Annotated in this window: 30 protein-coding genes and 5 tRNA genes (1 of these 35 cut by a window edge); 9 read left to right on the top strand and 26 right to left on the bottom strand. The window is 38.0% G+C overall.

Translation table 11 applies throughout. From position 1 onward, the window contains the following. Window positions 1–33 precede the first annotated feature (33 nt). From PX700_RS09005 to PX700_RS08955, 11 genes are all read right to left on the bottom strand, one after another. Complete coding sequence (locus tag PX700_RS09005) at window positions 34–1935, bottom strand: SurA N-terminal domain-containing protein (RefSeq protein WP_479520521.1); 1902 nt, start codon at window positions 1933–1935, stop codon at window positions 34–36. 171 nt (window positions 1936–2106) lie between these two features. After that, entirely contained in the window at window positions 2107–2403 is a 297-nt protein-coding gene (locus PX700_RS09000; protein ID WP_290192505.1) for an HU family DNA-binding protein, read from the bottom strand. Between the two features lie 177 nt (window positions 2404–2580). Further along, complete coding sequence (gene lon, locus PX700_RS08995; protein ID WP_479520520.1) at window positions 2581–4950, bottom strand: endopeptidase La; 2370 nt, start codon at window positions 4948–4950, stop codon at window positions 2581–2583. Between the two features lie 151 nt (window positions 4951–5101). After that, window positions 5102–6385: an ATP-dependent protease ATP-binding subunit ClpX gene (clpX, locus tag PX700_RS08990; RefSeq protein ID WP_002958344.1), complete on the bottom strand. Its 1284-nt coding sequence runs from the start codon at window positions 6383–6385 to the stop codon at window positions 5102–5104. 134 nt (window positions 6386–6519) lie between these two features. Next, window positions 6520–7137, bottom strand: coding sequence for an ATP-dependent Clp endopeptidase proteolytic subunit ClpP (gene clpP, locus PX700_RS08985; RefSeq protein WP_002958346.1), 618 nt, complete (start codon window positions 7135–7137; stop codon window positions 6520–6522). Between the two features lie 164 nt (window positions 7138–7301). Further along, window positions 7302–8606, bottom strand: a complete 1305-nt coding sequence (gene tig / locus PX700_RS08980; protein WP_415638710.1) for a trigger factor — start codon at window positions 8604–8606, stop codon at window positions 7302–7304. A gap of 378 nt (window positions 8607–8984) precedes the next feature. Next, a tRNA-Pro gene (locus tag PX700_RS08975) sits at window positions 8985–9061 on the bottom strand. Window positions 9062–9131: 70 nt separating this feature from the next. Further along, window positions 9132–9208, bottom strand: a tRNA-Pro gene (locus tag PX700_RS08970). 14 nt (window positions 9209–9222) lie between these two features. Next, window positions 9223–9298 (bottom strand) — tRNA-His (locus tag PX700_RS08965). Between the two features lie 23 nt (window positions 9299–9321). Then, a tRNA-Arg gene (locus PX700_RS08960) sits at window positions 9322–9398 on the bottom strand. Window positions 9399–9453: 55 nt separating this feature from the next. Continuing rightward, window positions 9454–9530, bottom strand: a tRNA-Pro gene (locus tag PX700_RS08955). Between the two features lie 352 nt (window positions 9531–9882). Here PX700_RS08955 and folD point away from each other — a divergent pair. Beyond that, window positions 9883–10737: a bifunctional methylenetetrahydrofolate dehydrogenase/methenyltetrahydrofolate cyclohydrolase FolD gene (folD, locus tag PX700_RS08950; RefSeq protein WP_479520519.1), complete on the top strand. Its 855-nt coding sequence runs from the start codon at window positions 9883–9885 to the stop codon at window positions 10735–10737. A gap of 71 nt (window positions 10738–10808) precedes the next feature. Here folD and cysS read toward each other — a convergent pair whose 3' ends face one another. Continuing rightward, complete coding sequence (gene cysS, locus PX700_RS08945; protein WP_479520518.1) at window positions 10809–12188, bottom strand: cysteine--tRNA ligase; 1380 nt, start codon at window positions 12186–12188, stop codon at window positions 10809–10811. A 155-nt stretch (window positions 12189–12343) separates the two neighbouring features. Between cysS and PX700_RS08940 the strand changes: the two genes are divergently transcribed. The 3 genes from PX700_RS08940 (at window position 12344) to PX700_RS08930 (ending at window position 14492) form a co-directional block, all read left to right on the top strand. After that, window positions 12344–12835, top strand: coding sequence for a peptidylprolyl isomerase (locus PX700_RS08940; protein WP_166421489.1), 492 nt, complete (start codon window positions 12344–12346; stop codon window positions 12833–12835). A gap of 88 nt (window positions 12836–12923) precedes the next feature. Then, complete coding sequence (locus PX700_RS08935) at window positions 12924–13661, top strand: UDP-2,3-diacylglucosamine diphosphatase (protein WP_479520517.1); 738 nt, start codon at window positions 12924–12926, stop codon at window positions 13659–13661. 54 nt (window positions 13662–13715) lie between these two features. Continuing rightward, window positions 13716–14492: a substrate-binding periplasmic protein gene (locus PX700_RS08930; RefSeq protein ID WP_479520516.1), complete on the top strand. Its 777-nt coding sequence runs from the start codon at window positions 13716–13718 to the stop codon at window positions 14490–14492. A gap of 2 nt (window positions 14493–14494) precedes the next feature. Here PX700_RS08930 and miaE read toward each other — a convergent pair whose 3' ends face one another. After that, entirely contained in the window at window positions 14495–15262 is a 768-nt protein-coding gene (miaE, locus tag PX700_RS08925) for a tRNA isopentenyl-2-thiomethyl-A-37 hydroxylase MiaE (RefSeq protein ID WP_479520515.1), read from the bottom strand. A gap of 203 nt (window positions 15263–15465) precedes the next feature. On the opposite strand from miaE, the gene PX700_RS08920 reads away from it, so the two are divergent. Continuing rightward, on the top strand, window positions 15466–16065 hold the full coding sequence (locus PX700_RS08920; RefSeq protein ID WP_479520514.1) for a Yip1 family protein: 600 nt from the start codon (window positions 15466–15468) through the stop codon (window positions 16063–16065). 274 nt (window positions 16066–16339) lie between these two features. Here PX700_RS08920 and purF read toward each other — a convergent pair whose 3' ends face one another. The 10 genes from purF to PX700_RS08870 all read right to left on the bottom strand — a co-directional run bounded on the left by purF (window position 16340) and on the right by PX700_RS08870 (window position 32153). After that, on the bottom strand, window positions 16340–17866 hold the full coding sequence (gene purF, locus PX700_RS08915; protein ID WP_197238302.1) for an amidophosphoribosyltransferase: 1527 nt from the start codon (window positions 17864–17866) through the stop codon (window positions 16340–16342). 18 nt (window positions 17867–17884) lie between these two features. Beyond that, on the bottom strand, window positions 17885–18379 hold the full coding sequence (locus tag PX700_RS08910; RefSeq protein WP_002958356.1) for a CvpA family protein: 495 nt from the start codon (window positions 18377–18379) through the stop codon (window positions 17885–17887). Between the two features lie 262 nt (window positions 18380–18641). Further along, a complete protein-coding gene (locus tag PX700_RS08905; RefSeq protein ID WP_479520513.1) occupies window positions 18642–19271 on the bottom strand; it encodes an SPOR domain-containing protein in 630 nt (209 codons plus the stop codon). A gap of 11 nt (window positions 19272–19282) precedes the next feature. Continuing rightward, the gene (gene folC / locus PX700_RS08900; RefSeq protein WP_479520512.1) at window positions 19283–20548 is read right to left on the bottom strand and encodes a bifunctional tetrahydrofolate synthase/dihydrofolate synthase; all 1266 of its coding nucleotides are present in this window, start codon (window positions 20546–20548) and stop codon (window positions 19283–19285) included. Between the two features lie 25 nt (window positions 20549–20573). Beyond that, a complete protein-coding gene (gene accD / locus PX700_RS08895; protein WP_149591815.1) occupies window positions 20574–21449 on the bottom strand; it encodes an acetyl-CoA carboxylase, carboxyltransferase subunit beta in 876 nt (291 codons plus the stop codon). 154 nt (window positions 21450–21603) lie between these two features. Continuing rightward, complete coding sequence (truA, locus tag PX700_RS08890; protein WP_479520511.1) at window positions 21604–22398, bottom strand: tRNA pseudouridine(38-40) synthase TruA; 795 nt, start codon at window positions 22396–22398, stop codon at window positions 21604–21606. 149 nt (window positions 22399–22547) lie between these two features. Further along, a complete protein-coding gene (locus PX700_RS08885; protein WP_479520510.1) occupies window positions 22548–27125 on the bottom strand; it encodes a FimV/HubP family polar landmark protein in 4578 nt (1525 codons plus the stop codon). Window positions 27126–27479: 354 nt separating this feature from the next. Further along, a complete protein-coding gene (locus PX700_RS08880) occupies window positions 27480–28496 on the bottom strand; it encodes an aspartate-semialdehyde dehydrogenase (RefSeq protein ID WP_007586655.1) in 1017 nt (338 codons plus the stop codon). Window positions 28497–28544: 48 nt separating this feature from the next. Further along, the gene (locus PX700_RS08875) at window positions 28545–29666 is read right to left on the bottom strand and encodes a 4-phosphoerythronate dehydrogenase (protein ID WP_479520522.1); all 1122 of its coding nucleotides are present in this window, start codon (window positions 29664–29666) and stop codon (window positions 28545–28547) included. Between the two features lie 264 nt (window positions 29667–29930). Continuing rightward, a complete protein-coding gene (locus tag PX700_RS08870; protein WP_415638195.1) occupies window positions 29931–32153 on the bottom strand; it encodes a TonB-dependent receptor in 2223 nt (740 codons plus the stop codon). Window positions 32154–32541: 388 nt separating this feature from the next. Here PX700_RS08870 and PX700_RS08865 point away from each other — a divergent pair, with 388 nt between their 5' ends. From PX700_RS08865 to PX700_RS08855, 3 genes are all read left to right on the top strand, one after another. Further along, window positions 32542–33132 carry a LuxR C-terminal-related transcriptional regulator gene (locus PX700_RS08865; protein WP_415638194.1) on the top strand — a complete coding sequence of 197 codons (591 nt, stop codon included), beginning with the start codon at window positions 32542–32544 and terminating at the stop codon, window positions 33130–33132. Between the two features lie 1236 nt (window positions 33133–34368). Beyond that, window positions 34369–35523, top strand: a complete 1155-nt coding sequence (locus PX700_RS08860) for a porin (RefSeq protein WP_415638193.1) — start codon at window positions 34369–34371, stop codon at window positions 35521–35523. 12 nt (window positions 35524–35535) lie between these two features. Beyond that, on the top strand, window positions 35536–35943 hold the full coding sequence (locus tag PX700_RS08855; RefSeq protein ID WP_415638192.1) for a phosphate ABC transporter substrate-binding protein: 408 nt from the start codon (window positions 35536–35538) through the stop codon (window positions 35941–35943). A gap of 909 nt (window positions 35944–36852) precedes the next feature. On the opposite strand, the gene PX700_RS08850 is transcribed toward PX700_RS08855, so the two are convergent. Next, window positions 36853–37275 (bottom strand): type 2 periplasmic-binding domain-containing protein, encoded by a 423-nt coding sequence (locus PX700_RS08850; protein ID WP_415638191.1) that lies wholly within the window; start codon window positions 37273–37275, stop codon window positions 36853–36855. A gap of 11 nt (window positions 37276–37286) precedes the next feature. Continuing rightward, complete coding sequence (locus PX700_RS08845) at window positions 37287–38621, bottom strand: hypothetical protein (protein WP_415638190.1); 1335 nt, start codon at window positions 38619–38621, stop codon at window positions 37287–37289. Window positions 38622–39355: 734 nt separating this feature from the next. On the opposite strand from PX700_RS08845, the gene PX700_RS08840 reads away from it, so the two are divergent. Continuing rightward, entirely contained in the window at window positions 39356–39499 is a 144-nt protein-coding gene (locus tag PX700_RS08840) for a helix-turn-helix domain-containing protein (RefSeq protein WP_415638199.1), read from the top strand. Window positions 39500–40132: 633 nt separating this feature from the next. On the opposite strand, the gene PX700_RS08835 is transcribed toward PX700_RS08840, so the two are convergent. Continuing rightward, window positions 40133–41551, bottom strand: partial view of a methyl-accepting chemotaxis protein gene (locus PX700_RS08835; RefSeq protein ID WP_415638188.1) — the 3' portion only. The gene runs 207 nt beyond the window's last position; the window shows 1419 of its 1626 coding nt (coding positions 208–1626); its start codon lies beyond the right edge, outside the window; it ends in the stop codon at window positions 40133–40135.

The following is a 41551-nucleotide window of genomic DNA, read 5'->3' as shown; positions in this document are numbered from 1 at the left end:
TTAAAAAGCGCCTTTCTTTATGAACTAAATTAATTACTCAACAGTTTGTGTAGCCGTTGGTAAGTTAAGTTCAGCATTGGCTTTAAGCGCTTCAATAAATACCATGTAGTTTTTATTAGCTTGCGCCATAGTAATGCTTTGTTTTGCTTGAGGGTCAATGTTAGCTGCAACTTGTGCATCTGTTACCGACTTAAGCGCAACAATTGCTGCATCACCATTATTTAAATTAACAAGCTCAACTACCGCAGAATCTGCTGGGTGAGCCATTTTAAATGCTTGAGTCACAATAGCAGGTGAAACAGTGTAGCTTTGACGTGTTAACTGCGCTTCTTGACGCACCGTCAAGCTTTGCTCGTTTGCTACATCGTTTAAGCTCTTACCTGCTTGTACTTCTGCAAATAAGCTACGCGCTTTTTCTTTAGCAAGCTCAGATGATTTTTCATTAACTAAACGCGCTTTAATTTGCTCGCTTACTTCATCCAGCGCTTTAGTAGCAGCAGGTTTATGCTCGTTAATACGAACAATAATTGCATGCTCCTCACCAAGCTCAATAACTTCAGAGTTTACTTTATCTTCAAGTAAATCAACTGATGTTAGTGCTGTTACAACTGCAGGGCTGTTTAAAGGCTCCGGTAGAGCATTAAGTGCTAAAAGAGGTGTAGATTTAACTTCCACTTCAGCAACTTCTGCAGCGTCGTCTAAGCGGTCTGAAATTTCAAATGCAAGTGCGCCCATTTCTGTTTGCTTTTCGTAAAACGCATCTACTTTTTCAGCTTGTTCTAATTCAGCACGTAAGTCAGCTTTAACATCGTCATACGCTTTAACTTGTTGTGGTTGAATGTCTGTCAATTTAATTATGTGATAACCAAACTCAGAAGCAACAACCTCAGAAATATCACCTTTGTTTTGCAGTGCGAAAGTCGCGTCTTCAAATGCAGGGTCCATTACGTCACGTTCAATCCATTCAAGGTCGCCGCCCATTTCGCCACTAACGATATCGTCAGATGATGATTGCGCTAACTCAGCAAAGTCTGCACCTTGCTCTAGTTGTGCATGAAGTGCATTGGCTTTTTCTTTAGCTGCGTCATCGTCTTCACTGTTATCAATTAAGATATGTGATACGCGGCGCTTTTCTGGCTCAACATATTGTGCTTTATTTTGCTCGTAATACGCTTTAACGTCATCCTCGGTTACCGATTCAACATTAATATCTGCTGCTTTAAGCTCAATATAACTTACTGAGATAAGCTCTGGAGACAAAAATTGTGATGCGTTTAGGTCGTAGTAATCAGACACTTCTTGATCTGATACTTCAACGTTCGCGGCAAGCGCTTCTTTGTTTACTACTACATAATCAATACTACGAGTTTGCTGCTGTAGAGCAATTGCACTTTTAAGCTCGCTCTCTAGTGCAAAGTCTGTACCTGCAACAGCCGATACTACTTGGCTGCGTGTCATATCTTTACGTAAGTATTCACGAAAAGCATCTGGTTGAAAGTTCATTTGACGAATTACTTGTAAGTAACGATCGTTATTAAACTTTTCACCAATTTGAAAGTACGGTAGTTCTAAAATTGTTTTACGTACACTTTCGTCGCTTACGCGAAGGCCTAAATCAGCCGCTAGCTGTGATTGCAATTCTTGTTGTACTAAGCGGTCAACTACACCTTGGCGAATTTGCGCCATGTAATTTGGATCAGCGGCAATTTGTGTAAAATATTCACCAAATTGTTGCTCTAAACGGCTACGTTCATTTTGGTAAGCACGGTTAAAATCGGTTTGACTAATTTTAATTCCATTTACTTCAGCAACGGGTTGTTCTGTGGTTTGACCTAAGTAACTACCGATCCCTGCTAAGGCAAAAGATAAAATCACCGCGCCTAAAATTATTTTGGCTACAGGTCCTTGCGAACCTTCTCTGATTTTCTCAAGCATTTGTTTATCTCTTTTTGATCAAGGTATTTTACCTTGTCACATGTAAAAAAAGCGTATCTTACCAGATACGCTTTTTCACTTGAAGTAACTGGCGGTAAAGTTACTTAATTCATCTGTTGTGGTGAATCAGTAACTTTACACTCGCCATAACTAATGTGTTTAAAACAGTGATTAGTTTACTGCGTCTTTAAGCGCTTTACCGGCTTTAAAAGCAGGAATAGTTGCAGCAGCAATTTGGATTGTTTCACCAGTTTGCGGGTTACGGCCTGAACGTGCAGCACGGTCACGTACTGAGAAAGTACCAAAACCAACAAGTGCAACTGAGTCGCCTTCTTTTAGCGCGCCAGATACAGATTCGATGAATGAATCTAGTGCACGACCTGCAGCCGCTTTAGAAATGTCAGCATCAGCTGCGATTTGATCGATTAATTGAGATTTATTCACAATATCATCCTCTTTCATTGTTATTATCAAGAGCGATGGTTTTTTAAACTAACATCACTATTTTGAAAATTTTAGAGCAAACTTTTAATGCTCACATGATTATATTTTTCTTAAGCCTACGCCCCATAAGGGCTAGGCTTGAAAACCAGTGCTTAACTTATCATACCGTTTAGATTTGAAAAGCCCTAAAAAGCACTTTTTTTAGCTTTTTTCTTGGTTTTTAGGTGTTTCGACCGAAAAACTCTCAACAGGATGCACTAAAGCAAGCTTTAACACCTCGTCAATCCAAGTAACTGGGTGAATATCCAAGCCTGCCAGTACGTTTTCTGGGATCTCTTTTAAGTCACGTTCGTTAATTTTTGGAATGATGACTGTTTTAATTCCACCACGATGCGCTGCCAATAATTTCTCTTTTAAGCCACCAATAGGAAGTACTTCACCACGTAGCGTAATTTCACCGGTCATTGCAACATCTGCTCGTACAGGATTACCTGTTAAGCTAGATACAAGACCCGTTACCATTGCTGCGCCCGCACTTGGACCATCTTTTGGTGTAGCGCCCTCAGGTACGTGTACGTGAATGTCACGTTTTTCGTAAAAATCGCTGTTAATACGAAATGTATCTGCACGATTACGTACTACCGTCATTGCCGCTTGAATCGACTCTTGCATTACATCGCCCAGTGAACCGGTATAGGTAAGTTTACCTTTACCTGGTACAGCTGCACATTCGATTGTTAGCAAATCACCGCCAACTTCTGTCCATGCTAAACCTGTAACTTGACCAATACGGTCGCCATCTTCAGCTTTACCATAATCAAAGCGTTGTACACCTAAAAAGTCTTCTAGGTTATCTTGATTGATAGTTACTGTTTTAGTGTCTTTTTCAATTAAGATATTTTTAACTGCTTTTCGGCATAACTTTGAAATTTCGCGCTCTAAATTACGTACACCCGCTTCACGCGTGTAGTAACGAATAATGCCAATAATTGCACTATCCTCAATTTCAATCTCATGCTCTTTTAAGCCATTGCGCTTAACTTGCTTGGTGATTAAGTGTTCTTTTGCAATGTTTAGCTTTTCATCTTCGGTGTAACCCGATAAGCGAATAACTTCCATACGATCCAATAATGGACCAGGAATATTAAAGCTATTTGATGTAGCTACAAACATAACATCAGATAAATCGTAATCAACTTCAAGGTAGTGATCTGCAAAGTGACTGTTTTGCTCAGGATCAAGTACTTCTAAAAGTGCTGATGCTGGGTCGCCACGCATGTCTGATGACATTTTGTCGATTTCATCTAACAAGAACAGTGGATTTTTAACGCCCACTTTAGTCATGTTTTGAATTAGCTTACCTGGCATAGAACCGATATAAGTACGACGATGCCCACGAATTTCAGCTTCGTCGCGTACGCCGCCAAGCGCCATACGAATATATTTACGACCAGTAGAACGCGCAATAGATTGACCTAATGACGTTTTACCCACACCTGGTGGGCCCACTAAACACAAAATTGGCCCTTTAAGCTTATTAGTACGCTGTTGTACCGCGAGGTACTCTAAAATACGTTCTTTAACTTTATCTAAGCCATGGTGATCGCTATCAAGGATTTTTTGTGCGCCTGCTAAGTCTTTCTTCACTTTAGAGCGTTTTTTCCATGGCACATTAATTAACGTGTCGATGTATGAGCGCACTACGGTAGCTTCTGCAGACATTGGCGACATCATTTTAAGCTTATTAAGCTCTGTGGTCGCTTTTTCTTGTGCTTCTGTTGGCATACCTGATTCTTCGATGCGCTTTTTAAGTGCTTCAAATTCGTCAGGTACATCGTCAAGTTCACCAAGCTCTTTTTGAATGGCTTTCATTTGCTCGTTGAGGTAATACTCGCGTTGAGATTTTTCCATCTGCTTTTTAACGCGGGTACGAATTTTCTTCTCAACTTGCAGTAAGTCTATTTCGCCTTCCATTAATGCCATTAAATATTCAAGACGTTCTGTCACGCTTGAAATTTCTAGCACTTTTTGCTTTTCAGGTACTTTTAATGGCATGTGTGCAGCCATTGTATCGGCTAAGCGCGCAGGCTCATCGATACCTGAAACTGAAGTTAGTACCTCAGGTGGAATTTTTTTATTAAGCTTTACATAGCCTTCAAACTGGCTAATCGCGCTGCGAATAAATACATCTTGCTCTTGCTCATCAATTAAATCAGATTCAATAAATTGAGCATTAGCAACAAAGAAGTCATCATTATCAACAAAGTCTTCAATTTGCGCGCGCTGTGTACCTTCCACTAAAACTTTTACTGTACCGTCTGGTAATTTTAATAACTGAAGTACAGTGGCAATAGTCCCGATACGATAAATATCATCTTGTTCTGGTTCATCTACAGTTGCATCTTTTTGTGCAACCAAGAAAATTTGTTTGTCTTTGTCCATTGCCGCTTCTAGGCATTTTATTGATTTTTCACGGCCTACAAAAAGCGGGATCACCATGTGCGGGTATACCACAACATCGCGCAGTGCTAGGACTGGGATTTCGACTCGGTCGGTTCTCTCAAGCGTCATTATAGTTTCTCTTCGCACTTCATTTATTTTAAAGATTACTCAAGTATATGGGGATAACCTAATTAAAGTTCAACAATTTTCCCTTACTCGATTAAATTAATTATAAAAAAAGGAGCCTAAGGCTCCTTTTTTCATTCAAATAGCTTAAAAACTATTCTGATGCGGCTTTATCTTGTTTATTATTTTCATAAATCAAGATTGGGTCTGACTCACCTTTAATAACGGTTTCATCAATAACCACTTTGCTTACGTCATCCATTGAAGGAAGCTCGTACATAGTATCAAGCAATACACCTTCAACGATTGAACGAAGACCACGTGCACCAGTTTTACGCTCCATTGCTTTGTGTGCAATTGCAGCTAAGGCATCATCGCGGAACTCAAGTTCAACGTCTTCCATACCAAACAATACTGAAAACTGTTTAGTAATCGCGTTTTTAGGCTCACTCAATATTTGCACAAGAGCAGCTTCGTCAAGTTCTGTTAACGTAGCAACTACCGGCAAACGACCTATAAACTCAGGAATTAAGCCGTATTTAACTAAATCTTCTGGCTCTACGTCTTTAAATGTTTCACTTAAAGAGCGGCTCGCCGCAGACTCTTTTACGCTAACGCCAAAACCGATACCGGTATTTTTATGGCTGCGTTGCTCAATTACTTTATCTAAGCCTGAAAATGCACCACCACAAATAAACAAGATTTTAGATGTATCTACTTGTAAAAACTCTTGTTGTGGATGTTTACGACCACCTTGCGGTGGAACCGAAGCAACGGTGCCTTCAATCAGTTTAAGTAGCGCCTGTTGAACGCCCTCGCCCGATACATCACGTGTAATTGACGGGTTATCTGATTTACGAGAAATTTTGTCAATTTCATCAATGTAGACAATACCGCGTTGCGCTTTTTCAACATCGTAATCGCACTTTTGTAAAAGCTTTTGAATGATGTTTTCAACATCTTCACCTACATAACCTGCTTCGGTTAATGTAGTAGCATCGGCCATAGTAAACGGCACATCAAGTAGACGCGCTAACGTTTCTGCAAGTAATGTTTTACCACTACCTGTTGGGCCGATAAGCAAAATATTACTTTTACTTAATTCAATGTCTTGCTTAGTCGATTGATTGCGCAGGCGCTTGTAATGGTTGTATACCGCTACAGACAATACTTTTTTAGCATGGTCTTGACCAATAACGTAATCGTCTAAGTGTTTACGAATTTCTTTTGGTACAGGTAGTTTGTCAGACGTATCATGCTTAGGAGCAATGTCTTTGATCTCTTCCCTGATAATATCGTTACACAACTCTACACATTCATCACAAACGTATACTGAAGGGCCTGCAATTAATTTACGCACTTCATGTTGGCTTTTGCCACAAAAAGAGCAGTATAACAATTTATTACTTTTGTCGCCGTCTGTAGGAGTGTCAGACATTCAGCTACCTCATTTTATTACGTTGGCCACCAAAATTATTGGCGGCTATTTCAATACGCTTTAACTATACCAAAATTTATTGATTTCCGCATAGTAACTCTAAGTAGTAAGCAGGCAACCTGCTCACCAAACGCTTACTTTTTATCGCGATTTGTAAATACAGAGTCTACTAAGCCGTAATCTACAGCTTGCGAAGCACTCATAAAGTTATCACGATCTGTGTCTTTAGAGATAATATCTAATGGTTGACCTGTGTGCTCAGCCATTAAGCGATTAAGCTTATCTTTAATAGACAGAATTTCTTTAGCGTGTATTTCAAAGTCAGACGCTTGACCTTGGAAACCACCTAATGGTTGGTGAATCATCACGCGTGAGTTTGGTAGGCAAAAACGCTTACCTTTTGCACCAGCAGTAAGTAAAAAAGCACCCATGCTTGCGGCTTGCCCAACACATATTGTACTTACATCTGGTTTGATGAAATTCATTGTGTCGTAGATAGCCATGCCCGCAGTTACTGAACCACCTGGTGAGTTGATGTATAAAAAGATATCTTTATCAGGGTTTTCTGATTCTAAAAATAGCATTTGCGCTAAGATCAGATTTGCCATGTTGTCTTCAACTTGACCTGTTAAAAAGATAATACGCTCTTTTAATAATCTCGAATAAATATCATACGAGCGCTCGCCTTTTGGTGTTTGTTCAACAACCATTGGGACCAATGCATTTAGGGGATCTGTAATACCAGTATTCATACTTATTTAATTCCTTATGCGCTTATACTTATCCTTATTATAAGGAAGCATAGTTATCGTTTTTCGCAAATTTAGAGCCAAAAACTAAAATGGCCCGGGCACGCTGTATAAACAGAGTAACACGAGCCATTTAATCGTTAGCGAGAGCTTAAGTCAATGACTTATTAAGCACCTTGCTGTGGATTCATGATGTCATCAAATGCTTTTTCAACATCAGTTACAGTTGCTTTAGCTAAAATAGCTTCAACAGCTTGCTCTTCCATTGCTACATTACGCATTTGCTGCATAAGTTGATCATTACCTTTGTAGTACTCTACTACTTCAGTTGGATCTTCGTATGCAGAAGCTACCGTTGCGATTAATGCTTCAACTTTAGCGTCATCAACTTTAATCTCGTTAGCTTTAATCACTTCACCTAATAAAAGGCCAGTTTTAACACGTGTTACAGCTTGCTCGTGGAACAATTCAGCTGGAAGCTCAGGCATGTTTTGAGCGTCGCCGCCAAAACGTTGAGCTGCTTGCTGACGTAGAGCATCAACTTCTTGATCAACAAGTGCTTTAGGCACGTCGATTTCGTTGTTAGCTAAAAGACCTTTGATTGCTTGGTCTTTAACGCTTGCTTTAACCGCTTGGTCTAGCTCACGTGTCATATTCTTTTTAACTTCTTCTTTAAGCGCGTCTACGCCGCCTTCGGTAACACCGAATTTAGTTGCAAACTCTTCGCTTAATTCTGGTAATTCTTGCGCTTCAACTTTTTTCACTGTGATAGTGAATTGAGCCGCTTTACCTTTTAAGTTTTCAGCGTGGTAATCATCAGGGAAGGTTACATCAGCAACTACTTCTTCGCCTGCTTTTTTACCTACGATATTATCTTCAAAACCTGGGATCATACGACCTTGGCCAAGTTCTAATGGGAAGTCTTCAGCTTTGCCGCCTTCAAATACTTCACCGTCGATAGTACCTACGAAGTCAACTGTTACACGGTCGTTTTCGCCAGCAGCTGTATCAACATCAGCCCACGCTGCATGTTGCTTACGAAGTGTTTCTAGCATGTTAGCTAAATCTTCGTCAGTTACTGTTACCGCTGGTTTTTCAACAGTAATTTTGTCTAAACCTTGAACTTCAACTTCAGGGTAAACTTCAAACGTTGCTGAGAATTCTAAATCTTTACCAGCTTCAAGTGATTTAGGAGCGAATGTAGGCGCGCCAGCTGGGTTAATTTTTTCAGAAACAATTGCTTCGTAAAAATTACGTTGCATTACTTCGCCAGCAACTTCTTGACGAACTGCAGGGCCAAAACGCTTGTTAATTACAGATACTGGAACTTTACCAGCACGGAAACCATCTATACGCTGTGTTTTTGACAGTTGTTGTAGGCGTTTTTTTACTTCGGTCTCAACGTTCTCTGAAGGAACGGTGATAGTTATACGGCGCTCAAGGCCTTGGGTCGTCTCAACAGAAACTTGCATGATTTACCTCAATATTCAATTTTGGCGACTGTTCGCCTTCCTTTACAAACAAAGTGATCTGCATGAGTCTTGATAAAGTTTAAGCGGTTTTTCACACTTAAAAGCATCCGTCGCTACCATGAGATACCATTGCTGCTTTGCCCTTCGGGCACTATGTTAAACAATAGACGCGGCATTATAACCTAATATTTATGATAGTCGAGTATAGGGGGCAATTATTTGGACTAGATAAGGGACTATAGGGGCTAACTGAATAAAAAACAGGCTAACTGAGCATTGAATAGAATAAAGTACAAATTATTTAATAGAATTATAGGTTAACGAATTTAGATTTATAACTTAGAGGAGTTTACTTATTATTCTTATTAGATAAGAAAATGGTCGGCGATGCAGGATTTGAACCTGCGACCCCTTGGACCCAAACCAAGTGCGCTACCAAACTGCGCTAATCGCCGACATTGAAGAGTTAACTTCTTTTTTCATACTGAACACTTAAACTGAGAGTTTAAGACCATTTTAAGAAAATGGTCGGCGATGCAGGATTTGAACCTGCGACCCCTTGGACCCAAACCAAGTGCGCTACCAAACTGCGCTAATCGCCGATATTCGTTGTAAATGGGGTGACTGATGGGGCTCGAACCCACGACAACCGGAATCACAATCCGGGGCTCTACCAACTGAGCTACAATCACCGCTATATTTACATGTTTTCAAATGGTGCACCCAGAAGGATTCGAACCTTCGACCCACGCCTTAGAAGGGCGTTGCTCTATCCAGCTGAGCTATGGGCGCATCGAAAACTTCATAGTTTACCAATAAGCTATTCGATTATAATAAATTATAAAAATGGTCGGCGATGCAGGATTTGAACCTGCGACCCCTTGGACCCAAACCAAGTGCGCTACCAAACTGCGCTAATCGCCGAAACTTATTATTGTTAGCGAGTGACCTCGTTGACAACGGGGTGCATAATAGTGATTTGACGGGGTTAGGTCAAACGTTTTTTTAATAAAACCAATCAAGTGCTCATTTTTAGTCCACAATGGTTAAATATTACAATAGTAGGCTGAAATTTAAACTATTTAATAACTCAAATGTTATATACATTAAAAGCAACTTGGCGCTGCTATGCTTTTCTGCGAAAATAGTAAGCACATTATAAAACGAGTTAAATAAAGAGTATGTTTTCTTTATTAGCATTTTTACCCCTATTTTATTATGCATTCGTTTTTAGAGTATCGGTATCTAGTTAATTAACCCCAATTAAAGGTCACCCATGACGGCAAACATCATTGATGGTAAGGCAATCGCAAAACAAGTACGTAGCGCTGTAGCAGAACGCGTAAGTGAACGTGTAGCAAATGGTTTACGTGCACCAGGACTTGCAGTAGTACTTGTAGGACTTGATCCTGCAAGCCAAGTTTATGTTGGTTCAAAACGCAAAGCCTGTGAAGAAGTAGGCTTTATCTCTAAATCATTTGATTTACCAGCAGACACACAAGAGCAAACTCTTTTAGGTTTAATTGACGAGCTAAATAATGATGCCGAAGTTGATGGAATTTTAGTGCAGTTACCACTGCCAAAAGGTCTTGATGCTGAAAAGATTTTAGAACGCATTACCCCACATAAAGATGTTGATGGATTTCATCCATATAACATTGGTCGATTAGCACAGCGTATGCCTGCCCTTCGCCCATGTACGCCAAAAGGTATAATTACATTACTTGATTCAACGGGTGTACGTTATAAAGGGATGCATGCAGTGGTTGTTGGCGCATCAAACATTGTTGGTCGTCCTATGTCGCTAGAGCTTTTATTAGCCGGTTGTACTACCACAGTGTGCCATAAGTTTACTCAAGATTTAGAAACACATGTTCGCCGCGCGGACTTACTCGTTGTGGCTGTAGGTAAACCTGAATTTATACCTGGAGATTGGATAAAAGAAGGCGCTATCGTTATCGATGTGGGCATTAACCGTTTAGATACGGGTAAATTAGTGGGTGATGTTCAATACAGTGTGGCTGAACAAAAAGCGCATTTTATTACACCTGTACCAGGTGGCGTTGGCCCGATGACGGTCGCTAGCTTAATTGAAAACACACTTGAAGCGTGTGAGAAATATCACAGCTAAGCTGTTAAAAAATTAAAAAGGGTTGCCATTTGGCAACCCTTTTTTAGTTTAACGTGTATTACTTTAAACGCTTATGCTTTACGCCACGTTGTTTTACCGGCTGAATCTTCAAGTATTACACCTAATGCATTAAGCGCATCACGTGCTTCATCAGCAGCAGCCCAATTTTTACTCGTACGTGCTTCATTACGTTTTACAATTAATGCTTCAATTGTCGCAACTTCATCGTCATCTTGTCCGCCTTGTAAAAAAGCCTCCGGTGCTTGTTGAGCAACCCCTAGCACTTCACCAAGGCTGCGCAGTATAAACGCTAATTTGCCAGCTTGACCTGCATCAGTGTCTTTCACGCGGTTTAACTCTTTAGCAAGTTCGAACAACACAGGTAGTGCTTCTGGTGTATTAAAGTCGTCATTCATTGCTTTTCTAAATTTAGCAACAAACTCATTGCCTTCTAAATCGCACTTTACAGGTTCTACATCACGAAGCGCTGTATAAATACGCTCAAGTGATGAACGCGCTTGGTCTAAATTTTCTTGCGAGTAATTTAGTTGGCTGCGGTAATGGCCTGAAATTAAAAAGTAACGAACAGATTCAGGATCGTATGCTTTTAAAACTTCACGTACAGTAAAAAAGTTATCTAACGATTTAGACATTTTTTCTTTGTTTACTTGCACCATGCCAGTATGAATCCATGTATTCACATACTTGCCGTTATTTGCACAGCACGATTGCGCAATTTCGTTTTCATGATGTGGAAACTGTAAATCAGAACCCCCACCGTGAATATCAAAATGTTCACCTAGATGCTTTGAGCTCATTGCCGAACATTCGATATGCCAACCCGGACGCCCTTCACCCCACGGTGATGACCATGATGGCTCACCTGCTTTTGCTTTTTTCCATAAAACAAAATCAAGTGGATCGTCTTTGTCTTGCGCTACTTCAACGCGAGAACCTGATTGCAGCATCGTTAAATCTTGCTGAGAAAGCGCACCGTATTGCTCAAACGTTGATACATCAAACAATACATCGCCATCGGCAGCAACATAAGCATGACCCTTTTCAATCAAACGTTTAACCATAACGATAATTTCGTCCATATGGCTTGTGACTGTTGGCTCTACATCAGGGCGCAGCATATTTAAGCTATCAAAATCTTCATGCATTGCTTTAGTCATGCGCACAGTTAAGTCGTTTATTGACTCGCCATTTTCGTTCGCACGTTTAATTATTTTATCGTCGATATCTGTAATGTTACGCACATATTTTAAATCGTAACCAATATGACGTAAGTAGCGCACAATAACGTCAAAACCAACAAAAGTACGTGCGTGTCCAATATGACAGTAATCATAAATGGTGATACCACACACATACATGTCGATTTTTCCTTCGACCATAGGTTTAAACTGCTCTTTTTGTCGCGTGAGTGTGTTGTATATATTTACCATTTACTTTGAGTCCTTGACTATTTACTTGAACAGTTATGTTACCACTTGAAAAGCCCCCGCTCTAGCGCTTTATAACAAACCAAACGTCTACTTTGTTAATCTTAGCCAACTACGATAAAATAGCGCCAATATTTAAACCGTATATAGGAAAACACATGGTTGTTCTACACACTAATTTTGGTGACATCACCATTAAAATGTTTGAGAAAGAAGCTCCAAACACAGTTAAAAACTTTTTAGAGTATGCAAATGCTGATTTTTTCAACGGCACTATATTTCATCGTGTAATCGATGGTTTTATGGTTCAAGGCGGTGGTTTTGTTCCAGGTATGGAACAAAAAGACGTAAACGACCCAATTCAGAATGAAGCTAATAACGGCCTGTCTAATAAAGTAGGTACTTTAGCAATGGCACGTACACCTGATCCTCATTCAGCTACAGCACAGTTTTTCATTAACGTGAACAACAACGACTTTTTAAACCACAGCAGCGAAACATCGCAAGGTTGGGGTTACTGTGTTTTTGCTGAAGTAGTAGAAGGCATGGACATTGTAAATAAGATTAAAGCAGTTGCAACAGGTAGTACTGGTTTTCACCAAGACGTACCTCTTGAAGATGTGATCATCGAAAGCGTTACTGTTAGCTAGTAACGTTTACTCATGTTATGTGAGTATGTAAGCGGGTGTATACTAGTAAGTATATGCCCGTTTTTTTAAAACTAGAATAGACTGACCTATGACTCGCCAAACTTACTTTATTGCAGATTTACATCTAAGCGAAAACCGTCCCGACATTAGCGCTGCATTTTTTGACTTTTTAAATACACATATACTAAATAAAGATGTAGATGCACTTTATATTTTGGGTGATTTTTTTGAAGTATGGGTTGGAGATGACTACATTACTGCACTGAGTGCCGATGTAGCAAAACATTTAACCGCCGTTAATGATGGTGGCACACCTGTTTATTTTATACATGGCAATCGTGATTTCATTATGCGCAAGCAATATGCTGACATGGCCGCAATGACATTACTTGATGAGCAAACAGTTATTGATTTATATGGTACGCCTACCGTTATTTTACATGGCGACGAAATGTGTACTCAAGATACTGAATATCAAAATTTTCGTAAAAAGAGCCGTGGTTGGTGGTGGCCAAAATTAATGCTTGCAATGCCGCTTTGGTATCGTAAAAAAATAGCGCGTAATGCCCGCGAAAAAAGTAAGTTAAGCCAAGCTGATAAACCTATCGAAATTTTAGACGTTGTCGATGAAGCTGTGCTTGACACCTTTGCCAAACATAACGTTACTAATATGATTCATGGCCATACTCACCGCCCTAATGTTCATACGTATAAAGTTAATGAACAAACACTTACTCGCACAGTGCTAGGTGACTGGTATACCCAAGGCTCTTATTTAGTCGTTACCCCTCAATCACAAGAATTAATTAGCACGCCTTTCGCATAATTTAAAATTCTGACTATTATTTATCTATATATATGAATAATAGTGAGAGGTTGAATGATTAAGCTGTTAATTTTCATCGTAGTAATTGCCATTCCTACACAAGTATTTAGCGCACAAACTTGGCAAATTGTTACTGAAAACTACCCTCCCTATTTTAGCGAAAACCTACCTAGTAATGGCTGGCTATATGAAATAGCCGAATCAGCTCTTAAAACGCAAGGTATTAATAGCGAACCAGAATTCACGACATGGGATCGCGCTTTAAAGCTATTAGAAAAAAACAGAAAAACCGCTATTTTAGGTGCTTTTTATTCATTAAAAAGAAATGAAGTTTTTTACTTCTCTCGTCCACTTGCAGTTGCTCACTCAGGAGTTTTCAAACGAAAAGAGAGTGTTATTAGTTTCGATGGTACAGTTCAATCATTAACACCTTATAGTATTGGCACAGAAGACAATGCCTTTGTAAGCCAAGAGTTTGCTAGAAATAGGGAGCTGGCAATAACGTCCACTAAAAGCCTTCCTACAAGCTTATATTTACTACATCAAGGGCGTATTGATTTAGTCGCGGGTACTAAAGAGGTTGGAAAATATTGGCTTGAGCACAGTAAAAACAAAGATTCAGATAATAAAATTAAGTATTTATCGCCAGATCTTGCTTCTCATAAACTATATTTAGTTGTCTCAAGATCAAATTACAGGGCAAAAGAGTACTTGCAAAAATTTAATAGAGGAATTGATATAATAATTAAAAATGGACGCATTGCTAAAATTATGAAAAAACATAATTTCAGCAATCAGAAAATAGCAGAGTATATTAATTTTTTAAAATAAAATTAACTTTGCGCTATTGGAGCACCGCTATGAAACTTAAAGTCAGCGTCAGTTGTAGAAATTAGTTCTTTTTCTTTTTCACCAAAAAAGTTTACGCGATCGGTAATATCAAAATCAGCAATCTCTTGCGCTAGAGTTAAATAATCTTGGTAATGACGCGCTTCTGAACGTAGCAACGAAATATAAAAATCACCTAAACGCTTGTCAACATGTGGCGCTAGCTTTGCAAAACGCTCACACGAACGCGCTTCAATGTAAGCGCCTACTATTAGCTTATCGACCAATGCATCGGGCTCAAACGTTTTAACATGGCGGAGCATGCCTTTTGCGTAACGACATGGTGTAATACTACGATACTCAACACCATACTCGTCCATAATTTCGAGCACTTGATAAAAATGATGCAGCTCTTCTTTTATCAATAGAACCATTTTATCGATTAGACCTTGCCCATATGGAGAACTCGATTTAGGAATTATTGATTTAGTTAGCTTATTTTTAGCCGCTAAATCGCGCCAATTTCCTTCTCGTTTATAAATCAGCGTTTCAAATGGCTTTAGCCACTCTAGCAATGCGTCGCTCCCCTCTTTATCTACCGCGTATTTACGTATTAAAAACATAGCGCTTTGAGCGGCTTTTAATTCACATATTAAATGATCAATTAAGATTATTGATAAGTTTTCTTTTTTTATTGCTTGCTCAACCCACTCGTCAGGCGTGTTACACAATAAAAATTCATTAATAGGCTCTAAAAGTTGGCTATGGGGCACGTTGGCTACTCGTTACTTAAATAGGTTGATAGGCCACTATTTTAACAGAAAAATGGCTAAAAATAACAAAACATGTTTACACATCAAATTGTTAATAACGAGTTAACTTGACATTGCAAAATAAGTGAACCATAACTGTACATAGACTGTATAAAAATAAATCAACCAAAACAATAATACGTTCCCTGTATGGAGTACACACTATGATACTAAATCACCTCTGGGGCATTTATGCTCACCCACTCGAAGAATGGCAAACAATTGATAACCGCCACGAAAGTTTGACCTATAGTTTATCGCACATTTTGTTAATCGCTTTATTTCCTTCAATAATGGGCTACTACTCATCTGTTTATTTAGGATGGAGTATTGGCGCAGGCGATCCCGTATTTTTAACGCACGATAGTGCACTGCTAATTGCAAGCGCGATGTATTTTGCTTTAATAGCGGGTGTTTTTGCATTGGCGTATTTAGCCCATTGGATGGCGGTTACATTTGGTTCTAAACCTACATTTACACAAACGCTAGAACTAGCTGCTTATACTGCAACACCTGTGTTTATGTCTGCACTTTCTGCATTTTGGCCTGTGCTTTGGTTTGTCGTATGTATCGGTATTGTGGCGTTAGCTTATTCTGTTTATTTATTATACACAGGCGTGCCAATACTAATGCATATCCCTGAAGAACGTGGCTTTATTTATGCCAGCTCAGTGGTAACGTGTGGATTAATATTACTGGTTATTATTTTAGCTGTAACAGCGATGCTTTGGACAAATGGGATTGTTAGCCCAATGTTTACTTAATAAAGTTTAACTAATAGAGAGTCGTGTTTGATAGAAATGTTCCCTTTCTTTCCTTCGCAAAAAAGGAGCTAATTAGCTCCTTTTTTTATGTTTAATAATACCAATTTTATTAAAAACATGATCATTCTATCGAATTAAATAACTCACTAACTGCGTTAAAAATTATTCATATAGAACAACTATATGTCACAATTTTAGCCTTGTTATTGTGCTATTTCCTTAGCGCTATAATAGATCACTTATTTAATGCAATTGGTATAATATTTATTAACCGTTAATCAGCTTCGTTTTCATCTTGGTTGTGAATTTCTAAACCTGAAGACATTGCACTTTCGCGGGTGCTTTTTGCTGAATCGTTACGTAGCTTATCAATACGGTTTAAATAGTTTTGATCAATATCGCCAGTAATATATTGTCCATCAAATACTGATGTTTCAAACTTAGTAATTTCAGGGTTTTCTTGGCTAACCGCAGCAATTAAATCTTTTAACGATTGGAAGATTAAACCATCAGAACCAATACTTGCATTAATATCTTCGACTTCACGTCCGTGAGCAATAAGCTCAGCCGCTGAAGGCATATCAATACCGTATACATTAGGGAAGCGTATTTCAGGTGCTGCTGATGCAAAGTAAACGTTTTTAGCGCCTGACTCTCGGGCCATTTCAACAATTTGTGCTGATGTTGTGCCACGAACAATTGAGTCATCAACCAATAATACGTTTTTACCCTTAAACTCACGATCAATTGCGTTTAGCTTTTGACGCACTGATTTTTTACGCATCTCTTGGCCAGGCATGATAAACGTACGACCAATATAACGGTTTTTAACGAACCCTTGACGATACGGTAAATCAAGTACGCGTGCAATTTCCAGTGCTACATCACATGACGTTTCTGGGATTGGAATAACTACATCAATGTCTTTGTCAGCCCATTCACGTGCAATTTTTTCACCTAGTTTAGTCCCCATGTTTACGCGTGTTGCATAAACAGACATACGGTCGATAGTTGAATCAGGTCGAGCAAAATAAACAAATTCAAAAATACACGGTGAATAAGATGCTTTCTCTGCACAACTAAGTGAATGGAATTCACCATCTTCAGTTACATATATTGCTTCGCCAGGGGCTACATCGCGAATAAACTCAAAACCATCAGGTTTCAATGCAACGCTTTCTGAGGCAAACATGTACTCAGTACCTTTCTCGGTTTCGCGTTTGCCAAATACAAGTGGGCGAATACCATTAGGGTCGCGAAAAGCAACAATACCGTGGCCAATAATCATAGCAATTGTTGCATAGCCACCGCTTACTTTATTGTTTACTTCGGTTACTGCTGTAAAAATATCTTCTGGGTCTAAATGCAACTTATCAGATTTACTTAATTCATGGGCCATGATATTAAGTAAAATTTCAGAATCTGATGTTGTATTTACATGGCGACGGGCTTCTGAAAACAACTGCTCTTTTAACTCTTCTGCATTAGTAAGGTTGCCATTATGGGCAAGCGCTATACCAAACGGTGAGTTAACATAAAAAGGTTGTGCTTCAGACGAGCTTGAAGATCCTGCGGTAGGATAACGCACATGGCCAAGACCAATTGTGCCTTGTAGTCGTTTCATATGACGAGTGTGAAAGGCATCTTTCACAAGGCCATTTGCTTTGCGTAAGCTAAACGTATTATTCTCAATGGTAATGATACCCGCGGCATCTTGACCACGGTGCTGCAAAACAGTTAAGCCATCATAAATCGCCTGATTAACAGGGGATGTTCCGACTATTCCAACGATACCACACATGTAATTTATCCTCGCCGATTAACGGTTTACTGAATTTAAAAAGCTCGAGTTGTTTTCTAGGTACGAAAAGAACCATTCAACTACAAAGCCAAATTCTGGAATCAAAATAGAATTGCCCCACCAGTGCGTATTGGGTGCACCAGTAAAAGCATCAAGAAAGAAGAGTAACGCGCTCACGACCAACACGCCTCGTAGAGCACCAAACACTATGCCAAAGACACGGTCGGTACCCGATAAACCAGTACGATGTACAAGTTCACCTAAAATATAGTTTAGTAAACCGCCTAACAGTAGCGTCGCAAAGAATAATATGGCTATGGCCGCCGCATTTCTTAAAAGGGGTTCAGAAATGGTTGTTAGGAAGGAAGCTAAATATTGGTAAAATAAGCTAGAGATGATAAAGGCGCCAGCCCATACCGCTAATGACATTGCTTCTTTAACAAAGCCGCGTATTAAACCGATGATGGTAGACAATACAATGATGCCAATAATGGCGTAATCAACCCAGATCATAAGAACCAATTAGTCGCTAATTTGGGGCGCATTCTATACCCAAACATCGTTTGTATGCAAGTTTAAGCGGGAGATAACTGCCATGTAATTAATACAATTATTTAACATATAAAAATACTAATATACGGCGGTCAAATATAATTAATAGACGGGTAATAAAAACTAAAAAGCCCCGCTTGGCGAGGCTCTTTCGAATGCTTGCTGAATATTTAAAACTAATACTACTAAAAGCTAAAGATAAACTTCTTATTAAAAGCGCTAATTACTTAGCTACTTCATACTGAGTTACTTTACCGTTTAACTTAGTAAGCTCTTTAAGTTCTGGCAGTTTTTTTTGTAATTCATTTTTATTCAAAGATGGGCCAACAAAAACCTTAGTTAATGTACCATTAGGTGTTTTAATCGGTTTGGTAAATGTCTTAAAGCCCTTGGCTTTTAACTTAGCCTGCAGTGCTTTTACGTTTGCAGCATGAGAAAAGCTACCCAGTTGCACAACATAAGCCATGCTCGTTAGGTTTTCATCACTTTTACGCGGTGCAATAGGTTTTGGTTTAGCTTTAACAATGGGTGCTGCTTTGGGCTCTATTGTTGCTTCAACAACTTTATCCTCTACGGCGTAATCACTCTCATCCATAGCGTTTTGCTGCTCAAAAGCTTCATCGTCAGCCTGAATATCTTCAATTTCATCTTGCTTTAACGGCTCAGCATTAGCCATATTTTCATTAATTGACTCTTGGAGATCGATTGTTTTGAACTCAGGGCGATCTGGAATCGCTTTAAAACCTTCTTTATAATGCACTTTTTCGCCATCGAGTATATTAGGAATAAACACAATTGCTGCGATCACTACTATACTTGTTCCGACTAAGCGATTAATAAAACTTGAGTTCACCGACATCCTCTCTATTTTTTAAAGTAATTAATAGCGTCAGCCACTGTAAAAAACGAACCAAATACAATCAACATAGTATCACTTTGTTGTTTTGGTAGAATTACACTCAGTGCTTGTGCCACGCTATCATAGCTATTAACAGTATTATGATGAGATATACCCTGCAGCGCATTTTGTAAATTACTTGCAGTGTCGCCTCGCGGACCACTCAAACTTGCTAATGACCACTCATCGACCAGATGACTTATTTCTTTAAGTACACCCGCTTTATCTTTATCAGCAAGCATAGCGGCTAATGCATGAATTTTAAAGCCTTTATCTTTATAGCCTGATAACTTATTGGCTAAATAACGCGCTGACTCAGGGTTATGCGCCACATCAGTAAATACTAAAGGCTCGCTACTTAACTGCTGAAACCGCCCTTCTACAACTAAATTAGCTAGGCAATTTCTTATTATTTGTTCGCTAGGTAGTAAGTTTAAAACACTTAGCGCAGTTAACGCAGTGGCTGCATTTTGACACGGTATTGCTGGCTTATCTATTTCTAGGTTGTGTTCTTTATATTGCCAATTAAAGCTCTCAGCATTTTCTTTAAAAATAAAGTCACTGCCGGACAACGTCATATCGGCATTAATTTTTGTGCCGTAATCAGTCATTGTGTGAGGAATATTTAAATCACCAATAATAGCAGGCGTATTTTCACGAAAAATACCGGCTTTATCATAAGCCACCAGCTCACGTGTATCACCTAAGTACTCTTTGTGGTCTAAGTCGATGGTAGTGATCACGCTTGCATAAGGATTGACTATATTTGTAGCGTCAAAGCGCCCGCCAAGACCAACCTCTAGCAATACATAATCGACGCTGCAGCGTTTAAAAATTGCCAACGCACCCAAAGTACCATATTCAAAATAAGTCAGAGGAGTGTCTTTGCGACCTTGCTCAAGCAGGTTAAAAGCATCTATATGAAATTGGTCTGCCAATTCTTCGCCATTAACTCGTACACGCTCGTTATAACGAATTAAATGAGGAGATGCGTAAGTACCCACGCTTAAACCTTGCGCTAGCAATAGTGACTCTAAGCAACGTGCAGTGGTGCCCTTACCGTTTGTACCGGCAATAAGAATAATTTTACTTGGTGTGTTTAAAAGACCAATATTATTGGCAACATTAGCAACGCGTTCTAAGCCCATTGCAATGTTAGCGGGGTGAACACTTTCTAAATAAAAGAGCCAATCATCAAGGCTTGATGATTGGCTAGGTATTGTTTTTGTCATAGCGTGTAATCAGTAAAGCTGAAATTTACGCTACTCTATGCTCTTGTTCCGTAGAAGGCAAGTTCATAAACTTAGCTAAAATGCGTGCAAGGGTATCGCGCATTTCACGGCGGTCAATAATCATGTCAATTGCGCCGTGTTCTAGCAAAAATTCACTACGCTGAAAACCTTCAGGTAATGTTTCGCGAACAGTCTGCTCAATAACACGAGGACCCGCAAAACCAATTAACGCTTTAGGTTCAGCAACATTAATATCACCCAGCATAGCAAGTGATGCAGATACACCACCCATTGTTGGGTCGGTCATTACTGAAATAAATGGAAGACCTTTTTCAGTCATTTTTGCAAGTGCAGCACTTGTTTTAGCCATTTGCATAAGCGACATAAGCGCTTCTTGCATACGTGCTCCGCCTGATGCAGAAAAACAAATAAGCGGCATGTTATGCTCTAAACATTGATCAACAGCATCAACAAAGCGAGCGCCAACAACAGAAGCCATTGAACCACCCATAAATGAGAACTCAAATGCTACCGCTGCAACTGGAATACCTTTTAATCGGCCTTTCATAGCTACAAGTGCATCTTTTTCACCGCTTGCTTTTTGCGCTGCACTGATACGGTCAGAGTACTTTTTAGAATCTTTAAACTTAAGAATGTCTTTAGGCTCATGTTGTGTACCAAGCTCTAGACGATCGCCTTCATCTAAAAAGTGCTCTAGGCGCTTACGGCCACTAACACGCATGTGATGGTCACACTTAGGACATACGTTTAATGACTTTTCTAATTCAGCTTTATATAAAATTGAATCACACGATGTACACTTAGCCCAAACACCTTCTGGGATTTCTTTACGACCTGATGATTTTGTCGTTTTAGGTAAGATTTTTTCTAGCCAACTCATTTGCAACTCTCTTAATACTGTTCTGTGTCGCGAGCCTGCTAATAGCAATTAGCAGACAAATTTTTTCAATTAAAACATGAATTACACTAACGCGGTATAAAAAACTGGTCTTAGTAGTTAAAAGTGCTTATAAAAAGTACTAACACAACCCTAGCTAAACATTTATATCAGGCAAAAACAAAGGCCCTAATGGTGTTTGAGGAATATTAAATTGCTCAGGGTAGTCAACATCCACTAAATACAAACCAGCAGCCTTAGCGGTAGCACTGGCTTTTGCGCGTTCTTTACAATCAAGTAGTTCTTTTATCCATATAGGTTGTTGTTTATGTAAACCAACATCCATTAAGCTGCCTGTGATATTACGTACCATGTGATGTAAAAACGCATTCGCTTTAATATCAATAATAACGTAAGTACCTTGGCGCTGTACCGACAGGTGATGAATTGTTCTTGTCGGTGTATTAGCTTGGCAATGTATCGCTCTAAAAGAGGTGAAATCGTGTTTACCTATTAAGTACTGACACGCCTCTTGCATCTTTGCTTCATCAAGGTGGTGATGAAAATGCGTAACACCCTCGTTTAATACAGCACCTCGTAAAGGTGAGTTATAAATAACATAGCGATAACGACGAGCTGTAGCACTAAAACGGGCATGAAAGTCATCAGCAACCGGTTGGGCGAAGCGAATAGCAATATCTTTAGGCATTAACGTATTCATACCGAGTGTAAATGCGACCATATCGCGATCGGCTTGCGTTTCAAAGTGTATTACTTGGCCTGTGCCGTGCACACCCGCATCTGTACGCCCTGCACATATAACTTCAACAGGATGATTACAAATACGCGACAACGCTTTTTCTACTTCTTGCTGTACGCTATTTACATGTGATTGACGCTGCCAACCACTATAACGTGCGCCGTTGTATTCAACTCCAAGTGCTACTCGCATAATTACCGTTTTACCTACTGTGCTAATGAACGAGGCATTTTATGCTATCTAACGATGCAATAAAAGGAGACCTGTCGTAATCAAACCAATACACATAAAAAAACCCCGTATTTAGCTAAGCCAAATACGGGGTTTTATAAACATTTAAATTATTTTAGTTTAGCTTTTAAGCTAAGTGCTTCCTCTTGAACTTCTTCAGGGCCTTTGTTAATAACATCCTCAATGACTTTAAGCGCAGAATCAAAATCATCGATTTCAATATAAGCACGCGCTAAATCGAGTTTAGCTGAGTAGCCACCACTTTCAGCATCAACATCCGTCGGGTTATCACCGGCCAGCAATGCATCAAACTCACTTAAGCCCACATCCATATTAACGTCGGTGTAAGGTTCGTGTTCAAGTTCAGCATCGTCACTTTCTTCTAATAATGAATCAATATCTACAAACTCATTATCAAGCGGCTCAACATCACTACTTTCAACAAGTGACTCTTTTGTAGTTAATGAGTCATCTGCCTCTAAGTCTTCTTTTAATAGGCTATCAAAATCAACATCAAATTCACTGCTGTCATCAACATTTAGTTCTTCGGGCTCTGCTAACTCACTAAGTAATGAATCAAAATCAGTTTGCGTCAGATTTGACATAAACTCTTCATCCAGCTCATCATCAGAGCTAATATCATTACTACCCACTTCATCTAAGCTTGTTAACTGTGCTTCACGCTCTGCATTTGTTTGCTCTTGCGATTCGTCTGATAACTCATCAGTTAGCGCTTGTTCTAAACTATTTTCGTCAAAATCAGCATCTAATTCAGAAAAATCATTTTCAATTAAAATTTCATCATCAAAATCATCTTCTAAACTATCTTTAAAGTTATCTGAACCAGCATCTGCCATAAGTGCGTTTGCTAAATCTTGCTCAGCTTGACTAGAAGCGACTCTCGGTGCCTCACCATCTAAATCATCCCCTTGTAATTCTTCAGGGGTAAATGGCAACTCACTTTCTAATGTTTCTTGAACTTCATCAAGGTTAAGAGGTTTGATGTCCTCTTCTATACTTGGTGATTCAGCAGGTTCAATCTCATCATTGATCTCTTGAAGTAAATCATCATTAAGCAACTCATCTTCAGTTTCTAATTCAGAGAAGTTATTATCGATTAATAGTTCATCATCAAAATCATCTTCTAAACTATCTTTAAAATTATCTAAACCAGCATCTGTCATAAGCGAATTTGCTAAATCTTGCTCAGCTTGACTAGAAGCTATTCCCGGTGCCTCACCATCTAAATCATCCCCTTGTAATTTTTCAGGGGTAAATGGCAACTCACTTTCTAATGTTTCTTGAACCTCATCAAGGTTTAGAGGTTTAGTGTCCTCTTCCATACTTGGTGATTCAACAGGTTCAATCTCATCATTAATATCTTGAAGTAAATCATCATTAAGCAACTCATCTTCAGTTTCTAATTCAGAGAAGTCATTATCAATTAATAGTTCATCATCAAAATCATCTTCTAAACTATCTAAATCACCATCTGCCATAAGCGCATTTGCGAGATCTTTCTCTGTTTGACTAAGTGCTGCTACTGCATTTTCATCACCCGATGCATCTCCTTTAAGCTCTTGTGGCTCATCCTCTAATAATGATTGAGTATCGTCTAATTCAAGTTCAGGGTATTCATCCAACTCTTCACTTGGCGTTACAAGTTCGCTATCAAGTTGGTCTTCAGTCTCTGTAAGATCTGAGTCATCGTCGCTCGCTAGTGGATCATCACCAAGGTCAACTTCTATTTCTTCAATATCATCATCAAGTTCATCTAAAGACCAATCAGGTGTTTCTATATAGTCGTCATCAGTGGCCTGTTGTAGCTCACTTAAAAGCTCATCAACGCTCTTTAAAGTATCATCTGTATATTCTTCAAGTGCATCTTCAGGATCAAGAAGCGACTCTGATGTGTCTGAAAAATCATCAACCGTTACATCTATAAGTTCAGGTTCTTGTGCAAGCTCTGGCTCATCGTAAAGCTCTGGCTCTTCTTCAAGCTCAGGCTCTTCTTCAAGCTCAGGCTCTTCTTCAAGCTCCGGCTCTTCTTCAAGCCCTGGCTCTTCTTCAAGCTCGGGTTCTTCTTCAAGATCTGGCACATCGTCAAGCTCTGGCTCTTTTTCAAGCTCTGGCTCATCGTCAAGCTCAGGCTCTTCTGCAAGCTCAGGCTCTTCTTCAAGCCCTGGCTCTTCTTCAAGCTCAGGCTCTTTTTCAAGCTCTGGCTCTTCTGCAAGCTCTGGCTCATCGTAAAGCTCTGGCTCTTCTTCAAGCTCAGGCGCTTCTTCAAGTTCAGGCTCTTCATTTAAAGATGAAGCGAGCGACTCAATATCATCAACATTTAATTCTTCTTGGGCATCTGCTAAATCCTCAACTGAGTCTGCTAATGCATTATCAATTTCTGAATCTCTTACATCTGGATTTTTTAGTTCATCATCAATTAAGCTATCTATGTCGTCTAAATCAAAGTCGTCACTTTCCTCAACTAATGAATCATCTGCAGTGTCAACCGCTGCCTCATCAATTAAGCTATCTATATCGTCTAAATCGAAGTCATCGGTTTCTTCAATTAATGAGTTATCTGCAGTATCAACCGCTGCTTCATCAATTAAGCTATCTATGTCGTCTAAATCAAAGTCGCCGCTTTCCTCAACTAATGAATCATCTGCAGTATCAACCACTGCCTCATCAATTAAGCTATCTATGTCGTCTAAATCAAAGTCGTCGCTTTCCTCAACTAATGAATCATCTGCAGTATCAACCGCTGCCTCATCAATTAAGCTATCTATGTCGTCTAAATCAAAGTCGTCGCTTTCCTCAACTAATGAATCATCTGCAGTGTCAACCGCTGCTTCATCAATTAAGCTATCTATACCATCTAAATCAAAATCATCAGTTTCTTCAACTAATGATTTATCTGCAGTATCCACCACGGCTTCATCAATTAAGCTATCTATATCGTCTAAATCAAAGTCGTCAGTTTCATCTACAAGCTCATCTTCAACCACATCAGCTTTTGATTCATCAATTAGGCTATCTATATCGTCTAAATCAAAGTCGTCGCTTTCATCTACAAGCTCATCTTCATCAAGCAACTCACTTTCCAATGAATCTTCAATCACATCACTTTTTGGTTCATTCGCTTCATCAATTAGGGTATCTATATCATCTAAGTCAAAGTCATCACCTGTATCCGGTTCAGCTAAAGAGTCATTGGAGGTATCTAACTTAGTTGATGTTTGATCTAATAATTCATCTATATCAAAATCATCATCCGCTGCAAGCTCTTCACTTAAAGCCGCCATTTCATCATGGGATTCTAAGCTATCATCTTCTAAAGCGTCGTTTGTTTGTACTGCATCAAACTCAGATAGACTGTCATCTTCATCAAACAGGCTATCTAAATCGTCATTAGTTAAAATCTCATCATTGTTTATTGGTTCATCAGATACGTCTAAATCAATATCCTCTAAACCTTCATCTGAAGGCTGATCAAACCCTTGCTGCATAAAAATATCGAGTTCATCATCGCCATCGGTGTTTTCATCATCGCCATCGGTGTTTTCATCATCAAAAATGATGTCATCACTTAATAGACTTTCAAGTTCGTCTTGGTCGAGTAAATTCTCACCACCTGAAAAATCATCTAGGCCGTCGTCTAAATCATCATCAGGCAACATATCATTTTCAAGGCTATCATCTAATTGAACACTTAAATCATCTAGAGGATCGGGGACAATTGGATCGTCATTTAAGCTTGAGCCTAAATCGTCATCACCAGCATAAGTTGGAGTTTGCGGTAAAAAGTCATCGTCGTTTTGTGGCCCGTCTTGCTTATTTGCTCGTTTTCGTAAAAACATAACAACAGCAAAAATAATCAGTAGTCCAGGAATAAACATTAACAAGCCCAGCACTATTGGGTTTGAAAATAATGAGCTTAAATCAAACGATTCTTTTGGTACTATCTCTTGCTTTTTTTGTTGTGCAATAATCTCGTTTTGTTTAGCAATGAGTTCTTTTAACTGATTTTGAATTTCACTATCTTGTCCTAGTTGTAAACGTAAATTTTCGAGATCTTTTGAAATTCCTGATAATTGTTTTTTAAGATTATTATTTTCGACTAAAATTTCTTCAACATTACTTACAGAATTTTTAAATTGTTGTTGCAACTCAACCAGCTTAGTACCTTGCTCTACTTTTATTTCATTTAATTCTTTCTGTATCTCTTTTTTAGCATCATCTACGTCGACTTTACGTGCTTGAGTTACTTTTGTTTGTGCAGAGGTAACTTCGCTTTGCTCAAGTGTGCCATTTTTTTTCTTTTCCCATAATTCATCATCTTGCTCAGAACGTTGCTTTGCAAGCTGCGTATTTACACCTTTTATTTCGGCTAGGGTAGGGATTTTTAAATAGGCACCATTTTGAATATGGTTAATGTTTTGTTCTAAGAATGAGCCGGGATTTTTGTTATACAAAGCCTGCATAACTTGATAAATACTGACGGAGTTATCTGGCCGCACTTTGGCCGCTATGCGCCAAAGTGTATCTGTTGATTTAATTGGCCCAATAGATCGCCCTTGCGCACCATAGTCAACGCCTTTAGGCCCCTTTAATAGGGTACTGTCTTGAGAGTAAACTGGCCTTACTATCAATGCAGACGCTAATATAATAAGTGTAACTAAACCGCGCATGCTGATCCTTTAATATTTAAATATTAACAAAACACTTAAAGCTTAAGTGCATAAATAGTGTTGATTATTGCTGTTATCAGCCAAATGACTGACTCGCATTTATTATTACAATCTACTTTTATTGCAAGCTCTATTCCAATTACAAACTATAAACCAGTTAGGGCTTAATATCCATCGCAACACCTTGAAAATAAATGCCTTAAAACATCTTTACTAATATTAATTTATTGAGTGTTATCAATCAGTTTTTATACTTTTAAAATTAAACGGCAAAAAATTGACAAGCTCTATAAACAAAAAGCGGCAAACAAATAATGTTTACCGCTTCTAAAGTGTGTTCAGCGCTATTAACTATTACATGTAATTAGCAATAAGCTCTTCTGCAATTTGAATGCTGTTAGTTGCAGCACCTTTACGAGTGTTATCACTTACAACCCACATGTTTAATCCATGAGGATGAGAAATATCAGCACGTAATCGGCCTATATAAACAGTATCGTTACCACTTGCATCAGACACGGCTGTTGGGTAATCACCTTCGTCATCAATTAGTTCAACACCAGGTGCATCTTTTAAAAGTTGCTTAACGTGTTCAAAATCATAAGGCATGCGCGTTTCAATATTAATTGATTCTGAGTGACCAAAAAATACCGGAACACGTACACATGTAGGATTTACTGCAATGGTGGTATCACCCAAAATTTTATGAGTTTCATTTACCATTTTCATTTCTTCACGCGTATAGCCATTATCTTCAAAGCTATCAATTTGAGGAATAACGTTAAATGCAATTTGCTTTGGAAATACTTTATTATCCATAGGGCGTGCATTCATCAAATTAGCTGTTTGCTTTGCAAGTTCATCAACTGCTTCTTTACCTGCACCCGATACTGCTTGGTAAGTAGATACGTTAATACGGTCTATTCCGTAAGCATCATAAATTGGTTTAAGTGCTAGCATCATCTGAATAGTTGAACAGTTAGGGTTAGCAATAATATTACGATTTCTAAAATCAGCTAGGCTTGAAGCATTAACCTCAGGCACGACTAAAGGAATTTCGAAGTCATTTCTAAAGTGCGATGTATTATCGATTACAATACAGCCGGCATCAGCAGCAATAGGAGCATATTTTTCAGATACACTACCACCAGCAGAAAACAAACCTATATGCGCTTGGCTAAAATCAAAGCCTTCAACGTCAAGTACTTCAATGGTCTCACCACGAAACTTTATGTCTTCACCTGCGCTGCGGCTGCTCGCAAGTAAAAAAAGCTGATCTACAGGAAACTTACGATCTGCTAATGTTTCAATGATTTGACGGCCTACTAAACCAGTAGCGCCAAGTACGGCAACGTTATATTTTTGCGACATATTTTATCCTCTATAAACGATATTAAAACAACATCGTTAGTTAAATAATTATTTAGCTATGCTAAAGCCAAGTTGACTAAGTGCTGCTAGTTGTGGGCTATCACCTTGCAGGAATAAGGTGCTAAATTCTCGCCTTACCGGATAGTTTTTACGTAAACTATCAAAGCCCTCACCTTCTAAATCACGAAGTAAAATTCCGTCATCACGGCGTACGTCATAAATTAAGTGCACCAAACGAGCAATATCTTGCTCATTAAGGCTTTGCGTAACAGTTGCATTTGTAATAGCAGGTATTGGTAAAAAATCATCCAACGATTTACTCACCTCTACACCTTTTAGGACACACAGTTTTTGATACAACATTTGTGTACCTCGTGCTTTCCCCTCAAGTGTATGCCCTGCGATATGCACACTGGCATAACGAACATGCTCTAGTAATTCAGTTAGAATATTGGGCTCTTTTTCCCATACATCAAGTACTAAATCTAAATCAGCCCCAGCTTCCATTACCTCAAGCAATGCTTGATTATCAATTACGTCGCCTCGGCTTGCGTTAATTAGCGTGAGTCCTGGCTTAAGTGCTTTTAATCGCTCTTTATTCATCATGTGCAGCGTTTTGTGCTCGCCACTTTTAATAAGTGGAACATGAAAAGTAACAACATCCGATTGCGCTAATAACTCATCAAGCGCTACATGCTCTTGTAATAAGCCCTGTTCGTGCTTAATTGGATCGCACAGCAGTACGTCGACATTTAATGCTTTTAATTTTTGCGACAAACACGTGCCAATGTTACCCATTCCTACAATACCAATTGTTTGACCGCACAATGGGCGCGCATTTTCTTGGCTTAATGCAAATAAGCTACTAATGACATATTCAGCTACAGCAATGGCATTACAACCAGGTGCACTGGTAAAAGCAATATCTCTATCATGCAATAATTGTGTATCAACATGGTCAATACCTATTGTGGCAGTGCCTACAAAGCTTAGCTTGTTAGCTTGTGCCAATAGTTCATGATTAACATTAGTCACTGAGCGAGTAAGAAGTACATCTACATCTATTAATTGTTCAGGCGTTAATTTACGACCATCAAAACGCTCAACCTCACCAAAGTCTGCAAAGTACTGCTCAACTAAAGGCATATTTTGATCGGCAAGAATTTTCATCACTGAGTCCGTTTGGCAATTAAGAGTCGCCATTGTAACGAACAACCTAGCCTTTACACAAACTAAAAGGCGCATTTTAGCTAATACAAATACTTAAAAGTGGGGATGTTGATTATTTTAAATCAGCAATTTAAATTAGGAATTTAAACTATGCGGATAATAATTTTACTATTGAATATAGTAAGGCCGAATCACAAGATGAGTCGGCCTTTAATATAGAAAAAAAACTTAAATTACAGTGTATTTTATTTACTTGATTTTAGTTTATAGCTCAAAATCTTTTTTGAATTTCAAACCAAATTCACTGCGGTCATTACTGCGCATTACACCAACAAAACCTGATTGTTGTAGGCGACCAACATCGTAAACTTCGTTTAGAACGTTTTCACCATATAATGTAACTTCCATATCGCCATATGGATTAGTGTACGAAATATTAAAACCAACTAGTTCACGAGAATCAATAGTCTCACTTTGATTGTAAACTGATTGACCTTGCATTTCACTGCGATACGAATAGTTAGCATTAAACGCAAGTGTTGCGCCACTATCTAAATCCATAAAGTAAGAAGGTGCAACCATTACAGTCCAGCGTGGTGTAAGTGCTGGTGAATCGCCTTTACCTATGCCTTGTACGCCCTCAGCCACTTCTGTTATTTCAGAATCTAAATAACCAACTGCACTGCGAATAGTAAAGTCATCGGTAATAGCAACTGTTGTTTCAAGCTCAATACCTTGCGCTTTAGACTGACCCGCATTTTCTACAATTGTTACAAAGCCACCACCCGCTGTTGGATCTGAAAACGGTAATGCTAAATCGGTGTAATCAGTCACAAATACCGCAAGCATCATAGATACATTTTCGTGTACTTGGCCTTTTAAGCCCATTTCGTAGTTAATCGCTTTTGTTTCGTCAAACGATACAAATTGATCTGGTCCACCAAATGGACGCGGTGGAAAACCACCTGTTTGATAGCCTTTTTGAATCTGGCCATAAACATTCATATTATTGCTAAGCTGATAAGATGCATTTACATCCCACGTAACTGCATCAAAATCCGCACTTACATACTTACGAGTTGGAAATGATGGGAATATTGCATTTGCATCTTTCTTATCTTTTGAATAACGAAGACCACCACCAACCGTTAAATCGTCAGTTAAATCGTAGCTGGCATTTATATATGCTGCATACGAATTAGTTTCTTGGTTAATTTCAAATTCGCCGTAACCGCCAAATGATTCTGTTACACCATCATTCAACAAGCCATTAGGTGTATTAAATGGGCTAAATACAAACGGGCCTGAACGTGTAAAGCCATCTTCATTAAAAAAGTAAAGACCAGATACAAAGTCCATATTATCGAATGTTGCATTTAGCTGAACTTCAAATGAGTATTGGTCAGCACCGCCCTCCTCTGGGAACTCAGACAAGTTTAAAGGAGATGCATCATCATCAAGACCACCTTCGTATTCAGATGTACGGTAGCTTGAAATAAACTTAGTAGTATAAGTGTCATTAATTGCCCAATCGGCTGAAAACGATGTGCCCCAACCTGAATAAGAAGTAGATTCAATACCAGCAACAGTCGTACCTAAATCATCAGGATCTGATGGTATTAAATCTTGAGTCAATAATGGGAAGTCACCATTAAAAACATCGTTTGCATCTAGTGGGTCTGTCAATTCAATTGTATAAGGCGATTGGCCAGATTCGTTATCAACACCATCTAAAGAAAAAGTGAATGCTAAGTCGGTATTTGCTTGCCATTTAAGTGCAACACGACCACTAAATTCTTCTTCCTCACCAATTTCTTTTTCTGGGTTTGCTAAATTAACAGCTTCGCCCACACCATCACGTGTTTTGTACGATGCACTTGCAGACATACTTACATCATCTGTCAGTGAGTTATTAAAATAAACATCGCCAGCAATACGTCCACGACTACCCAACTTTGCTGTAGTAGTAACAATACCTTCATCACCAGGCTGCTTTGTAATTACATTTACAGCACCACCTAATGTATTACGACCATATAAAGTACCTTGAGGACCACGAAGTACTTCAACACGCTCAACATTAGGTAATGATAAGTTAGAGCCCATTTGACGGCCTAAATACACACCATCAAGATACACACCCACACCCGGATCGGTAGTGATAATATGATCTTGTAAACCTATTCCACGAATAAATACTGACGCATGCGCAGAGTTACCCACCCCATAGCGGGTAATATTTAAGTTTGGAACATATTTACCAATATCTTCGAGGTTACTCATATTGGCTTTATCAATTAGATTTGCACCAATTGAAGTGATAGCGGTTGGAGATTCAAACAGGCTCTCTGTGCGTTTACGAGCTGTTACTTCTATTTTTTCAAACGCGTCTTGTTTAGCTGTTGTTTTAGTTTCTTCGGCGTTTACAGAGGTAGTAAGTGCAGCAATAATTGCTAAGCTTAGTTGTGAGAGGTTACGTAATTTCAAAATATTCTCCAAAGGATACCGTGTGATTTTAGTTATGCATTTACACTTTAAAGTATAAATTTCAGGCATAAAAAAAGATGCGCAATAGCATCTTTCCTCTGGATGGGTATTATATGATAAAGTTGTGAATAAATGTACAGATAATTTAATTAAATACATTAAAAGTAAATTTAATGATTTTTAGTTTTTAATAGATTTATCCTAATAAAAAGCGACTCCTCTTAATAATAATCTTTTGTATTCAAGCAAAAAAGTAAAAACTTAAATTTACACTCTTTATAATAATCATCTACAGGCCTATTAAAAGAACAAAAACGCACCTTACTATTATTGATATCAACTAAAAACAAGAATATAGTACCAAAATGTAGTCTATGGATAGAACATCATGAACATTGAAAGTACAAAAAACAAACACACCCAGTGCTTTAACAATCTAAATTACACCTCACTTCTTTGTATTGCTGAACAATCCAACATCTTGCTTGTTAATTACCAGGCCTTAAACGTTATTACTAATTACGAACTTATTAATCAATTTATGCTAAAAAACGGCCATCAAGGACTCGTTATTTTTGACGTACCCAAAGATGGAGATGTACTCGCATTAAAAGAATGGCCTAATTTAAAAGGGTTGTTTTATGAAGGTACTGATGAGGTACTATTTCAGCAAGGATTAGAAGCCATAGAGCAAGGAAAACTTTGGTTTCCACGTGCAGTAACTGACGGTTGGATGAGACAAATGCTAGCGAGTGAACAGCAAACCACACTGCAATCCAATAACTTAACATGCAAAGAAACGAAAGTATTAAACTTATTATTTTCAGGCTTACATTCAAGTGCAATTGCAGACACTTTATTTATAAGTGAAGCTACTGTTCGTGTACATTTACACAAAGTTTATCAAAAAATTGCTGTAAAAAATAAGCAACAAGCATTACTTTGGTGTAAAAAAAACTTAAATAAAATTAATAGCTAAGTGGGCTTACTTCAAACCTAGTTATTTTAACTTTTTGTTTTTTGCTTTTTTCCTGCAAGTATCAAGTCAGAATTAGATCTAATTAAGTGCTTAGTACAATTCGTACTTAATTTTTTAGACCGTACTTTGTAGATGCCTACCAAGTGAGCGTTAACACTAGCATTCCACTTTTAGTTTTATAAGACTCCCAATAAAAATCACATTTACCCCTTCACACTTTATTAATATCTGAAATAACTACAAAATAGTCATATTGCTTATTATAAAAATCAATATGACACTTAGATTCCTTGTAAGTGGTGTAGTGGACAAGGCAATTGAAAGAGTGCAGTAATTACAATAACGCGACCGTTGCTTTAACGAATAAATGGGTTTTAGAAAAGTACATAGTAAACAACCTTGTAATATTACTAGATAATAGAGATTGATTGGTGCAGTTCAGCACAGCCCTATAGGAAACCTTTTAATACCAAGGACAATCATAAGCCGCCGGATTTATGAGGTGCTAGGAGCGGAAATCCATCAGGGCTAGAAGTATCAAATAATACCTCAACAAAAAGCCAAATATATGGCTGTAATGCACTCTATTTCAACGATTCAAAAATTGTCTTGCGATCGAAAAAGGCCCACGTATGGTATTAGCAGAGCACAGGTAATATATAACCCAACAGAGTTAAACCTACTTTATCGTTACTATATGCATTTATTGCAAAGCAACATAATAAAAACAAAATATGCTTATTTATTAGCCCTATTTTTGTTGAGTAACTCGCTAAGACAGTTAAATATTAGCAAAATATACAAATAACACTGTTGATATTTGTTTATAAAAGAGTAATGACACTCGGTGCTATAACTTTACGTGCCAAGCTAAATATAAACGATTGAGCTAAATAAACAGCTGCAAGTTTCTCTATCTTTTGTTCAAGCTAAGCCGTAGGGCTTTTCAACAAAGCGCTTACTGTTTACAAACCAATTGCGAATAAGTAAACAAAATTTAAATAAGCAATATACACAACCATAGTCATTTAAATATCCTTCATTATTTTCATATGAATTTATCACGCGTTTAATTTCAAAAAACACACCAATAAATATATTTACAATATGTAAATTAACATTATTCTGATGGCTTTCATTTATTTTCACTAACACGCTAAGTTTATTAGATAATTATTGATATCGACTCTATAATATCCATGAAATCAACATATAAACAACAAATAGGAAATACATATGAAAAAGCTATCTGTAGCAGTAGCAATATGTGCGGCTTTGGCAACGAGTTATGCTAATGCTGAAGTAAGAATTAATGGCTTTGCATCAATAGTTGGTGGTAAAAGCCTAGAAGACGATCGCGGCCGTTATGGCTATGATGATGACATTTCGTTTAAAAATGAAAGTGTGTTTGCACTGCAGTTATCTGCAGACTTACAAGAAAAATTAAGTGCGACAGCACAAATTGTAGCTCGTGGTAATAATGATTTTGATGCAGAATTTGAATGGGCTTACTTAACTTATGAATTTAATGATGAGTTTCAATTAAGCGCTGGTAAAATGCGGGTTCCTTTTTATCGTTATTCTGACTTTATTGATGTAGGTTATGCATATCGTTGGGTACGCCCACCGGAGTCTGTATACAGCATTCCTTTTTCTACATACGAAGGGTTAAGTTTACTTTATAATTCACAACTAGGTGACTGGGATTCTACTGTACAAGTTATCTATGGTGGTTTTGATGGTGAAATTGAAGCCGTCACTTATCACGATAAAGCAGAATTAGATGATATAGCGGGTATTAATTGGACGCTATCATATGATTGGTTTAGTGCCCGAGCTGCGTACTTAGTAGCTGACACATCAATAGCGCTTGGCCAAAATGATCCTGAGGATTTAGCAGGAGCTCAAATAAATCAACTTGAAAGCGTACTGCGTCAAAATGGTTTAACAGCTCAAGCAGATGATATTGATATTAACGAGGACCGTGGTACATTTATTGGTGTTGGCTTTTCAATCGACTACAATAACGTATTATTTGATGCTGAGTATACTCAATTTGATGTTGAGAACAGCCTCCTAGCTAAACAAAGTCAGTATTATGCTTCTGTCGGCTATAGAATGGACGATGTAATCGTACACTTCACTTACGAAGATAACGACGATGAGCATAAGACCTCTCGTTACAATCAAATCCAAGCTATTCCTTCACTAAATAGTGCTCTCAACAGTGTATTAGATACACTTAAATCGCAAAGCAATACGTATACAATTGGTACGCGTTATGACTTTCACCCTTCAGCAGCATTTAAAATTGACTTAAGCCGCTATGCAAATAATTTAACCAATACAGACACTGACGTAATTGCCGTTGGCGTAGACTTAGTATTTTAATTGGAGCAAAATATGAAAAAAATAATTTTAGCTAGTGCATTTTCTTTGTGCTCAATTAATGTATTTGCAGAAGTTGCTGTGATTATTAATCCAAGCAATGCTAGCTCAGTAGATGCTGACACAATAAAGAAGATTTATTTAGGAAAAAGTAAGTCATTTAGTAATGGCGAGAAAGTTAACCCTGTAAATCAAGACAACACAACTGTAGCTGATGAATTTAATGACAAAGTAGTTGGTAAGTCGAGTAGCCAACTAAATGCATATTGGTCAAAACTGATATTCACAGGCAAAGGGACACCTCCTGAAAAGCTTGCATCTGACCAAGCTGTTATTGATTTTGTTGCTGCAAATAACGACGCTATTGGCTATATTGATAGTTCGAAAGTTAGTGATAAAGTAAAAGTAATTGCTACTTTTTAATCATTAAAAACTAATATAAAACCACTATCTATTTAAAAGTGAGCAGTTAAAGATATTTAGCTGCTCAATTAACTAACTTAAAATTCATTTACTCTGCTTTGAACATCCTATATAAGCAATAGAGTCCAAGTACTTCCCTCTAAAAGCGGTAAAAGTAATTTAGCTCTTTTACCTTGCAAAATTTCTCGCTTAATATTGCGACTTAAATACTTATACCAATTCCATTAAGTATGTGATCTAAATTTTACGCCGAAAAAATAATTCAGTTCTAGGCGTAAATTGATGTAAATGGTTGTTCCCTTTTACGGAATTTACAACAAAAAATGGGTTGTTTTAGCAAGTAAAATAGATCAGCTATTTATTGGAATTATACCAACCTGCATAAATCTTTGAACAATTTAACGAATTAAATTGCACTATAACGTCGTTAAAAATTTTCATTTATAACAACTAGATACAAAAACTTTCACCTAGTTCTAGCGTAATTTTCTTAACGTTAAATAGACCCCATATATAAGCAGATTGATATTATTTACCTCTACTAATGATGGAGGATAACTTTTCCCCACTATTGATAGTTTGTTATGAAATTTATTTTGACTAAATAGTGACTCAAATATAATAGTAGGCAATCTAGCCTTAGAAATTTAAATTATTAACAGAGCACATATATCATAAAGGTAGAAGGTAGTTATAGAAGGATTTTTGCTTGAGCAAGAGGTGCTCGTTAATTAGTTTAATGCAGCGCTTAGTGTATTAACTTTTTTCTTATTTAGGAAGGGCTGCACAAGTTTAAATTAAGAGAAATCAGGGAAAGCTACTCACTATCTAAACCCACGTTGTTTTACACATAAAAAAACTCCCGCAATTAGTATTACGAGAGTTCTGCTATATTGAATTAACTTAATATTAGAAAGTAGCTATTACTCTTACGCTATCTGTAACATCAGCAGTTTCTAAATAACCGATAGCTTTTGGATTGGAGCTAATCTCTTTCAAAACTTCACCAACATCTTTAGCTTGTAAAGGAGGAGTTCTTCGTCCAGTAAAAATAAGTTTTGACCATACCGCATCAACTTGAGACGTGTTTCTCTGTAAAACAGTATCATCAAATACAGTTCTAGCACCTTTTCCGGCTTCAAACAGTACTGGAACAGCTTCTGAACCATCACTAAACTGTCCTAGTTTACCCATGAAAATATTTTTTACTTGTCCTTCAGAAAGCTCTGTAGTGTTGTTTTTATTTACAACAACAGACAATGCTGCGTTGCTTGTAGTCGTCATAATAGACGATAATATTAATAAGAATAAAATTGATTTAAAGATTCTCATGGATTATTCCTTTAAAAAATAATATCTAACGATACAGTTGACACAATAATGTTTTTACCAGTAGCTGAAAGTGTTTCGTTAGTAAAGTTTAAAAAACCCGAGCCACCAGTCGCAAGGCCATCATTATTTAAAGGACGAAAACTATCGAACTGCATTTTCAATGCCATTTTTTTGTAAAAATCCCAACGAAGACCCGCTGTAATTGTGTTTGAACGTGAACTTGAGTTTCTAACAACATATGTATCTAAAGGTTCGCTACCTAAACCAACAACCTGAGAATCAAGGCTAGCTTTTAAATCAGCATCAACATCTAGTTCAAAGTTTTCAGTTAAAGATTTAGCATATGAGTAGCCAACATAAGGCGTAAGTGAATCGAATCTATATCCAACCATGCCATAAGCAGCTATACCGTTCGATAAAGCAGAGTCTGCTTTTCTGTGTGCCCATTCAAATTGACCAAAGTAGCTGCCGTTATCGTATACTACAGCAAGGCTTGTAAGGTTAAATGGTCTGCGCTTACGTTGAATAATACTAAATACATCATCTGCATTTGGAACCACGTCTGAGCAAGCACCAACAGCACAATTATCATTTTGAGGATCTATAGAAAGACCTAATTGATAGTCTGTGCTAACCAACATTCTCATATCACCTGGAACGTAATCACCTTCCGCGCTAATAGTTGAATGTTGAGCATTCATGTATCCAGCTCTGAAAGTCCATGAATCATACTGTACTGTACCAACTAAACCTGCCATGTGATGAAATTTAATATAACTTTTACCAGGGAAATATAGTTTATCAAATTTACCAGCATAAGCTTGTATTTGGTACGACACATCGCCGTCACCAATAAAGTTACTATATATAGCATCAACACCATCGATATTATTGATTGTAGCTTGGCTGTATAAATCTATAACAGGTCTTACCCAAACGTTAGAGTAATTAACGTTACGCGTGTCTGAACCTAAAAATACAGGTGATACAAACCGTCCCGCTCTTAAACGAAGATTTGGATTATATTTGTAGCTAATATAAGCCCAATCTAATGATGGCTCGTAATTATTCTTGTAGTTACGACGTGATAGCAGTTGCACTACACCTGATAGTTTATCTGATATTTGATATTGACCCTGTATGCCTAGCACGGTGTCATTGTCAAAACTCCAATGATCATCAGCACCGCTAGGTAGCGTATTGTTTTGAATAAATTCGATGTCTTGTTTATTCGTTTTTACTGCACTTATCGTAGCAAAACCAGATATTTTAAAGTCATCTGATGCTTGAGCAAAGTTAGATAATGATATTAAAGTTAAACAGATATAGATGTAGATATATTTCATTTTGACCCTTGATTTAGCTAGTTTGTATTTAGCAAGTTACCTTGTAACTAAATAAAACCAATCCTTTTGTTTGATTCTCTGTTTTTATTATAATCCATTTATATTTTTTTAAAACAAATATTGAACTTATACTATTATACTTGGTCTTAGGGTTTCAAATTTTTAGTAAATATACACAATATACAGATCGAGGAAGCTTTATTGGATAATTTAAATATATAAACATTCCATTTATGAAACTTTCAAAGCACAACCCTTTACTTCAATCAACGCCTCACAGAATCCAATTTATTGTCATACCAACCTGCCAAATTATGTGATCTAATTAGCACACTGATACTTATCTACTTTTACTAAATTGAACTTAGAAAAATCCAAGCAACTTTTAGCTTTATCACGTAAAGAGCCTAATGCAAGAAAACGCATACGCCTGCTTGCTGTTTCATTATTCTTTGAAGGTGAAAACAGAACGAATATTGCTAAGTGCCTAAATACAGCGCGCCAGTGTCAATAAATCGGTTTCAAGCGACCTTAACAATGGCGTTGCTAGCTTGAACAACAAACCGATTAAAGGTCGTCCTGCTAAATTAACCTCACAACAACTAAATACACTGTCAGATTATGTAAAACACTCAGCAAGTTCTTCAGAAGGAGGCAGACTAATGGGGAAAGATATTGCTCAGTATATTTATGACCAGTTCAACATTAGATATCACACCGTTCATATTTAAAAACTGCTCAAGAAGCGTGGGTTTAGCTGGGTCACAAGCCGTTCTAAGCACCCAAAGCAGTCAAATGAAAGCCAAGAGGCTTTTAAAAAAGTCCCAAGTGGAAACGATCCTTCACACCCCAGGGCATCTCCCTTTAGAGCGCATTGATGTTTGATTTCAAGATGAAGCACGGTTTGGACAACAAAATCAAACAACACGCTTATGGGCTGAAACAGGCTCGAAGCCTCGCGCAACAAAGCAACAGCAGTTTGAGTATGGATACTTATTTGGTGCAGTGTTCCCAAGTAATGGTAAAGCAGAAGCGCTGTTCAGCCCTATCGTCAATAAAGACGTCATGACGCAACACATGGAATTAATATCAAAAGCCACAGAGGCAGGGTAATCCAATCGAACATTAGGCATGATCGGAACCGTCTAAATGATGTAGTTTAGGTATTTATAGCGTGGACTTTCTCGCGTATGACTAGCACCTTACAAAAATGAAACAGCACACTATTCGCCGGTCAAAATAAACCATATGAAGCCGGTTATCCGTAAGTACATATGGTGTGCATGATTAATCTGAGCAACCATTTAATCCTTGATAGTACTTTTTCAGTGCTGTGGTAACTTTAGATACCGAGCTAAAGACTACGCAGTTTAAATTGGAGGATAAGCGAGGTCGGAATTATCATGGTGCTTAAAAGTATTAAAATAGATACACTATTATTGAAAAAACATGCCGTTCACCTAAAGTAAACGGCATTAATTATTGAGTTCGCTTTTCTATATTAAGGGAAGTTATTCTATTCTAAATTTAGCTGTTGCATCGAGTAAATTATCAGAGAGGTAATGTAAATTTTTGGCAACATCACGAACAGCAAGTAGAGAGCTCATCGTATCCTCAAACGATACATGCATATTAGATACGTTTTCAACAACCATAGCAGCAACAGAAGTTTGCTCCTCAGTTGCTGCTGCAATCTGCGAATTCATTCCATTTATTTCTAGCATCTGCTCAGCTATTTTCTCTATTGAAATACCTGTTTTCTCTGCGGCAGTAGCATTATCTGTTGCCATGTCTCTAGCTGAAGTCATAGCGGATACAGACTCATTTGCAGCGGTAGTTAATGCGCCAAGTAATTCTCGGATCTCATTAGTTGAATGTGCCGTACGAGACGCTAATTCACGAACTTCGTCAGCAACCACGGCAAAGCCACGTCCATGCTCACCGGCACGAGCAGCTTCAATCGCAGCGTTAAGAGCAAGTAAATTAGTTTGATCAGCGATAGACGTAATAACGTTTAAAATCTGTGATACATTTTTTGTGTCATCTGCAAGCTTATTTATAGTTGTAGCGGCTTGATTTATTTCGTTGCTTAACGTGCGAGAAACAGTGACTGACATTTTAACTTGTGTACGGCTTTGCTCGACTTCTTTTTCGGCGGTTTCTGCTGCGTGAGAAGCACTAGCTGCAGATTGAGATATATCACCTACACTCTGCTTCATTTCTTCCATAGATTGCTTAACAATTTCAGCATCAGTGGTTTGCTTTGTTGTAGCACGCTCAGCTTGTTCCATACCTTGAACTAGTCGTGTTGAATTTTCCATTAAAGGCTCACACACGGCAATAACTTCAAGAACAGTCTCTCTTAGTAAAGAAATAAATGCGTTGAAGTTAATAGAAACTTGGCCTATTTCATCTTCTGAATTAACGGATAGTTGCGTACTTAAAGAGCCATTGCCGCTTGCTAATAAGCTAAGGTTATTAGCTGCATCACTAGCAGATGAACCTATATTTTTAGCAATCCATATAGCCATAAACAATAATAAAATTAATGAGATAATGGATACAACTAACATTAGAGTTAATGCTTCATCAGAACGCGCTTTGGTGTTGGCAACCAGTTCGAAAAAACGATTATCAGCTTTTTGTTGGGCACCTTTAAAGCTTTCTAAAACAGATCCATATAAATTTGTTTTAAGCTGCGCTTGTTGCTGAATTTTACTAAAATCAGCAGTTCCATTAACCATACCTGTAGCAATACTTGAGGATATTTTTTCATAATCTGACAACTCATTAATAATATCACTGCTAATGTAGGAATTATTAAGCTGCGTCATTAAAGTAATATTAGATTCTATCGTTTTATAGACCTCATCTGCTTTAATAATAATGTCTTGTTCACCGAACGTAACAGCTTGAGTATAAAGCTCATC

The organism is Pseudoalteromonas sp. TP27 (genome assembly GCF_056470645.1).
Note: the sequence above shows the minus strand (reverse complement) of the source record. Positions and strands in the feature narration are given on the sequence as shown.

What these genes read in the sequence shown, in the direction of transcription:
- PX700_RS09005 (WP_479520521.1), bottom strand. Translation starts at nt 1,935, where the DNA reads ATGCTTGAGAAAATCAGAGAAGGTTCGCAAGGACCTGTAGCCAAAATA.
- lon (WP_479520520.1), bottom strand. Translation starts at nt 4,950, where the DNA reads ATGACGCTTGAGAGAACCGACCGAGTCGAAATCCCAGTCCTAGCACTG.
- clpX (WP_002958344.1), bottom strand. Translation starts at nt 6,385, where the DNA reads ATGTCTGACACTCCTACAGACGGCGACAAAAGTAATAAATTGTTATAC.
- clpP (WP_002958346.1), bottom strand. Translation starts at nt 7,137, where the DNA reads ATGAATACTGGTATTACAGATCCCCTAAATGCATTGGTCCCAATGGTT.
- tig (WP_415638710.1), bottom strand. Translation starts at nt 8,606, where the DNA reads ATGCAAGTTTCTGTTGAGACGACCCAAGGCCTTGAGCGCCGTATAACT.
- folD (WP_479520519.1), top strand. Translation starts at nt 9,883, where the DNA reads ATGACGGCAAACATCATTGATGGTAAGGCAATCGCAAAACAAGTACGT.
- cysS (WP_479520518.1), bottom strand. Translation starts at nt 12,188, where the DNA reads ATGGTAAATATATACAACACACTCACGCGACAAAAAGAGCAGTTTAAA.
- PX700_RS08940 (WP_166421489.1), top strand. Translation starts at nt 12,344, where the DNA reads ATGGTTGTTCTACACACTAATTTTGGTGACATCACCATTAAAATGTTT.
- PX700_RS08935 (WP_479520517.1), top strand. Translation starts at nt 12,924, where the DNA reads ATGACTCGCCAAACTTACTTTATTGCAGATTTACATCTAAGCGAAAAC.
- PX700_RS08930 (WP_479520516.1), top strand. Translation starts at nt 13,716, where the DNA reads ATGATTAAGCTGTTAATTTTCATCGTAGTAATTGCCATTCCTACACAA.
- PX700_RS08920 (WP_479520514.1), top strand. Translation starts at nt 15,466, where the DNA reads ATGATACTAAATCACCTCTGGGGCATTTATGCTCACCCACTCGAAGAA.
- purF (WP_197238302.1), bottom strand. Translation starts at nt 17,866, where the DNA reads ATGTGTGGTATCGTTGGAATAGTCGGAACATCCCCTGTTAATCAGGCG.
- PX700_RS08910 (WP_002958356.1), bottom strand. Translation starts at nt 18,379, where the DNA reads ATGATCTGGGTTGATTACGCCATTATTGGCATCATTGTATTGTCTACC.
- folC (WP_479520512.1), bottom strand. Translation starts at nt 20,548, where the DNA reads ATGACAAAAACAATACCTAGCCAATCATCAAGCCTTGATGATTGGCTC.
- accD (WP_149591815.1), bottom strand. Translation starts at nt 21,449, where the DNA reads ATGAGTTGGCTAGAAAAAATCTTACCTAAAACGACAAAATCATCAGGT.
- truA (WP_479520511.1), bottom strand. Translation starts at nt 22,398, where the DNA reads ATGCGAGTAGCACTTGGAGTTGAATACAACGGCGCACGTTATAGTGGT.
- PX700_RS08885 (WP_479520510.1), bottom strand. Translation starts at nt 27,125, where the DNA reads ATGCGCGGTTTAGTTACACTTATTATATTAGCGTCTGCATTGATAGTA.
- PX700_RS08880 (WP_007586655.1), bottom strand. Translation starts at nt 28,496, where the DNA reads ATGTCGCAAAAATATAACGTTGCCGTACTTGGCGCTACTGGTTTAGTA.
- PX700_RS08875 (WP_479520522.1), bottom strand. Translation starts at nt 29,666, where the DNA reads ATGAAAATTCTTGCCGATCAAAATATGCCTTTAGTTGAGCAGTACTTT.
- PX700_RS08865 (WP_415638194.1), top strand. Translation starts at nt 32,542, where the DNA reads ATGAACATTGAAAGTACAAAAAACAAACACACCCAGTGCTTTAACAAT.
- PX700_RS08860 (WP_415638193.1), top strand. Translation starts at nt 34,369, where the DNA reads ATGAAAAAGCTATCTGTAGCAGTAGCAATATGTGCGGCTTTGGCAACG.
- PX700_RS08855 (WP_415638192.1), top strand. Translation starts at nt 35,536, where the DNA reads ATGAAAAAAATAATTTTAGCTAGTGCATTTTCTTTGTGCTCAATTAAT.
- PX700_RS08850 (WP_415638191.1), bottom strand. Translation starts at nt 37,275, where the DNA reads ATGAGAATCTTTAAATCAATTTTATTCTTATTAATATTATCGTCTATT.
- PX700_RS08845 (WP_415638190.1), bottom strand. Translation starts at nt 38,621, where the DNA reads ATGAAATATATCTACATCTATATCTGTTTAACTTTAATATCATTATCT.